Below are 57,671 nucleotides of genomic sequence, written 5' to 3'. Positions count from 1 at the left end.
AGATAAATGTTACAACTACAATCCGGACTTCTTAATTCCATACGATTTGTAGAATGCGTTGCCGGAATACGAATCAATTGATTTCGATTCTGATACGACCACGTAACATATTTTGGTGCTTTGTCTTTTCCCAAACGCTCATAAGAATGTTTTGAACGATTCAAAAACAAAGTCATATCTTCAATGCGATTTAAAATTCCCGCCATAAAAGGCATCATCAATTCTTCATGATCCTGAATACTCATATTAATATGCATTCCATTACCAGGGGCATCTTCAATGGGTTTTGGTGAAAAGTCCGCAACCAAACCTTGAATATTCGCTAATGCTTCTACGACCCACTTAAAAGTAGCCGCATTATCGGCTGCCTGTAAAGCTTGTGAATAACGAAAATCAATTTCATTTTGACCAGGCCCCATCTCATGATGAGAAACCTCAGGATCAATACCCATCTCAGATAATGTCAAACAAATCTCACGACGAATATTTTCTCCCTTATCCAAAGGAGCAATATCCATATACCCACCTTGATCTAATGGAATATATGTATTATTTCCATTTTCATCCTGTTTAAATAAATAGAACTCAAATTCAGACCCAAAATTGATTGTGATTCCCTGTTCCTTAGCTTTTTTTACAGCCTTTTTTAAAATATATCTAGCATCCCTTTCAAAAAAAGTTCCATCCGGATACTTGATATCACAATACATACGAATCACACTACCATCCATGCTACGCCATGGAAGAATTGTCATCGTATTTGGATCTGGATATAAAAACAAATCACTATGTACCTCATCTAAAAACCCATCAACGGCACTCGCATCAAAGCTAATCCCTTCCACAAAAGCCCTTTTCAATTCCGTTGGTAAAACCGAAACATTTTTCTGCATTCCATAAATATCAAAATAAGAAAGACGAATAAATCGTACGTCTTGTTCCTCACAAAAATTCAATACATCTTCATAAGTCATAATTTTCACCTCGATTAATTAATACACTATTTTCATTTTGTTTTCAATGCTTTTTACATTTCTTTACAATTTCCTGTTGACAACTTCAAATATTCGAATATAATAAGTTGCATACATGGCAAGGACGCCAAAGAAACCATAGGTAAAACCTAGTGTTTTTAGTGTCCTTGCCCTTTTTTTATGTAAAGGAGAGCCATTTATGAAATCAATCGTAGAAGAAATTTTTGGAAGTAAAGTTTTTGATGAATCTATCATGCGAGAAAAACTCGCAAAAGATACATATCGCGAATTAGAAAAAACCATTCGTGATGGTAAGCAATTAAATATCAAAATTGCCAATGCCGTAGCCCACGCTATGAAAGAATGGGCCATCGAACAAGGGGCTACACACTATACACACTGGTTCCAACCAATGACTGGTGTGACTGCAGAAAAACACGATGGCTTTATCAACCCAGATAAAGATGGCAAAGTCATCATGGAATTTAGTGGTAAAGAATTAATCAAAGGTGAACCTGACGCTTCAAGTTTTCCTAACGGAGGATTAAGAGCAACATTTGAAGCTAGAGGCTATACAGCATGGGATCCAACAAGCTATGCCTTCATTAAAAACGGTGTACTTTGTATTCCTACCGCATTCTGTTCTTACTCAGGACATGCCCTAGACAAAAAGACACCACTACTTAGAAGTATGCAAGCTATTAATAAACAAGCTTTACGTATTGTAAAACTATTTGGCAATAACGATGTTCAAACCATTAAAACAACAGTAGGACCTGAACAAGAATACTTCTTGATTGATCAAAAATATTATGAACAAAGAAAAGACTTGATCTATACAGGACGTACACTATATGGTGCTCCATGTCCTAAAGGACAAGAATTAGAAGATCATTATTTTGGAACCATTAAGACTCGTGTTCAAGAATTCATGACCGACTTAAATAAAGAATTATGGAAATTGGGTATCTTAGCTAAAACAGAACACAACGAAGTAGCTCCTGCTCAACATGAATTGGCTCCGATCTTTACAACAACAAATATCGCAACTGACCACAACCAATTGACAATGGAATTGATTCAAAGAGTCGCAAAGAAACATGGATTGGTTGCTCTACTGCATGAAAAACCATTTGAAGGAATCAACGGAAGTGGTAAACACAATAACTGGTCATTATCTACAGACACAGGATTAAACTTATTAGAACCAGGCGATACACCACATGAAAATGCACAATTCTTAGTATTCCTTGCCGCTATCATTAAAGCTGTAAATGAACACCAAGACTTATTGCGATTAAGTGTAGCCACTGCTGGAAACGACCATAGACTAGGTGCTAACGAAGCTCCACCAGCAATCATTTCTATTTTCTTAGGTGATGAATTAACAGCAGTATTAAAGGCTATCGAAGAAGATAAACCATATGATGGAAAAGAAAAAGAATTAATGAAGATTGGTGCAACCGTTCTTCCAAAATTCCCTAAAGATTCAACAGACCGTAACCGTACTTCTCCATTCGCATTTACAGGAAACAAATTCGAATTCAGAATGCCAGGATCTAACTCAAGTATTGCCGGATGCAACATCGTATTAAATGCTGTTATTGCCGACGAACTTGAAAAATTTGCGAATATTCTAGAATCAAGTGATGATTTTGAAACAACATTACACGCATTGATCAAAGATACAATCAAAAACCACAAACGTATTATTTTTAATGGTAATGGATATGATGATTCTTGGATTGAAGAAGCTGAGTCTAGAGGCTTATTAAACTTAAAAACCACTCCAGATGCACTTCCTTACTTCAAGACAGAAGAAAACATCGCCTTATTTGAAAGACAAAGAGTTTTATCAAAAGAAGAAGTGGAATCAAGATATGAAATCTTGATGGATGAATATGTAAAACAAATCAACATTGAAGCTTTGACTATGTTAGACATCGCCAAAAAAGACATCTTACCAGCCGCAAGTAAGTTCTCTAAAGAATTGACAGATACCATCGCAAACAAAAAAGCCATTGGCATCGACTTAACATATGAACTTGAAACAGCTAAAAAGGTCAGTGAATATTTAACCGAAGCTTATCAAGCTTTGATCACATTAGAAAAAGATGTTAAAAAACTACATTCAATCGATGATTTTGAAAAATCAGCCTTCTATGTAAGAGACTTCATTATCCAAGATATGGCGGCCTTAAGAAAACCATGTGACGAATTAGAAGTCGTAACATCAAATGAAGCTTGGCCATTCCCAACCTATGGAAAATTATTATTCGGAATTCTATAAACCGGCAATTGCCGGCTTTTCCGTTCTAAGGAGATATTATTTATGTGTACAATTATAGGATATAAATCATTAAAAATAAGCGAAAACACAATTCATAAAGCATTGGAAAACACCTATTCTAGAGGACCTGATGATGAAAGAATCCAACAAGTAGGATGTGGCTATTTAGGTTTTCAAAGACTATCCATTATGGGACTCAGTCCAGAAGGCATGCAACCATTTGAAAGAGATGGAAATTATGTCGTATGTAACGGTGAAATCTATGGTTTTAGAACTATTAAAGAAGAATTAGAAAAATCTGGATATACATTCATTTCGCAAAGCGATTGTGAAATTCTTTTACCACTTTATGAAAAATATGGTTTAGACATGTTTAAAAAACTAGATGCTGAATATGCCTGCATCATTTATGATGCAAAGAAAAACGATTTTATTGCAGCCCGCGATCCAATTGGAATCCGTCCATTATTCTATGGTTATGATAAAAACCACAATATCGTCTTTGCCTCTGAAGCAAAAAATATAGTTGGACTTGTCGAACAAATCATTCCCTTCCCACCTGGATATTATTATGCCGATGGAAAATTCACTTGTTATTTAGATGTCACAAAAGTAGATAAAGTCATTGACTCTGATCTAAATACAATCTGTACAAATATCCACGACAAGCTCGTTGAAGGTGTTAAGAAAAGACTAGATGCCGATGCTCCACTTGGATTCCTTTTAAGTGGAGGACTTGACTCTAGCTTAGTTTGTGCCATAAGCCAAAAGCTATTAAACAAACCCATTGAAACCTATGCGATTGGTATGGAAGAAGATGCGATTGATTTAAAATACGCCAAAGAAGTCGCTGACTTTATTGGTAGCAACCACCATGAAATCATTATTAATAAAGATGATGTCTTAAATGCTATTAAACCCGTCATCAAAACTTTAGCAACTTTTGACATCACAACCATTCGCGCCAGCATTGGTATGTATCTCATCTGTAAAGCCATTCATGAACAAAGTAACATTCGCGTATTACTAACTGGAGAAATCAGTGATGAATTATTTGGCTACAAATATACAGATTTTGCCCCAAGCCCAAAAGAATTCCAACAAGAAAGTATAAAACGCGTACATGAACTTTACATGTACGATGTATTAAGAGCCGATCGTTGTATTTCCACAAACTCCATTGAAGCTCGCGTTCCTTTTGGAGATTTAGATTTTGTCAAATACGTTATGGCAATTGATCCAAAAAAGAAAATGAATACATACAATAAAGGAAAGTATTTACTTCGCCATGCCTTTGAAAAAGACAATATTCTACCATACGATATCTTAATGCGTGAAAAAGCGGCATTCTCTGATGCAGTTGGACACTCATTGAGTGATGATATTAAAGAATATGCTGAAAATTATTATACAGATACTGAATTTGAAGAAAAAATCAAACAATATAAATACTGTACTCCATTCACAAAAGAATCCTTATTATATCGTGAAATCTTTGAATCTTACTATCCAAATCAGGCAAGCATGATCAAAGACTTTTGGATGCCAAATAAAAACTGGCAAGGATGCAACGTCAATGATCCGAGTGCCCGTTATCTTTCAAACTATGGAGATAGCGGCAAATAGAAAGGTTGTATATTATGAATTTTGAAATTGAACACGATGCCTGCGGTATTGGTACCGTAGTCCAAATCGATGGTAAACAAAGCTATGATGTAGTCGATAAAGCATTACATATCGTAGAAAAACTAGAACACCGTGCAGGAAAAGATGCAAGTGGTAAAGTCGGTGATGGAGTTGGTATCTTACTTCAGATTAGTGATGATTTTTTTAGAAAAACATTAAAAAAAGAAAATATTAAACTTCCAGAATACTATGGAGTGGGTATGTTTTTCTTACCTAGAAACAAACTTTTATTAAATCAACACAAAAAAATGTTTGAAAAATTTGTTGAACAAGAAGGATGCGAATTCATCGCATGGAGAAAAGTTCCTTGTAATGAATCTATCCTAGGTCAAAAAGCTAAAGATTGCATGCCTAATATTTATCAGGCTTTCGTAAAAGGAAACAAAAATCTAGATAAAAGATTATATGTGATTCGTCGTGAATTTGAAAAAAGCTGCAAAGAAACTTATGTTGCGTCTTTAAGCAGTCGTACCATTGTCTATAAAGGAATGTTTTTAGTATCACAATTAAGAAAATTCTATTTAGATCTACAAGACAAGAATTATAAATCTGCGATTGCGATCGTACACTCACGTTTCTCGACAAACACTACACCATCTTGGCAAAGAGCCCATCCAAACCGCTATATTGCCCACAATGGTGAAATCAATACCATTCGTGCAAATGTCAATAAGATGTTAGCCCGTGAAGAAAGTATGCATTCAGAATTCTTGGATGAAAATTCAAGTAAGATCTTACCTATCATCAACACTTCAGGTTCCGATTCTGCCATGTTAGATAATGCATTAGAATTTTTAGTCATGAATGGCATGCCACTAGAAAAAGCCATTATGATCTTAATTCCAGAACCATGGAAGCACCAGACAATGGATCAAAAGAAAAAAGATTTCTATCATTACTATGCCACTATGATGGAACCATGGGATGGTCCAGCCGCTATTTTGTTTAGTGATGGACAAAAAGTCGGAGCTGTACTTGATCGTAATGGTTTAAGACCAAGCCGATATTATCTAACAAGCGACAACATGTTGATTTTATCAAGTGAAGTTGGCGTTTTAGACATTGATGAAAAGAAAATCATCAAAAAATCAAGACTTGAACCAGGCAAGATGTTACTTGTAGATACAGTCAAAAAAGAATTGATTGAAGACTACGATTTAAAGAGTGAATACGCAAAGTCAAATCCATATGGAGAATGGCTAGACACTTACCTTTTACACCTTAAAGACTTGCCTGCTCCAGACAAAAAAACACATATCCATACACAACATGAAAGAGATATTCTTTATAAAGTCTTCGGATATACTTATGAAGATGTAAAAGATATCATTTTACCAATGGCACGCGTCAAACTTGAACCAACAAGTGCGATGGGTACAGATATCCCTTTGGCAATTTATTCCCAAAATCATTTAAGTTTATTCCATTACTTTAAACAACTCTTCGCCCAAGTAACCAACCCACCAATTGATTCTTTACGCGAAGAAATTGTTACAGATACAACAATCTATATTGGAAGTGATGGAAACTTATTAAAAGACAAATCCGACAACTGTACAGTCTTAGAGGTTAATAATCCAATCTTAACATCAAGAGATATGGATAAGATTCGCCAATTAAATCAGACAGGATTTAAAAATGAAACCATTTCTTTATTATTCTATCGAGGTACTTCTTTAAAAGAAGCTTTAGACAATTTATTTATTGAATGCGATAAAGCCTATAGAAACGGTGCCAACATCTTGATTTTAAGTGATAAAGGTGTAGATGAAGGTCATATGGCCATTCCTAGTTTATTAGCCGTTTCTGCTCTTGAACAACACTTAGTAAAGACCAAAAAGAAAACCGATGTATCTATCATTGTAGAAAGTGGTGAACCTAGAGATGTTCATCAATTCGCTACACTTTTAGGTTATGGTGCAACCGCCATCTATCCATATTTGGCCCATGAATGTATTGAAGAAATGATTCAATTAAATATGTTAGATAAAGAAGTCAACATTGCGATTGATGATTATAATGAAGCCATTTTAAAAGGTATTGTCAAAATTGCTGCAAAAATGGGTATTTCAACTTTACAATCTTATCAAGGTGCCCAAATCTTTGAAGCCATCGGAATCTCAAAAGATGTCATCGACACATATTTCACAAATACCATTAGTGAAGTGGAAGGCATCACATTAGAAGATATTGAAAAAGATTTAATCTACCACCACGACCGTGCCTATGATCCATTAGGACTATCTACAGATACAAGTCTAGACTCCATTGGATTCCATAAGCTAAGAAAAGGTGATGGAAAAGAAGATCATTTATATTCTCCTGAAACAATTGTGAAACTTCAAAGAGCTACACAAACCAACGATTATGACCTATTTAAAGAATATTCAAATGAATTAAATTCAAACAGTCAAAAGCATCATTTGAGAAGTCAATTGCACTTTAAAAAGACACAAGAAAGCATTCCATTATCGGAAGTGGAAAGTGAATATGAAATTGTAAAACGCTTTAAGACAGGAGCTATGAGCTATGGTTCTATTTCTGAAGAAGCCCATACATGTATGGCTATTGCGATGAACCGTTTGGGCGGTAAATCCAATTCTGGTGAAGGTGGAGAAAAACCAGAACGTTTAGGTACAGATAAAAACTCAGCTATTAAACAAGTCGCAAGTGGACGTTTTGGTGTAACCGAAGAATATTTAGTGAGTGCTAAGGAAATCCAAATCAAAATGGCACAAGGCGCTAAACCAGGCGAAGGTGGACATTTACCAGGCAAAAAAGTCTATCCTTGGATTGCGAAAACAAGATATTCTACACCAGGTGTATCTTTGATTTCCCCACCACCTCACCATGATATTTATTCTATTGAAGATTTAGCACAATTGATCTATGACTTAAAAAATGCCAACCCACAAGCACGAATCAGTGTCAAATTAGTTAGTGAAGCTGGTGTTGGTACAATTGCTTCAGGTGTTGCCAAAGCCGGTGCTACCGTAGTATTGATTTCGGGCTATGATGGAGGTACAGGTGCTGCTTCACAAAGTAGTATTCACCATGCAGGTCTTCCTTGGGAATTAGGTTTAGCACAAGCTCATCAAAACTTAGTTGAAAATGGTTTAAGAAGTCGTGTATTGATTGAAACCGATGGAAAATTAATGACCGGAAGAGATGTTGCGATTGCCTGTTTATTAGGTGCAGAAGAATTTGGTTTTGCGACTGCCCCATTAGTTACTATGGGATGTATGATGATGCGTGTATGTAATCTAGACACTTGTCCTTTTGGTGTGGCAACACAAAATCAGAAATTAAGAAAACGTTTTAAAGGAAAACCCGAATATGTCATGAACTTCATGTTGTTTATTGCACGTGAATTAAGAGAAATTATGGCTGACCTTGGCTATCATACAATCGATGAAATGGTCGGTCATACAGATAATCTTGAGGTTGATGAAGATGCGAATATGGATTATTCAAACATCTTGATGACTCCACACAATATTCATTATGATCCTAAAGATACATATAACTTTGAATTAGAAAAAACAGTGGATATGAAGGATTTGCTTCCTAAATTTATGCCTTATTTCAAGTCAAAGAAAGCTCATTCAGAAACTATTGAAATTTCAAGTACAGATCGTACAGTCGGAACGATTTTATCAAGTATCATCACAAAAGAATTTAATAACACATTAAAAGACGATACATATACGATTCATTGTAACGGTGGTGCTGGACAATCCTTTGGTTCCTTTGCACAAAAAGGAATGACTCTAGATGTTCATGGCGATGCGAATGACTACTTTGGCAAAGGTTTATCGGGTGGTAAATTGATTATTCAACCTAAAAAAGACGCAACTTTTAAAGCGAACGAAAATGTCATTATTGGTAATGTTGCCTTATATGGAGCTACTAGTGGTGAGGCTTATATTCGTGGCTTGGCAGGTGAGCGTTTTGCGGTACGTAACTCAGGTGCAAGTGCCGTAGTAGAAGGTGTTGGAGATCATGGACTTGAATATATGACTGGTGGAACCGTTGTTATCTTAGGTAAAACTGGTAAAAACTTAGCTGCCGGTATGTCTGGTGGTACAGCCTATATTTATGATCCAAATCATGATTTATATACTCGTTTAAATAAACAATTGGTCAATACATATGAAGTTAAATCTAAAGTAGATAAAGAAGTATTAATAGATCTTTTGACTAAACATTATCAATATACAAATTCAGATGTTGCCAAAAACATCCTATCTAATCTTGATGAAGAATTATCCAACTTTAAAAAGATCGTTCCGAAGGATTATGAAAAGATCACAACATTGATTCAAGAACTTCAGGCCAAAGGCTATCATAAAGATGAGGCAAGTCTTATGGCTTTTGAACAGGTACATGCATAAGAAAGGATGAAATAGTATGGGAAAACCAACAGGATTTTTAGAATATGAAAGACAAGAAAACGAGGCTATAAAACCGCTTTCTCGAATCACAAACTTTAATGAATTTCATCCCTTTTTAGATGAAGAAACAAGACGCAAACAAGGTGCACGCTGCATGAATTGTGGCGTTCCCTTTTGTCAGTCTGCCATCAAATTAAAAAACATGGTGACAGGCTGCCCATTACACAACTTGATTCCAGAATGGAATGATGAAATCTATAATGGCAATGATAAACGTGCTTTATCAAGATTATTAAAAACCAATCCATTCCCTGAATTTACAGGTCGTGTATGCCCTGCTCTTTGCGAAAATGCATGTCTAAATGGCGTAGACCAAGAGCCTGTCACAATCAAAGAGAATGAATTGTATACCATTGAAACAGCCTACAAAAACAATTGGATGGTTCCATATGTTCCTACCATTCGTTCTGATAAAAAGATTGCGATTATCGGTTCTGGTCCTGCAGGCCTTGCCTTAGCCCATGATTTAAATCATCGTGGACATTCTGTCACAGTCTTTGAAAAAGAAGATCATATCGGTGGATTATTGATGTATGGTATTCCAAATATGAAATTGGAAAAGAAAATCATTCAAAGACGATTAAATATCTTAAAGACAGAAGGTATTCAATTTAAAACCAATGTCAACGTTGGAAAAGATATTACTAAAAAAGAATTAGAACAAGAATATGATGCGATCATCTTTGCGGCAGGTTCTAAAAAAGCACGTGATTTGAACGTAAAAAATCGTGATTGTTCGGGTATTTATTTTGCGGTAGATTATCTTACAAAAGCCACAAAACATTTATTGTATGATACAGAAGAAATTTCTGCCAAATACAAAAATGTTGTGATTGTCGGCGGTGGTGATACTGGAAACGATTGTGTAGGAACAAGTATTCGTCAGGGTTGTGCAAGTGTTGTTCAAATTGAAATGATGCCAAAAGCCCCGGATGAAAGGCTTTCAAGTAATCCTTGGCCAGAATGGCCTAAAACCTGTAAAACAGATTATGGTCAAGAAGAAGCGATTGCCGTCTTTAAAAAGGATCCTCGTATCTATGAAACAACAGTAAAAGAATGTATTTTGGATGATAAAAAGAATCTAAAACAAATCAAGACTGTAAAAGTACAATTTAAAGATGGAAAGCTTGAGGAAGTAAAAGGTACTGAGCAAATCTTAGATTGCGATTTATTGTTGATTGCGGCAGGATTTATTGGTATTGAAGATGATTTAAAAACCAAATTTGAATTGGAAACAACACCAAGAAATACGATTGTGACACAGCCAAATTCTTATCAAGTCAAAGACAAATATTTTGCGGCTGGAGATTGTCATAGAGGTCAATCTTTAGTTGTATGGGCCATTCATGAAGGTAAAGAATGTGCCAAAGAAGTAGATGCCTATTTGATGGGTTATACGAATATGGAATAATTTAAACTTCATTTAAGCTTGTGGCTATATCCTTGTATTGTAAACAAGGAGGTACATGGACATGAAAAATGAAATGCCAAGAATTCCAAATTCAAATCATAAATTATTAAAGAAAGGATCTAAACTCATTTTGAGTGCTGCTACTTTTGGAGTGGTTGCCGCCGGAAGTTTTCAAGGAGTCAACTATGTGGTTGATAACTATAATAAACAAAATACAACAGTACAAAGTACAAATGTTGTGAAGACTTCAAGTTCAACCACTTCCAATGTAAGTACAGTGGCTCAAAATTGTATGCCTAGCATTGTATCTATTACCAATGTATCGGTATCCGACGTACAAAACTATTTCAGTATGTATGGAAGAAACTCTAGAAGTAATCCATTCACGCAACAAGAAAGTACAAGCGTAGGTAGTGGTGTCATCATTAATAAACAAGATGGTGAAATCGATATTTTGACAAACTATCACGTTATCGAAAATGCCAAGACCTTGACTTGTACATTAGCGGATAATACAAATGTTGAAGCTACTGTAAAAGGTGTAGATGAAGATCGTGATTTAGCTGTAATTTCCATCAAAACAAAAGACTTAAGTAAAGATACATTAAAACAAATTGCGATTGCGACAATCGGCGATAGCAACAAGTTACAAGTTGGTGAACAAGTTGTAGCCATTGGTAATGCGTTAGGTTATGGTCAATCTGTAACAACAGGTATTGTCTCAGCTACAAATCGCAGTGTATCAACAAGTTCAGATACGGATACAACACAATCTTATATTCAAACCGATGCAGCCATCAATCCAGGAAACTCTGGAGGAGCATTGTTGAATATGAGTGGTGAATTAATTGGTATCAATTCAGCGAAGTTAAGTGATACAGATGTTGAAGGTATGGGTTATGCGATTGCGATTAGTGATGTAAAAGATTCAATCAATACTATGCTTCAAGGAAAAGATGTAAGTAAGTCATCAAATCAATCTTCTTATTATAACAATGAAGATGATGAATCCTCTTCTCCATTTGATTTTTGGAACTAAAACAGGGACTTGATTCCTGTTTTTTTTTATAGTAAACTATTTAAGATGTTTTTTTGTGGATATGGATCTCATGACCATAATCTATGTATGAAGACATCAATTTGATTAGTTACATCGTATTCTTAAAAAGAAACGAAAGTAGGAGGAAATATGAACAAATCAAAACTATCAGTACGCCAGATGTGCGTGTTGGCTTTATTTTTAGCCATCGAAATCATCATGTATCTAACACCAATTGGATACTTACGTATTAACGCATTAAGTGTTACATTGATGCACGTGCCTGTAATTATCTTGGCTAGCACAATGGGACCTGGTGCAGGAGCTTTCTTAGGATTCGTATTTGGATGTACATCTATTATTGGTGCTACAATGACACCTGGAATCACAAGCTTTGTCTTCTCTCCATTCGTAACAGTTGGTGGTATTTCTGGTAACTTCTTTAGTTTAGTAATAGCTTTAGTACCACGTATTTTATTAGGTGTGATTGCTGGTTATGTATTTAAATTTGCAAAAAAATACGCAAAGAATACGCCAGTCGCTGCAGGTATTGCAGCCGCTGTTGCGACAGTATGCCACACAATCATGGTATTAGGATTGATCGTTATCTTATTCGGTCCTCAATATTCACAAGCTTTAGGTATTAGCCAAGCAGCACTAAACGGTGTTATGGCTGGTGTCATTGGAACAAATATGATTCCTGAAGTCATCGTAGCCGTTGTTTCAAACATGGCTTTAGCGACTGCATTAAGTTCAAGATACGTTGGAATTGCTCAACAAGCATAGTCATTGAATAGTGTAACTTTGGTTGCACTATTTTTTTTATTTGGTTTATAATTACCTAGGTGATAAAAATGGATTTAAATTGGAAATTAAATAAAACAGAACATATTGTACAAGATGAATGGATCGACTTTCGTAAAGAGTCTTTTATTCTTCCAGATGGAAAGGAATTCTCCCCTTTCTATAACTATTCAAGAAGAAACTTTGTTGTGATTATCGCAAGAACAAAAGATGATAAGTATATAACAGTTCGTCAATTTAGACATGGACTTAAAGCTTTAACCACTGAATTTTGTGCAGGCGGCATTGAAGGTGATGAAAAAGATAGTGCATTACTAGCAGCTAAACGTGAACTTGAAGAAGAAACAGGCTATGTATCTAATGACTGGAAACATATATATACGATTCCTAGCAATCCTACAATAGCGGATAATTATGCGTATTTATATTATGCCGATAATTGTGAAAAAGTATCAAATCAACATCTAGATTCAACTGAATTTTTAGAAGTCAAAGAATACACAGAAGATGAAATCAATGATTTAATTAAAAACAACGAATTTGTTCAACCAATTCATCTAATGGGTTGGCTAATGGTGAAAAAAGGCGTATAGTAAGGGTGAAAAGGAGACATACAAAAAATGGAAAAATTAACTAAAAAAGACATTATTTCTAATATTGCCGAAGATTCTCATTTAACTAAAAAAGACATTACGGAAGTTGTTGACTTAGCATTAACACAAATCTTTGAAGGTTTAAGTGAAGGAAAAACTGTAGATCTTGCAGGATTTGGAAAATTTGAAATTACAGAAAGAAAAGCTAGAGAAGGATTTAATCCATTAACGAAAGAAAAGATTCAAATTGAAGCCAGCAAATCTGTTAAGTTCAAAGTTGCCAAAGCTCTAAAAGAAGCGGTTAATAAATAATATCAAGACAAAAAGCATCCCTAAAGATGCTTTTTAATTACCTTCTTCGATTATTACCACTCGTTGTATAATACTCCTTTTTATTCTGATACATTCTTTCATCGGCTAATTTACTTATTTCTTGAACCGAATCAAAATTTTGTTCTGAAGACTGAACAACACCATACGATACAGATATAGAATTTGAATACTTACCATGCCAATCATGAATAGTCGTATCAAACACTTGTAATATAGAATCTATATTCGATACGGATTCTTGAATCAATACGACAAATTCATCTCCACCAATACGATAGATCTTTCCATAAGAGGCAAACGCAAACTTCATGCAGCTACTAGCCGCACAAATCAGTTCATCCCCTGCACTATGTCCTAGTGAATCATTGGCTTGTTTTAAACCATTTAAGTCTATAGATATATAAACCCATTACGTATTTAAATCTAACTTTTCCATATCCGAATCATACGCACGGCGATTGAAGCATTTCGTCAGTTCATCCGTTTTTGAAGTATACATGTACTTTTCTTTTTCATACTTCTCTTTTAATACTCTAGAAAGCATTAAAACAAGTAAGCATGAAGCTAAAGTCAAATAAATACCGACAATCAATATCGCAACAATATTACTTGAAGAATTTACCGATTCTTCCATAGTTACGGCAACCAAATAATTGCCATGTTTTCGAGATATACATTTACATTTTTTATGATCCAATACGATTCTTTGCATCTTAGATGATGCATTTACATTCGTTAATGTATTTCCAATCTTTGTACGATTCGTAGCACCCTCAATTTTTTTCGTTTTCGTATTTACGACAAAAATTTCCATACCCTTATATACAGGCATATCGGCTACGACATTTGAAATTTGGTTTTGTTTCAACTCCTTTAAAAGACGCTTTGGCGTAATACCCACTTGAACCATATGCGTCTTCGACTCATTCCAAGTGATCGCATACATCATCTTTTTAGCTTCAGCCGTATTTGGTGTGACATCCTGGCATAATGTTAAATCATAATTGTTTAACATTTGTTTAAAGAAAGCCATTTGTTCACCTGAATCAAAGCTATATCCAAAATATTTAGATATCGAACCTGAATATATCGTTCCCGTATCATCAATCAAATGAATTTCATCAACAGACATCAAAGATGCGATCTTTTGAAGTTCATCAATATCATATTCCACTTCCGGCTTAGCATCTACAATATAAGATATGGCCTTAGCACGAACAATATAATCATCTTTTAAAGATTTGACAAATTCACCTTCACTCGAATCATTCTTATCAATAACCGCAATCACACGATCCAATAATACATTGGATGTTGTTTGTGCATTTTTATCGTTCACATATTTAAGAATACACGTTTCAAGTATAAGAGCTACGGCAACAATGGTGATTGAAAGTATTAATATTTTTCTTTTCCTCATACTTATTATTGTAGGTTATATTTTACAAAAATAAAAGTGGCATTTGTTATGCCACAATTTTTTGAATTGATTGTATTAATTCTTCAGCCGCCTTTTTTGTATCCTTTTGATCCATAATGGCCGATACAACACAAACCCCTTGAATAGGACTTTTTTCTAAAACAGAAAGATTATCTTTATTTAATCCTCCAATCGCACAAACTGGAATATTGACAGCTGTACAAATATCATTTAGTGTTTCAACACTTGTAATCTTTGTCTTCACATGCGTCTTTGTCGGATAGATGGCACCACAACCTAAGTAATCAGCACCATCGGCTTCTGCTTTTTTGGCAACCTCTACTGTTTTTGCGGTAGCCCCAATAATACAATTTTCACCCATAATTTTACGAGCAATGGAAATAGGCATATCTTCATTTCCTAAATGAACACCACATCCTACAGCCATTGCGACATCGATACGATCATCAATAATTAATGGAATATGATAAAAATCAGTAATCTCTTTTACTTTTAAAGCGAGTTCATAATACTCTAAAGTCGACTTATTTTTTTCACGAAGCTGAATGATTGTTGCGCCACCAAGACATGCTCCTTTTACTTTATTTAAGAATGTTTCTTCATCATACCCATCTGAATTAGTAATAAAATATAATGTATAATCTACTTTTTTCATCCTAACACCTCAATTTTAAACAAAGATTCATCAAAACTAGTAAGCTTATAGATTTCATCCATAAAATGCATATGGAAAGTTCCTGGACCATTACACTCTGTCTTTTCTGCCGCTACCTCATAATAACAAGTTGCCTTTACACAAGCATTAAGCGGTGGAAAACTAGCCAAAAATGTAGCAATCGCAACATTTAACATGCATCCTGTTCCTGTAATTCTTGAAAGCATGTCACAACCATTTGAGATTAAATTCACTTCTTTACCATCTGTAATGACATCAATTTTACCGCTACACACAACTACACAACCAAGATTTAAAGCCATATCTTTTAGCCACTTACAACTTTCATAAATATTCTCTTCATCTTGAATATCTGCATCTACACCATGCGCATGACTTGTCATTCCATAAAAAGCCTTACACTCACTGATATTGCCTTTAATGACGGTTGGGCAATATAAAGAAACAAGTTCTTTGGCATAATTCAATCGAAGTGTTGAACAAGCCACTCCAACTAAATCTAAAATGAATGGAATTTTATTTTCTTTGGCACACTTAGCACTAATCATCATAGACTTAGCTCTTACATCATCAAAGTTACCTAAATTTAATGCCAAAGCCGCAGAATGGCAAGTGATATCATCAACTTCATCGGGGTGACAAGCCATAATTGGCTTAGCCCCCAAAGCTAATATAAGATTTGCACAATCATTAATTGATATCGGATTTGTGATACAGTGAATCAAATTATTTGTTTGTTTCAACAAATTTTTGCACTCCTAACTTTCTTTGAATATTTTCTAGGATACCACTACGAGACATTGACTTCAATAGAACATACGCAATACTTCCACCGATAATTGTACCCATTAAAAAGCTAGGTACATAGAACATCCAAGTAAGTCCAGTTCTACCCCATAAATAAGTCATTACTGGATATGAAAGAACAGAACCAATTAAACCAGTACCAATGATTTCACCAAGTACGGCAGCCCAGATTTTTCCTTTACTAACACGATATAAAATACCAGATAATGTAGCTCCAAAAATAGCTCCCGTTAAAGCCAATGGTGGAATTCCCATTACAGCCATACGAATTAAACCAATAGCTAAAGCACAAAGAAATGAATACCAAGGCCCCATAAATACAGCCATTGTGATATTAATAAGGTGTGCCATAGGACACATTCCTTCCACACGTAAAATGGGTGAAATGACCACTCCAACAGCTACCATCATTGAAAAAAAGACTAGGCTTAATAAGTAATTGTGTTTATTCATAATACTACCTCCTACAGATACAGATGGCCTAGAAAACACGCAAAAAACCATCTGTGGTTTCGGTATTAGACAAACAGTCCTCTCTCATCCTGTCAATTCAGGCTCCCTCGCTTGTTTTCTATACTCTAGGCGCTCCCCTACAGTAAGGTAGTAAAATAAAAAGACCTGCAACGTAAAAAGACAGGTCAAAAACACATCTATACTTCCTACGCCGGCATTATCCGTCAGGTTTAATGGGTCGAAGTCGAACTTCCTCTCAGCAATAGCTCCCCAGATTTATTTACTACATTTAGAATTTTAGTACAAAACAATACAAAGTGCAAGCCAATATGTAATCAATCATGAAACAATACAAAAATTATTTCTTATCTATCTTCTTATTCTATATGTTGTATTTATTATTCAAAACCATCCTATCTCAAGATAATTAATGCTTATTTTAGCTTTTCAACAACTTTTAAAAACTTCTTCTCATTCATAACATCATTCGTTACATAATCACCATTGTAAAATAGCGCATATGTGGTGATAGGTGTTGGCGCATTTTGCGCCTTTTCTTTTGTATCTAGATGAATCGCTTTAAATTCTATATTTTGTTTTTTTGAAACATTCTCGATAATCGGAGCATACTTCGCATTAAAAGGACATTGGCTTGTATAATACAAGACAAAACCAGACTCTTCGATATGACATTCTTTCGCACAAGATTTAAATTTAGGTGCATCCGAATCATTAAAAGCTAAATACCACAATTGTATTCCATTGCTCGCTTCATCACACACTTTAAAACCTTTATATGTTAAAAACTTAGGATCTGCAAGATACGGCATTTTCTTTTTACTAGATAAGATACAAATTCCATCCATTCCCTTCTTCTTGCTGCCCTCAATACACATATTTAATAATTCATTGGAATATCCATGTCCCTTTAAAGATCCAGAAACCCATAGACAATCAATATACATATAATGATCTGCAGTGAGTGGAATCCACGCATTGTTTGCCGGAATATATTCAATAAAACATTTCCCTCTTACACTTGATTTAATAAAGACAAGACCTTCTTCAAAACGACAAGACAACCAATCTTTCTTTGATCTTACTTGAACATCTGAATTATTACTTATGGCACAACAAATGTGTTCTTGTTCTATATTTTCTTTTGTGACATATACATAATCCATGATTCAACACCTCAAAATCAGTATACTAAAAGAAGTTGAAATCAATCAACTCAAAATTACTGTTTATATCAGTTTCATCTTAATGATTCATTATCAGGTATTCGTGTAATTTAGTGTCAAAAATCGATAAAAATACATCGAAAATTATACGATTATTTTATATATAATCACGCTAAACAACACGTAACATATAAAGGAGTTGAAATCAATCAACTCCTAAGTGTTTTATTTATCGAATTTAATGACAGCCTGTGCAGCAGCAAGTCTAGCGATTGGTACACGATATGGTGAACAAGATACGTAGTTCAATCCAACTCTATGACAGAATTCAATACTTGCTGGATCACCACCATGTTCTCCACAAATACCTAATTTAATATTTGGACGAGTACTTCTTCCAAGCTCTGTAGCCATCTTAACAAGTTTTCCAACACCTCTTTGGTCTAAGTGCGCAAATGGATCGGATTCAAAGATTTTCTTGTCATAGTAATCTTGTAAGAATCCACCTGCATCATCTCTTGAGAATCCAAATGTCATCTGTGTCAAGTCATTTGTACCAAATGAGAAGAATTCAGCTTCTTTTGCGATTTCATCTGCTAATAATGCAGCACGAGGAATTTCAATCATTGTACCAACATGATATTTCATGTCGAATTCTGATTCTTGAATCAACTTGTCAGCTACATCACATACAACTTTTTTAACATAACGAAGTTCTGCAACATCACCAACTAATGGAATCATGATTTCAGGTTCAATCTTCCAATCTGGGTGTCTTTCATTGACAGCCAATGCAGCTTGAATAACTGCAGTTGTCTGCATTTCAGCAATTTCTGGATAAGAAATAGCCAAACGACATCCACGATGACCCATCATAGGGTTGAATTCGTGTAAGCTAGAAATGACAGATTTCAATTCATCTAAACCAATATGCATATCTTTCGCTAATTGAGTAATGTCATAAGAATTTGTAGGTAAGAATTCATGTAAAGGTGGATCCAAGTAACGAATAGTCACAGGAAGACCTTCCATAGCTTCATAGATTCCTTCAAAGTCACTTCTTTGCATAGGCAAGATTTTTTCTAAGGCAACACGTCTTTGTGCAGCCGTTTTAGAAACAATCATTTCACGAACCGCTTTAATACGATCACCTTCAAAGAACATGTGTTCTGTACGAACTAAGCCAATACCTTGCGCACCAAATTCATGAGCTTGTTTTGCATCATGAGGAGTATCTGCATTAGTACGAACTTTTAATGTACGTCTTTCATCCGCCCAGTTCATAAAACGTTCAAAGTCTCCTGAAATACTTGCAGGAACTGTTTTAATAGCACTACCATAGATATTTCCTGTTGACCCATCTAAACTGATCCAATCTCCACGATGATATTTCACACCGTCAATTTCGAAATATCCTTCATCATCATGCATTTTAATATCACCACAACCACTTACGCAGCAAGCACCCATACCACGAGCTACTACAGCAGCATGACTTGTCATACCACCACGTACAGTTAAGATACCTTGAGATACGTGCATACCTTCAATATCTTCTGGACTTGTTTCTAGACGAACTAAGATGACTTTGTGGTTACGACTTGCTTCTTGGATTGCTTCTTCAGCACTAAATACGATTTGACCACAAGCAGCACCTGGACTTGCTGGAAGTGCTGAAGCAATTGGCTCGGCTTTCTTTAATTCATCCGCATCAAACATTGGGTGAAGTAATGAATCCAATTGTTTAGGTTCAACCATCATTAAGGCTTCATCTGTAGAAATCATACCTTCATCCACCATATCACACGCAATCTTTAAAGCAGCCTGTGCTGTACGTTTACCATTACGTGTCTGCAACATGAACAATTTACCTTTTTCAATTGTAAATTCCATGTCTTGCATATTACGATAGTGAGTTTCCAATCTTTTAGTAATCGCAACAAAATCATCATAAGCACTAGGAGCTACTTCTTTTAATTGATCGATTTTTTGAGGTGTACGAATACCCGCAACAACATCTTCTCCTTGTGCATTCATTAAGAATTCACCATATAATTTATTTTCACCAGTACTTGGATTACGAGTAAAGGCAACGCCCGTACCACAATCATTACCCATATTACCAAATACCATCATCTGTACGTTAACTGCAGTTCCCCAGCTTGAAGGAATATCATTCATCTTACGATAGTAGATAGCACGAGGATTATTCCAAGAACGGAATACAGCTTCAATAGCTCCCATCAATTGTTCTTTTGGATCTTCAGGGAATTCTGATTTCAATTCATTTTTGTAGAATGTTTTAAATAGTTCTACCAATTTTTTCATATCATCCGCATTCAAATCTAAATCATCTGTAATACCTCTTTCAGCCTTTACTTCATCGATGATTTCTTCAAAACGCTTTTTACTCAACCCCATAACTACATCTGAATACATTTGAATAAAACGACGATATGAATCATATGCGAAACGCTCATTATTAGTTAGTGTTGCGACTGTTTCAGCAACTGTTCTATTCATACCTAAATTTAAAATAGTATCCATCATACCAGGCATACTTGCACGTGCCCCAGAACGAACAGATACTAATAAAGGATTCGCTTCATCCCCCAATTTTTTTCCAGATTTCTTTTCTAATAAATCTAAATACTCCATAATTTGAGCTTTAATACCATCATTAATAGTTTCATTATCTTCATAATATTGGTTACAAGCTTCTGTAGTGATAGTGAATCCATAAGGTACAGGCATTCCAAGCTTAGACATTCCGGCTAAGTTGGCACCTTTTCCACCTAATAGCTCACGCATCGTTTCGTCGCCTTCATTAAATTCATAGACATATTTTGTATCCATAATACTTTACCTCCTTTTTGTAACCGTTTACATGTGTAAATTATTATAGCACAATATTATCTACAATCCTAGTTAATTTTAAAAAAATAATATTATAAACAATCTAAATTCAACATTTCATGAAACATTTTATGATTTTTATGTTAATTTACACTTGAAAACAATAATAATCAGTCATCATAATACATCATTCAACATTTTTGATAAAAAAAAGAACTAGAATAATCTAGTTCACACTTGCCTGTTCTCTGCACTTACCACAAACAGAGTAATTTGGGCAACTTTCTGAACATGCATTGTCTATGACTGTTCGTAATTGTGCTGGCATCATTGTCGTAATCTCATCATCATCATATCCTACCACAAGACTTTTTTCCGATAGTAGAATTGGTCGTTTTAAAATGGAAGGATTTTCTTGTATCAAAGTCACAAGTTCCTTCATCGAATAATCTTCAATATCCTTATCTAATGCTTGAAAAGCTTTAGAACGCACAGAAATAATATCTTCCGTTCCATTTTCACATCGCGACAATAAATATTTAATTTCACTTTCCTTCAATAATGAAGTAAATATATTTTTTTCAACAAATTCAATTTGGTTGTCTTTTAACCACTGTTTTGCCTTACGACAACTTGCACAACCTGGAGAAGTATATAAAATTACCATATCAATAGCCTCCTTCAACTAATTATATCATATTACTAGGTTTAAAAGAAATACTTGTATCTTGTATTTATATGTGCTATATTCAACTTCAGTGAGGTTGAAAAATGGAAAAAGCTATTCTATCAAGAATTAATTTGCAGCTTCAAGATACTGATATTGCGCAAAAATATTTTGATACAATTTCAGACTTGATTGATACGCAAGCAGTACAAGATTTAAAAAAATGCAGTCAACACTTAGCTACATCGCGATTTCAACATTCTTTGAATGTTTCATATTACTCATTTTTAATTTGTAGAAAATTTAGACTTGATGCCTATAGCGCAGCTCGTGCCGGTTTACTACACGATTTATATTACTATGATTGGAAAACAGATGATGATCGACCTATAGAAGGTAATCATGCTAAGATTCATCCAATCATTGCTTTAAAAAACGCAAAAAATATCACGACGACAAATCCAACTATTGATGATGCCATTCTACATCACATGTGGCCACTTAAAACAACTCGACCAAATACAAGTGTTGGATGGATTATACAGGCAGTTGATAAATTTTGTGCCATCACTGAAATGGGACACCAATCTTTATTTAGAGCAAGTCGCTCAAATAACCTTTTGAGTTATTGTATTCTTTTTACATTCTTATTGACAATGTAGGCAGCTAGATCATTCTAGCTGCCTTTAGTTTTTCTTTAAATTGTTCTAACCAAGAAGAACCATCTTTATCTAAACCATATTCACCCATTTGAATACTTGGCTTTTTCTCCCCATGGAAATCACTTCCACAAGTAATCAACAAATTATGTTCTTTCGCAAGGTTTTCATAATACACATTTTGCTCAGACGTATGATAATTACTGTAGGCTTCAATCCCATCCACACCAGAATCGAATAATACTTTCAACATTTCATCATTCTTATAAAATGTATTATACGGATGCGCTACTATCGCAAGACCACCTGCATCATGAATTTTTTTGACCGATTCTACAAAATCAGGCATTGGTACATACACAAATAAATCCGATCCATATTGACATTTATCCCAAAAGAAATTCACAGGTGCAGGATCTGATCTTTTTCCTCCGGGAATATAGTCTTTAAAATCCGGAATATCTTGATAGCGAGGATCATTAAACATATGCGTACACATCACAAACCATGGATTTTTTCCGTTTGCTTCTTTCAATACAGCTTCCTCATCTATTTCAACACCATACTTTTGGCGTAGCTTATCACAACGCGTTGAAAAAGCATTTCTAGACTTAACTTGTGTTTTATCTAATAAATTTTTAAAATATTCATTATCAATATCGATGCCATATCCAAGTAGATGAACATCGCTATATCCAATACTTGTAGAACATTCAATTGCAGGAATCACTTCTATACCTGCATCAAGGCCTAGCTGAATCATGTCTTTAACACCACTGATACAGTCATGATCACTTAATGCAATCGTTTTTAAACCTCTCTCTTTCGCAATTTTTATCAATTCCTCTGGCGTAAACTGACCATCACCGGAATAACAAGAATGCATATGTAAATCAAAATTGTTCATTACTAACCTCTTAAATCAAATAGAAAAATATAATCACAAAAACACCCAAAATAATTCTATACCATCCAAAAATTGTAAAGCTATGACTCTTCACATAGCCCATAAGAGCACGAATCGCAAATAAACTTACGATAAATGCGACAAACGTACCTAATATCAATAAGAATAATTGCCCAAAGCTAAAAAATCCAAAATGAATGACATATTTAACTACTTTTAATAAACTTGCCCCAAACATCACCGGAATCGCCAAGAAAAATGAGAATTCACTTGCGACCGTTCTAGAACAACCACAATATAAACCTCCCAATATTGTAGTGCCTGATCTTGATGTTCCTGGAATCAAAGCTAAACATTGAAAGAAACCAATTTTTAAAGCGGATAAATACCCTACTTCATCAATTTTATCAATAGTTACTGTTTTAGGATGTTTCTCAACCATAATAAATATAATTCCATACGCAATCAATGCGACCGCAATCACAAATTTAGCTGATAAATACCCTTCAATGATATCATCCAATAAAAAACCAATAATTGCAGCAGGAATCACGCCCACAATTACTTTTGACCATAATTGTAAAGTCTGTCTTCTCTTTCTAGCAGACTTTCTTTTATCGAAAGGATTCAATGTCGAAGCATATAATACAAGTACAGCCAAAATACTTCCAAATTGAATCACAACTTTAAAAACTTCAAAATAAGCAGCTGGTTCTAATGGCCAAATGCTTGAAAATAAAATTAAATGTCCTGTCGAAGAAATCGGCAACCATTCTGTTATCCCCTGTACGATTCCCAATATTATTGTTTGAATAATATTATATAAGAATGTCATTCTTCATTCCTTTTCATTGCATAGTCATGAACCATTTGTTTAAAAATTTCACCCCTAATTTCATAATTTTTAAACTGATCAAAACTAGAACATGCTGGACATAATAACACAATATCACCAGGTTTTGCCAATAAAACCGCCTTTTCAAAAGCATCCTTCATTGTCTCAACACTAATCTGGCTAGAAAAAATATCTTTAAACTTATCCTTTGTCTGACCAAAAGAAATACATTTTTTAACTATCGAATCATATTGTTTTAAATCATCGAAAGAAATATGTTTGTCTTTACCACCACACAACAAGATTACATTTTTTTCAAATGCAGATAAACCAGCACAAGCCGCATGTGTATTTGTAGCCTTTGAATCATTATAGAAACGCACATTATCAATTGTATCTACATATTCAATACGATGCTCTACCCCTCTAAATTCACGAATTACTTCTTGAATATTAAATAATGAGACACCCATTAAATAAGCCATGCAACTTGCCATCATGGCATTTCCACAGTTAAACTCACCAACAATTTTTAAATCTTTCAATGCAAACAACTGTGTGTCATTATAATATGCATATTTATCATTCTTATATAAATCTACATCTTTTCTTTTTAATGAAAAATCAATCACATGACAGGGAATATTCTGTGCATATTTCACAACATTTTCATCATCCACATTACGAATAAAGTAATCATCTACATTTGTATTTTCATAAATACGCATCTTACTTTCGTAATAGGCATCTAAACTATCCATATAATCTAAGTGATCAGGCGCAAGGTTTGTGACTGTTGATACATGTGGTCTAAATGTTTCAATACCCAACAGTTGGAAATTACTTAGTTCTAAAGCAACATTATAATCTGCATCTGTATAATCAAGAGCCAATTCACATAATGGAGTTCCAATATTTCCAGCTACAAGGCTTTTCTTTTGACGATTCAACATCTCATACAACAATGTTGTAACAGTAGTCTTTCCGTCCGTTCCTGTAACAGCTGCATAATCAAAGTTTTTCGCATAACGATACGCAATCTCAATTTCCGTGTAGATTTTTGCGTTTTGTTCTACAAAATAATGAACAAAAGGAATACGATAAGGAATACCTGGATTCTTCACAATGAATGCATAATTTTTTTCTTTTAAAGTATCTGGATGACCTTGATCAAACACTTCAATTCCCAAAGCTTCTAACTCAGCCTTTTCTTTCACTTCATTTGAATCCGTCAAAATAACATGATAACCATTCTTCAATAAGAGTTTACTAACAGCTATACCACTTCTGGCAGCTCCAATGACTAATACAGTTTCCATTCTACATTACCCCCAAAACAAGTCCAAGAACAGCTAAAATAACACCTACAAGTCTAAAGCGATTTACAACCTTTTCTTCAGACCATCCACACATTTCAAAGTGATGATGTAAAGGAGCCATTTTAAAAATTCTCTTATGTGTTTTTTTATAATACGTAACCTGTATAATAACGCTGCAAACTTCTGCAACAAAAACAAAACCAATAATAATCAATAAAACTTCTTGTTTTAAAACCATCGCAACCGCTGCAATAAATCCACCTAATGCCAAAGAGCCAGTATCTCCCATAAAAATTTTTGCGGGATGCTTATTAAACTTCAAATATCCAAGTAAGGCAAAAATCACAAGGCAAATCAAGCATGCGACATTGTTTAATCCTTGAATAAACGCAAATATTGCGAATGGAACAAGTGCAATAACCATTTGACCTGCACAAAGTCCGTCTAAGCCATCTGTTAAGTTTACGGCATTAGTTTCAGCTGTAAACATTAAGAATACTAAGATAAAATAGAACCAAGATAAATCGATTGTGACATCAAAGATTGGAATCCAAATATCTGTTGTTGAATTTGTACGATATAAGAAGAAAAATACAACAGCTAGAATAGATTGTAGTAAAAATTTATGTGCTGGTTTTAAACCCTCATTATTCTTTTGTACAACAATAATATAATCATCAATAAAACCAACTACACCATAACCAACAAAAGCTAATAAAATAACTATTGTGTTTAAATCCAGTTTAAACGGTGTAAAGAAAGAACATACTACATATACAAGTGTTGGGACAATAATGAAGGCTAAACCACCCATGGTAGGAGTACCATTCTTTTTTTTATGACTGGCCAATCCCTCTTCTCTTTCTGTTTGTCCAAACTTAATTTTATGTAAATAATCAATCAATCCTGGCATAATCAACAACATAATGATTAATGTTAAAAGACACATGCCAAAGATCCATATATAATTTGAATTCAACATTCCTACGTCTCCTTTTTTTCAAAACACTATTATTATAACATTCTATTTAATGTTGAACAAATTTTAATTCGGGGGTTGAAACAAAGCCTTGTTCATGGTATTATAGTTAAGCGATTGCGTAAATGAAAGAAAAAGGAGGACATTAAGATGTCAAGAGTATGTGCAGTATCTGGAAAAGGTCCTTTATCTGGAAATAAACGTTCTCACTCAATGCGTGCTTCTCGCCGTAAATGGAACGTTAATCTTCAAAAAGTTCGTGTTGTAGTTGACGGAAAGCCTCAAACTATCCGTGTTTCAGCTAGAACATTAAAAACATTGAAGAAACAAAACGCTATTTAATTTTAGATAATTAGGATCCTTAAAAAAATTATGCATAAGATAAAAAAGAAGAGTTTTCTCTTCTTTTTTTCTTTTATCCATCTTTTACTTCAAATTTGATATAATCTATATACAGGATATTTCAATGATACACATGAATAAATTAAACAAAAAAGACATTAATGAATTACTAAATATGGGAATTAGTAAAAAAGAAATAGAAAACCTTACAAAAAAAGGTTTCACCAAAGAAGAAATGACACAAGCCCACAAATATAATAATGAAATCAAAAAAGGATCCTCTTTCATTGCATGAATCGCAGACATTATCACTTGGATCTTATCTTAAAAGAGCAACTTGCTGCTCTTTTTCATAATTCAATCGTATCCTTGGTATATATGCATCTATACACAATTGGACTATTCTTCTTTAAATATTCTTTTTGAAGCCAGTCTAAATATGTTCCAGGACTAATGATTCCTCGCATACTTAATACATCCGCGCCAAGTGTTCCTAAAACTAAGTCAGTAAATGACGCACAATTATCACCTAAAGCCCAATAAATGTGGAATTTTCCACTCTTTACTTTATAAAGCTTAGCCCCCGTACGATAATGAAGACGACTCGGATAATCCATCTCAAATTCTTTGAAACGATCATATCCATCTTCTTTTTCAATCTTCGTATACCAACGATATCCATTTTGACGAATAATATTAATTTCCCTTTCAATCCCCTCATTCTGTTTAGGTGTAGTATAAATACCATATTCAAAAATCGAATTGTTTTCGGCAGAAATCATATTTGGAATATATTTCTCTAAAGGTACCGTAAAAAAGATACCATCCCCAATCGTTTGATTTAAACGAAATGAATCACTATCATAATTTCCGTAGCTATATACTATATCGTCATACGCAAAACAAATATGTCCTACTTTTTGAAAGCCTTTTGGACCGACGTGAACAATCACTTTTAAGCGCACAACTCCATCATTTTTATGCGTGTTCAAATCTTCAGGTTTACCCTCTTCTAAATAATGGTTAATACTAGCTAAAGCTGCATCTGGAACCATTGCACAAAGAAAAGCTGGAAGTGTAATACGAACTTTACGTTTCCATTTATATTTCGTTAAAGGATTAATACCTTCACATCCATCACTCAAATAACGAGAGCCTAAAATCATAAAGTAAATGCCAAAAGCTTGCATCAATAGATTTGTATGAAAGTCTGGATTTAAAAGTAAATAAAATCCAAATAGTATATAGATAATTGTAAAAACAAAGTTAAAAAACTTCCCCTTTAAATGATTAATTTTATCAATCACAAGCTGAATGAAGCAGGCCGTACCACAAAGTATACAATATCCTCCAAAATTCACTCTCAAGATCCATTGTGGAATATACCGAAAGTTCATCAAGAAAAACATAAACGCAATAGATAATATGGAAAAGAAGAAGTCCTTATTCTTTTTGTTCTTTATAAACCGTATAAATAGAGTAGCTCCATTCACAAATAAAAACAGAATTGAAGCTCTTAAAATCATTGTAAAAACACGATTTGGAATCCATACCATAACGGCTCCAGCAATCATTAATATTGTACCAATCACAAAATTCATAGCTACATCATAAAACATAGACTACCTCCAATTGGTTTGAACACACAAAAAGCTACCTTCATCTACACGAATAATCCCTTTATCTTCAACTAAAGAATTACTTGTTGTATATATTTCTTCCATATGGATACGTCGTGAATCAAGTGGATATAAAAATCCAGATAAGGATAACACACCTTCTTTTATTGGATAAAAAGAAATATGGCGATATGAATTATCAATTTCATGAACACCTACATTCATGACAGATATTTTTTGATGATCATCAATCAACACAAGATTATTAAATCGATACATAGCTAATCGAATATTCGCAATCGTATGATCGATTCTTCCATGCATTCCTCCATATAGATAGATCGTATCATAATCTTTACATAAACGAATCGCAAGTTCTGAATCCGTTTCATCTTTCATAATGGGATGCCTTTCAATCGGACAAGTAATACGTTTTAAATCTTCTTCATTCAATGAATCAAAGTCTCCAACTGCCATTTTGATAGGAAGCTTTTGATCTATAATTTTTAGTGCACCCGCATCTACACCAATATAATCACAATCTTTAATCTTTGGTACAACATCAACAAGTGGTGTAATTAAAACAGCACAAGTCATAATTATCCAAGCATACCTTCAATTGTCTTGGCAATATCATTTTTAAATACATAACTACCCGCAACCAATGTATCACATCCAGCTTCTAAAGCCAATTTATAAGTATCTTGATTGATACCACCATCAATTTCAATACGATATGAAAGATTTAAATCTTCTCGTTTTTGTTTTAACCAAACAACCTTTTCAAGCATATCTTCCATAAATTTTTGACCACCAAAACCAGGCTCAACACTCATTACTAAAACAAGATCACAAGATTTTAATATACTTTCAAATGGCTCAATAGCTGTATTTGGTTTTACAACAATGCCACCCTTGGCACCTAAACGATGAATTTCATCCAATAGATTTTGAATTCGATTCACATCATTATCCAATGCTTCGGTATGAAAACTTACAAGATCTGCTCCATTCTTAATAAAGATTGGTGCATATTTTTCTGGATCCGTTACCATTAAATGTACATCCATAAATAGTGGACATGCCTTTTTAAAACCTTTTAAAATATCAGGTCCAAATGTTAAATTTGGCACAAAATGACCATCCATCACATCAAAGTGTAGCCACTTTGCCTTAGATGCCATTAATTCTTCTAATTGTGCACTCACATTGGAATAATCCAAAGATAAAATAGATGGTGCAATTACAATTTCATTCATAAATTCTTACCTCTTTGTTCCATAATATTTTTATAATCTTCATAAATTGTCTCATTGATTTCACCCTTTAAAACTGCTTCTTTTATACTACAATCTGGCTCATTCAAATGCTTGCAGTCTTTAAAACGACAAGTATGAATATAGGGCTTAAAATCAAGAATACATTCATCTAAATGACTCGTATCTAAGCGTGTAAAATCTAAGCTTGAAAATCCAGGTGTATCCGCTACTAAACCATCACACACATGGTGTAATTGGCAATAGCGTGTTGTATGTTTTCCACGCCCTAAAGCTTTAGAAATAGCTTGTGTCTGCAATTCAAAATCTGGATTTAGACGATTCAATAAACTACTCTTACCAGCTCCTGACTGACCACACAAAACAGACACCTTACCATTTAGGATTTCCTGCAACTCTTTATCATCACTACCTGGATTTGAAAAGACCACATCATATCCAGCTTTTTTATACTTATCTAAATCCGCTAAGATTTCATCTGGACTTTCTAACAGATCCAACTTAGTAACACAAATCACTGGCTTAACACCTGCAAGACCTACTAAAAAAATCAAGCGATTCAATAAATGACAAGAATAGTCTGGGTCTTTTAAACTTGTAACAATCAAAGCCTGGTCTACATTGGCAATGGCCGGTCTTAATAAGCGGTTTGTACGTGGAAGGATCTTATGGATTCGATATGAATCCTCAATTTTTTCATATTCTACAAAATCGCCCACAACAGGAGCCTGTTGTTGTCGCATTTTTCCTCTTGGCTTCGCAATAATCTCTTCTTTTTCATTTTGAATCGTATATTGATTCGAAATAATTTTTATAATTCTTCCTTGCTGCATATCAATCATAATACAATGTAACTACACTGTCTGTTCCTTCCTGTACATATTCTGTGCCAACATCTGGAGACACATTTACAACTTTATTGCTACCACTACCATCTGTAATCTTACTCAATACAACCGCAATACCTAAATTATTCAATTCATCTTTGGCATCCAATACATCTTTACCAAGCAAATCACTAGGAATCACAATGGAAGGATAGCTACTTACTACTAATGTTATTGTTTCTTTACCATCAGGATCAATTCTTGTTCCCGGAGTTAATCCTTTTTGTTTTAAAACAATACCTGGATCTAAATCCTTTTTACCCTTATACTCCACAACAATCTTCACATTTGGACAATTCTTTTTCAACTCATATTCTGCATCAACAAATGTTCCATCCGTAAAATCAGGTACTAGATAGGTAGATCCTTTTGAAACAGTTAATACAATTTTAGAATCATTTAAAATGACATCACCGTCTTTATACGAAGATTTAATTATTGTACCTTCTTCATACTTATCATTTGCCTTATACACATAGCTAACTTTTGAAGTATTAAAATGTGCATCCTGTAAAGTATCAATTGCCTCTTCTTGTGTTTGTCCAATCACATTTGGCATTGTCTGATAACCCAAAAAGCCGCTGATTTTAATAATTCCTGTAATACTTGCGATAAGCACTAAAACAACAATACCAATCACAATAGCTGCAGTAGTCATCAACACAGGAATCCAGTTTCTTTTTTTCTTATCATTTCTTTCTAGTTTGTCCTCTTCAAAATCGAGATGACCATTATCATATTTTACCAATTCTTTAGATGGATTTTGATCCACTTTGATACGTTTCATATCTCTATATTCAGGATCTAAACAATGAATCAAATCATAAAGCATCTCTTTACAAGATACATAACGTTGGGATAAATTTTTAGCAGTTGCCTTTAAAATAATATTTTCTACAGACTGCGGAATATTTGGATTGAAATCACGCACAAATGGCATTGGTTTTCTTAAATGTTTAATTGCGATTTCCGTTGGTGTTTTTCCTGTAAAGGGAACTTTACCAGTCAATAATTCATAAAATACAATACCTAATGAATAAATATCAACTTGTTCATTGGGTTCCTTTCCTTGTGTTGTTTCTGGAGCTAAGTAATGTGCAGAACCCATAACCGTATTATTGAAGGTCAATTGCACAGAACCATTTGCCACCGCAATCCCAAAATCTGTAATTTTTATCGTTCCATCATCTTTAACCAACACATTTTGCGGTTTAATGTCACGATGAATAATATTGTTTTCGTGCGCATGATTTATGGCACTCACCAATTGCTTCATGATGCCTATGGCCTCATCTACATCCAATGCACCTCTTTGTGCAATCAATTCTTTCAAGGTTCGACCACGAATAAATTCCATTACGATATAATGCATGCCTTCATATTCACCAACATCGTAAATATCAACTACATTCGGGTGTGATAAACGACTAGCTGCACTTGCCTCTCGTTGAAAGCGAACAAGTGCCATTGCATCTTGACTTAATTTATCACGTAGAACTTTGATTGCGACAATACGATTTAAAATCGTATCCTTTGCCTTATAGACATCCGCCATTCCACCTTGACCAATTAAAGACAAGATTTCATAGCGATTCGCTATCTGTTCCATCATCATATTATTGTTCTCCGTTATTCTCCATTAAGATAATTGTACAATTATCATATCCACCCGATTGATTGGCTCTGGCAATCAGTGTTTCTACTTTTTCCTGTAAAGAAAGTGCATCGTCATGAACAATATCCGAAATCACTTTCTTTTCCACATATCCATGTAATCCATCACTAGAAATCAATAGATATTTATATGTATTTTCAATCTTGTTGATGTCAATTCGAAATACATGCCATACTCCTAAGGCATTGGTCAAAGTATTCTTTTGCGGATGTATTTTTGCTTCATCTAAAGTGATTTTTCCTTCCTTCAACAATTGGGCAATCACACTATGATCTTCACTCATTTGAATCAATTCGCCATTATAATCCGCATAAATTCTTGAATCACCAACATTAAAAATAAAAGTTCCAATATGAGTCACTATAACACCAACAGCCGTAGTCCCCATACCTCTTTCATTTGGATTTTTTAAACTTTTTGAATAAATGAAATCATTCGCCTGATTTAAATTTTCACGAATCCAATTATCTACCTGTCGATCTTTTTTAAATACTGGAGACTTCATAAAAGCTTCATACATCGTCATAACGGCTGTATGACTTGCCACTTCTCCAGCCTTTGCCCCACCAATGCCATCACAAACAATAGCCATCCATTCATCATTAGCATTATGAGCAATACAATAATCATCTTCATTTAATTTTCTTACAAGACCTACATTCGTATTCGCAAAAACATTCATCTGACTAGATTCCTTCCTTTTTAATTTCCTTAATTCTTAACTGACCACAAGCTGCATCAATATCGTTTCCATGTTCTTTTCGAATTGTGCAACGCACATGATTCTTCATCAATAAATCATAGAAGACCATTGCTTCATCATGTGTTACTGATTTAAATCTTTTTTCATCCACCGCATTGTATGGAATTAAATTGACATATGCATTCATGCCATGTAAAAGCTTAGAAAGCTGTTTAGCATGTTCAGGACGATCATTTACGCCTTTTAATAAAATGTATTCAAACGTCAAACGACGATTGTTTTCCTTACCATAATATTGAATTGCCTCCATTAACTCTTTTAATGGATATGCATGGTTTACTGGCATCAATTGATTACGCAATTCATCATTTGGCGCATGCAAACTGATTGCCAAATTATATTGGGTGTGTTCATTGGCAAAATCATAGATTCTTGGAACAATTCCACAAGTTGAAATTGTGATATGTCTAGAACCAATACCTAAGCCACGATCATGATTAACAGTTGCTAAGAAGTTCATAACATTATCATAGTTATCAAATGGCTCTCCTGTGCCCATGACAACAATATGTGATAATCGCAAATCATCTTTATCCAGTTCTTTTTGAACATACATAATTTGCGCAACCATTTCACCACTTGTTAAATCTCTTTTTTTCTTAGTTAAACCACTGGCACAAAAAGCACATCCCATGTTACATCCAACCTGGCTTGAAACACACACACTTCTTCCATAATCAAAGACCATCATGACACTCTCTAATAGCGCTCCATCGCTGGTTTTAAATAAGAATTTTGTAGTTCCATCATGTGAAACTTGTTTTTTTATTAATTCTAAAGGATTCACAATAAAATCTTTCTTTAAGATTTCTCTTGTTTCCTTTGATACATTCGTCATTTCATCAATATCAAACACACGGTTACGATATAACCATTGAAAAATTTGATGTCCACGATAGGATTTCCATCCATGATCCAATGCATATTCGCACATTTGATCGTAATTTAAATTGTATAAACTTTCCAAAATAGCACCTCAATTTCTGTCCTTTATTATATCATTTACGCACTAGTTTTGCCATATAGAAGCCATCTTGTGTAGTATCACTAAATATTGTTTTTTCATCAACCAAACTAAATTCTTCATGGCTACGCAAAAACTTCTCAATCTGTTTCTCATTCTCTTTTTTATTCATTGTACAAGTTGAATATACGATTGCTCCACCAACCTTCACATATTGACATACATTATCAAGAATAGAATATTGCAACGGAATCAATGTATCCATATCTTCTGGAACCATATGTAACTTAATGTCTGGTTTTCTAGACAATACGCCATAACCAGAACATGGAACATCACATAAGATACGATCGTACATAATTGAACTTTTAAATGCAGTCGCATCTTGAACACCTGCATGAATAATATCAATTCCTAATCTTTTAGCATCGCTTTCAATCAAATCTTTACGATGTGCATGCAAATCATAAGCATCAATATGCCCTTTATTATGCATCATTTCAGCCATGGTCATACTCTTTGTTCCTGGAGCAGCACAACAGTCTAGAATCGTTTCATTTTCTTGAGGATCAACAAACTTGGCGATTTCAAAACTCCCCTCATCTTGAGCACTCATATAGCCTTTTTGATAGTATGGATGGTGGAAATAATCATTACCCGCATAAATATACAACGGGTCTTGAACATGTACGAACGCATCCAACTTAAAGTCATCTTTACTTGTTTTTAATGAGTTTCTTCGAACATACATCGGCAAAATATTCACACTTGCACTTGCCATCATTAAAGCTTGTTTGTCTCCATATTGACTGACCCACATTTTATAAAGCCAATCTGGTAAAGAATACTTTAATGCTACATTATCCGTTTCAATAGGTTTTACTTTATGCAAAACAGCATTTGTTAACCCTGCATATTTTGCATTGATCTTTTTAGCAATATTAACCGCATCATTAACAATCGCATAGCTTGGCACTTTATCTAAAAACAACAATTGATATGTACTCATTGTCAACAACACATCCATTTTAGGATTCACTTTATTCTTTACATACTTTGACCAGCATTCTTTACAATAACGATAATTTTGAATAGTTCCATAAAAGATTCTTGTTGCCAGAGCACGATCCTTTTCATCTACTTCGTGCAAATGATTTCTTAAATATAAATTGGAATAAACTTTTTTATTCACAACTTCATCTAAGGCCTTCCATATCCATTTTCTCATTCTATTCCTCCATCATAATTGGATGCATATTCACATCCACAACATATTTTGTTTCATCTAAATAATTTTGTACAAGTTTATGAAGCAATTCATCATCTTTAGATTTCAAAATCAATCGCACGCGATGCTTCTTTTGTTGCATGCGAATTTCAATTGGACCTAAAACACGAATTGAAGAAAAATGTTCTTTCGCAACACTTGCCATTTTATAAGCTTCACGCAAATCAAAATGCGTAAAAACCAAAGTACATAAGTATACATAAGGTGGATACATACCTAAATGGCGATAGCGCATTTCTTGATTAAAAAACATCTTATAATCATGCATTTTAACACATTGCATCACATAGTGATTGGGATCAAAAGTTTGAATCATGACTTGACCTTTTAAAAGGCCACGACCACTTCTTCCACTTGCTTGTTCTAGCATTTCATAAGCCGTTTCACTTGCACGATAATCATTTCGACAAAGCGCAGAATCTGCATTTAGAATTCCAACCAGAGTCACTCTTTCAAAATCTAAACCTTTCGCAACCATCTGCGTACCAATCAATAAATCTCCAGACTCCTCAAATTCTTTTAATAATTTTTCATGCGCATTCTTTTTTCGTGTGCTATCCGCATCCATACGAACGACATGATGATCTTTAAAGATTTCGACAATTTGTTCTTCCAATCTCTCTGTTCCCATACCGGCCTTAAAGTAATTTTTAGAATGACAATTTGGACATTCTTCGATAAATGGAAACTGCCTTCCGCAACAATGACACACTAAGGCATTTTGATTTTTGTGATACGTTAATGCTACGCCGCAATCTGGACATATACGAACATGTCCGCAATCGCTACAACGAACAACAGGAAGATACCCTCTACGATTCAAAAGTAAGATGACTTGTTCTTTTCTAGAAAGACGTTCATGAATGGCTTGAAGTAAAGTTTCAGATAAGCCATTTGTGATTCTTTCTTTTTTCATATCGACCAAACAAATATCCGGCATTTCATGAATGCGATTTTTAAGTTCAATCAATTCATACACATTCTTATAAGCCCTGGCATACGATTCTAAAGATGGTGTAGCACTAGCTAATACAACTTTACATTTATGATAAGCAGCACGAAATAATACAATATCACGCGTATGATATCTTGGTGTATTGTCTTGTTTATAGCTTGAATCATGTTCTTCATCCATTAAAATCAAACCTAATGAAGTAAATGGCATGAAACAAGCACTACGTGTTCCAACCACAATATCTACCTTATGGTCTTTTACTAAATTATATTGTTCTAATTTTTCCTGTGCATTCAATCCTGAATGATAGATCGCAATCTTTTGTTTAAATCGAGCCTGCACTCTTTGTATCATCATAGGTGTTAAACCAATCTCAGGAACAAGAAACAATACTTGTTTTCCAGAAGCTAGTACATCTTCAGCTAGCCGTAAAAAGACTTCCGTTTTACCAGAACCCGTCACTCCATGGAGTAAAGAAACCATTTTATTTGTATTTTGAATTGTTTGAATCGCACATTCTTGTTCAGTAGTTAACGAATGAGTCACATCCGCAATTTCACTTACACAAGTATTTGAATCTTTGATTCTTTTTTCAACCACAATATAGCCTTTATCCAATAATATTTTCGTAATAGATGGACTGACTTTTCTAAGTTCACTCATCTTACATGGATAGGTAAAACTAGATAAAACTTCTTTTTGTCGGGAAGTTAAAGGTAAGTTTGATTCATTCAATACCGCATAGTCTTCATAAATGATTTTTGAATGCTTGATAGTAGGGCGTAATGCGGGTGGCAGCATTGTTTTATAACATGTCACTTTCGAGCTTGCATAAAAACGAGCCATATAGTCAGCCAATAATTTTAATTCACTATTCAATAATGGCTTCTCATCTATGACTTCAATAACAGGTTTAATATTTTTAAAATCGCTTTCTACATCGACTTCTTCTACAAATCCTACAAGTGTACGATTGTTGAATTCAACACGAACTCGACATCCAACTTCAACATCCGTATCACAAGAATAAGTAAAAGTATTACGTAGGCGATTGTATTCTACATATACATTAATCAGCATGCATCTATTATAGCATTAATCTGGATTTGACATTGATATTTATTTTGGTATATTTGAACATAAGGAGATAGGTATGTATATTTTTCTTGGAATTTTAAACATTCTTTGTGGCATTATCATTGGATTGATCGTAAAACCTTTCAATAATCAAGTTGTGGATATTTGTATATCCTTGTTATTCTTTGTGAATGGAATCTTAGACATTCGAAAGGCCATTAAAAACTAGTAAAAGTCCAATCATAAACCATACTTCTTTCTCATTTCTTGAACGCCTAGTTTTGCATCTTTTGTCTCTCCAATATCAATTTGTTATTCAGAAATCGCAATATCTTGGTACATTTCAAGTTTTTTCAAAGTTGATTCATACTTTTCAATACTCATGATTACCATATCTCCATATCCGATTTTTTTGACATAAATCGGATATTTCAGAAATATTTTTTAATTCTTTAATTGGTATTATTTGTGGCATATTATTATCTCCCTTTTATGGTATCCTGATTGTTAATTTTGTAGATCAAGAATTAGCACAGAAAATTTATTCGACAAATTAAAAGAGTCAAAGCAATTTAATTCGCTTTGACTTTCTTTTGTCTTAATATCTCAAAACTAAATACAGCAGCTGCACTCGCTGAATCTAAAGCATTTCTAAAATCTCTTCCATATTCTACGACTATATTTTGTTTAGAGGCTGAAGTAATGGTTGAACTAAGTCCTCTTAAGGCTCCGCCTAAGCATAAACAAAAATTTGATTCAAATGCATAATCATATAATCCTACGGCATCTTTTCTATGGGCACACAAAATAGGAAGTTGATTCTTTTTACAATAGTCAACCAATTCTTCATCTGAATCCACAAAATAAATAGGTAGCTTTTCATAAGCACCGGCACTTGCCTTTAGAATGGTTTGTTCAGCAAAACTCCAGTCTCTTTTTGGAAGAATCATCGCATCACAACCAGAAGCATAAAGCGTTCTAGAAATACTTCCCAAATTATATGGATCTTCTACTCCGTCGATGTAACAAAGAAATCCATGGACATGTGTTTCAATAAGTTGAGGAATCTGTTTTTCTTCAGCTAGAAGTAACACTCCTCCATGTGTTTTACCTGTTGCCAATTCATTGATTTCATCACGCGAACAAAAAACAACTTCACACCCAAGACTTTTGGCAATTTTAGCCAAATATCTTGTATCTTTCGTATTCTTTTTCTTATCAATATAGAGTTTTTTACAATCACGAGACCCTGCTTCTAATAGGGCTTTGCAGGAAATGGCCCCTTCAAATATTTTTTCCATAGAACTATTATAATGGCTTTTATATTTTTTTTCTAGATGGTATTATATAAGGTATGGAAGGAGTCTTCTTAATGCATTTTAAATTAACCCAGGAAATGAAACAAAGAATCATCGTTTATTCTGCATCATTGATTATTGCGATCCTTTTCTTCACAATTTTAAATCGATTTAAAGATATAACACGAGCCATTCAATTCATGATAACAATTCTATTCCCTTTCCTTTTAGGAATTGGTTTAGCGTTTATATTGAATAATCCGCAAAAATGGGTTGAAAACAAATTATTAGCCAATGCCCCTATGCAGAACAAACACAAAAGAATCTTATCAACAGGTATTGTGTTTATTTTAGCCGTTGGATTTCTAATCTTGTTTTTCTCCGTTATCATACCGAATATGATTGATTCTGTGCGACAATTCTCTACAAATGTTGCGATCTATTCTGAAACTTTAATTAAATATACAAAAGATTTTGCGTACAAATTAAATATTTCAGAAAAACAAGTCGAACAAATATTGATCAATTTTGACATCACAAAGAAAATCACAAGTGTTTTAACGGAATCCATCCCTAAAATTGCTTCTTATTCATATAGCTTTGTGAAAGGATTTATCAATATTATTTTAGCTTTAGTTTCCGCATTCTATATTTTATTGGACCGTGAAACATTAGTAAAAGGAATCAAAAAATTAAATTACTCATTATTTGACAAAAACCTTGCGAACTATTTAACGCTATGGACAAACGATGCAAAGACTGTATTTGAACAATATATTGTTGGAAACATCATTGATTCATTTATTGTCGGTATCATCTGTTACTTTGGAGCCCTAGTATTAAAGCTTCCATATACAAGTATGATTGCCCTTATTATTGGTGTCACAAATGTAATTCCTGTATTTGGCCCATTCTTAGGAGCCATTCCCGTCATCATTATCTTATGTTTGATTGATCCATTCTCAGCCTTGATTTTTGCGATTTTTATCTTCATTCTTCAACAATGCGATGGAAACATCATAAAACCCATTGTTCTTGGAGATAAACTTGGAATGTCCGGCTTCTGGATCTTGTTCTCAGTTACAGTTGGTGGTGCATTATTTGGCGTTGTTGGAATGTTTCTAGGTGTTCCAGTTTTTGCACTTATTTATGCAGGCGTACATGATTATATTCAAGTTCGATTAAGAAACAAAAAAATCACAATCAACGATAAAGCAGGAACAATTGATTAGTTTCCTGCTTTTTACGTGCAATTTTAAAAAAAATGTGTATACTTATGTAAGTTAGGAGGAACTACCTTTGAATTTTATAGATATTATTTTAAATACAATACACGATACATGGGCTATGCTTCCACTATTGTATATTACTTATTGTATATTAGAAGTTTTTGAAAGAAAGAATACGCAAGACGACAAACTCTTCTTTGGACTACAAAGACTTGGACCTATTCTAGGTGCAATAGTAGGATTGATTCCACAATGTGGATTTAGTATTCTAGCTGCCATGTTGTTTGTTCAAAATAACATTACACTTGGAACTTTAGTCAGTGTTATGATTGCGACAAGTGATGAAGCCATTCCAATCCTTATTAGTAATCCTAAGATGTATTCATCTCTACTTGGTATTTTAGGATTAAAACTTGTCATTGCGATCATCGTTGGATTATTTACCGATCACGTACTATTTCGCCATCAAAAAATCCTCCGCTTCGAAGATATGGAAGAAGAGGATTATGATGAAGACGAATATGAGGAGGAAGAAAGTTCTGGATCAAGCTGTCCATGTTGTTATCCTGAATATCCATTATGGATCAGTGCCCTTTTGAGATCTTTAAAAATCTATGTATTCATCTTTATTACTAGTTTTATATTAACCTTATTAATGGAATGGATTGGAGAAAAAACATTATCCATGATTTTACTTCAAGATAATTTATTCCAACCAATCATTGCCGCACTATTTGGATTTATCCCTAACTGTGCAGCTACAGTTGTTCTAACTCAGCTTTATACAACTGGTGAACTTTCTTTTGGATCACTACTTGCAGGTCTTGTCACAAATGCAGGACTCGGTTTAATTGTCATGATTCGTTATGAAGCAAGAAAGAAAGACATTTTAAGAACCATTTCCATCTTATTTATAACAGGTATTATTGTAGGTATTGGATTTATGTTATTATAGCCACAATTGTGGCTATTTTTTTTATCTTCGTGGGAAGATCCAAATTTCAAAATGTTCTGTGTCATACCAAAACAAAAGAATAAGTATGGCAACAATCAACAAAACTACCGTAAAATATAGAGTACTCATCTTTTCCGAAAATTTGTCTGGATTCAATTCTGGATGTGCATCAAGTTTCACATCGTTTCTTTGCTATTTTATCAAGCCAACTCATAGTTACCTCTACTTAGACTAATATTGGAAAATGAAATGGAAATATATCAATTTCCGGATGATTCCATTGATACCAAAGCGCTAAAATTAATGCAGCTAGTAAGATGACAATTACATAGAATTTAATATCTTTCATTAATTTATTTCCCTTTTGTTCAAAATCATTCGAATTCAATTCAGGATGTTGATCTAATTCATCAATTCGTTTTTTCGTTGTTCTTTCAATCCAGCTCATAAAATGTACCCCTCTTTATTATATTTTAATCATTAAATTTAAATACAAATATGGTAAACTTGGTTATTGTGCTGGCCAAATAAGCACGAAAAAAGCTAGAAACTATTGCTTCTAGCTACCTTTTCCAAAAAATGGTGGGGACGGTGGGACTTGAACCCACACGGGATTTCTCCCAACGGATTTTAAGTCCGTTGCGTCTGCCTATTCCGCCACGACCCCATGTAATTGGAGGTTCCGATCAGATTTGAACTGATGATCACAGAGTTGCAGTCTATTGCCTTACCACTTGGCTACGGAACCGTAACTTGTTGATTTTTAATAAACGATGGTGGGGACGGTGGGACTTGAACCCACACGGGATTTCTCCCAACGGATTTTAAGTCCGTTGCGTCTGCCTATTCCGCCACGACCCCATGTAATTGGAGGTTCCGATCAGATTTGAACTGATGATCACAGAGTTGCAGTCTATTGCCTTACCACTTGGCTACGGAACCGTTTCGTTGACTGCCCATATATAATACCTCAACGAAAAATAAAAAGCAAGAAAAAAATTAATTTTTTTTACATTTTTTTAAAAACCATACATTTTTCATTTTTGGTTGAACTTATTTGACAAATGACCTATTATAATGTGGTCAACAAACAAGAGGTATTTTATATTATGCAACACATTATTCACCAGCTTCAAAAAGAAAAGAAGCTAAGACTATTAACGTCGACCATAATGATTGTATTTAGTGCTTTTATGCAATGTTATATCATGAATGTATTTATGGCACCGTGCAATTTGATCTCAGGAGGATTTACAGGACTTGCTCTATTAATCAATAAAGTCTGTGCTCTAGTAAACATTAACTTCCCTACTCAAGTTGGAATCATCGCATTAAATGTTCCTGCAGCAATTCTATGCTACAAACACATTTCACCAAGATTTACATTTTTGAGTTGTGTGCATTTCTTTCTAGTATCCTTCTTTATTTCTATCTTCCATTTTGAACCTTTCTTTAAAGATCAAATCTTAAATGTTCTTTTTGGAGGATTCTTATGGGGCTTCTCCATTTCCCTAGCCCTAAGAGCTGGAGGATCTACAGGAGGAACAGATTTCATTGCCCAATACGTTTCTAGTAAGATTCACAGGGGAATCTGGGACTATGTATTCTTCTATAACTGCGCAATGATCATTGTCTTTGGATACTTATGTGGATGGATCTATGCAGGATATTCCATCCTATTCCAATTCTTGTCTACAAAAACAATTTCTTCTTTATATCAACGCTACGCACAGATTACCGTTGAATTTACGACAAACGATCCTGACCCACTAATCGATGCCTTTATGGCCACTTGTCGCCATGGAATGAGCGTATTTGAATGTTATGGAGCATATAGCCATCGTAAGTATTATGTATGTAAAGCCGTTATTTCTACTTATGAATTAAGAGATGTTGTCGATAATGTAAGAAAGGTCGATCCTAAAGTGTTGATCAATACATACAATACAGTAAACTTCTACGGAAACTTCTATCAAAAACCTTTGGAGTAGTATTACACTACTCCATTTTTTATGTCGATTATTCCATCAACCACATAGGTATCATATAATATGCAAAAGGAGTATAAATAAAATGTGGACAGAAAGAGAGCGAATTATTGATAATTTTGAGGATGCGATTACATATATAAAAAACAACACTACTTTCACGATTATCTAATGGGTAATATAGAAATAGACGACAATTCAGCTTTTATAACTATAAAAGAATATACTTGTAATATCGCAAACAAAAATGCACATGTATGGAATTTCAAATTCAACAATATATCAAATTTTAAATGTGAAATTGACAGTATAGTCCCTTTTTTCATATTGGAAGTATTTATCGAAGACCATGAAATCACCTTCAGCTTAAATAATGGTTATATATCTTTTGAAGCTAAAGACATATTATTAGGTATTCCAAAATGTTAGTTTTTATAAAGACCTGCAAGGTCTTTTTTTATATTAAAATTTTGATTTAAAACAACAAAAAAAGCCATATTTACCATGATATAGTAAACATGACTTATTTCATGTCATTATCTATTTTTAACCAGATATAGAAACCTAAATAATTTACTTATTATTACGATTACCCATGCCAATCAATTGTAAGATTCTTAAGAAGATATTCAAGAAATCTAAATACAATTGTAATGCCATGAAGATGGCAATCTTATCTTGTGCTACGACTGAACCATCCGATTGGATCAACAATCGATTCATTCTTTGAACATCCCAAACTGTGATGCCTGTAAAAATCAATAGAGTAATAATAGAAAGCAAGCGAACATCCATACTGACTCTAAATAACATCATAAAGCATTGTGTAATAATCAATACAAAAAGTCCAATCATACATAATGAGCCAAAGCTTGTAAAATCCTTTTTAGATGTTGTACCAATAACAGCTAAACTTATAAAGTAAACTGCACTGACTAGAAAAGCAGTACCAATTGTAGCTACATCATATACATAGCTAATAGAAGTAAGTGATACACCCATACAGATGGCATAAAGCACTAACATAACCTTCATACCTGTGCTTGATGTAGATCTTGCCATTGATACACCAAAGGCAATGGACAAGATAAATGGTGCAATCACAAATAACATAAATAGAAATGGCATAGTACTTAATAAAATCAATAAAGCATTTGTAGCATATAAACCATAAGATACAATTGCCGTGATAGATAAGGCAATAGCCATCCATGCATAAGACTTCAACAAAGCACTTTTTAAAGTGCTTGTTGAATAATAATTCATAGAATCGTTGTTAAACATTATTAATCCTTCTTCTGGATAAATTCTAATAATTGCTGAGCCGCAATATTTAAACCTTTACGGTTTGATTTATCGAATCCTAAGTGAGTGTAGATTTCACCAACAAATACTCCATTGTCTTCTAGAGCCTGGAACATTGTGTCGATGATTGGTTCGCAAAGTTCTTGCTTTTGCATAGGACCAAATGGGTTTGCGAAATATGTAGTTGAAATACCAACTTCTTGTGTTGTACCCAAAGCCATACGCTTACCTAACTTACAAGTATCTTTTACTTCTTGTACAGTTAATTTCTTTAGACCAAATTCATTTGTGTAGTTGTTTGCGTATGCAAATAAGTCAATTTTATGGTTGTGAACAACAACACGATATGGAGCTGCTGGCTGAATCATACGTGCGTTTGGATTTTCTGGAGCCATGAAAATTGAACGGTCCATATCACGATATGGAGTACCTGGATCCAAGTCATCTAGACGAATGAAAGCACCAATTTCAGTACCCTGACCATATGGAACACCATCTTCTAAGTGAATCGTTCCCATATCATCAAACACAACTTCAACTTCACGAATCATATCGCCAGCAGCAGCCTTTAATGCTTCAATCGACTCAGATTTACCAGCACCACTATCACCCATCAACATGATACCTTTCTTTGTTCCATCCTTTAAATAGATGTTTACGAAAGCACCATGTATTGGTAACCATCCTTTTTTCATCTGAGCTAAGTTGTGTAATGTTAAACACATTTTCTTTAAATATCCAAAGTATTCGATACGAGGATTATCACTGATACATCCTACCCAAATATCATTTGCATCATCATAATAGAAGTTTGTAGCATCATTTCCATCATCGTTACCAAAAATAACAACAAGATCTGGTTTTTGCGCACTCTCTTCTTTAGTAGCTAATTCAAATAAATTAGCCATACTCAATGCACTTGACATATATTTTGAGTTGAAGTATACGAAACATAATAAAGCTCCAACTTTACAAGGATAACAGAACCAGTTTGATTCTCCCTTTTTGAAATATGTCATAGGCTGTGTATCAATTTCAGTAAACATACCTGTACGTTTACTTGATTTTGGATGCAAAATCATTGGAGTTCTTAACATAACTGTATCAATCATTGGAATATCTTGTAAAGCTGCATATTCATCAGCCCATACTTTATCCAAAGTGTGAGCAGAAAAACATGCATTCGTTCCAGCTTGAACCTGACGATACACTAAGTTTGGTCTTCCCATTAATTTTTCTTCAAACAAACGATATGTACGAAGTAATAAATCATTTGAAGCTGAGTCAAATGCCACTAATGTATTAATACCAAAATCCGTTGAATTATCACTCTTCATATATCCAAAACGTTGTAAAGAACGCCAAGTACGATACATCTCTTCAATAACATCTAAAGTTGCATCTTTATCTGAAAGATAATATTCATCTTTTAATTCTTCACAAGTAAAGATTGACAATAAACGTAAGAAATGACAGAAATCATAAGCTGCTTCTTTTGAATTCAATTCACCATTTTTTGTCAAATAAGCATACATATTCACATTATCTGTTTCCTGATATTCAATGAAATATTGAACGAATTTTGCGAATGTATGAGACTTTAATAAAACCTCACGACTCTTTGGATACGCCAAATTATAGTTGATAATAACCTGATTGTTAAAAATTTCAATTTTATTTTGCATAATTACACTCCTTTAACTATGACTAATATACATGAAAAACCTTTGAAAGTAAATGTGATTCTAAATTTTTTGTTTATATTCCAAGTACAAGCGTTTACATGGCAAAAACTTTTTCAATTTCAGAATATACATCCTCAATCGCAATTTCACTCTTTTCACCTGTATAACGATCTGTCCACTCTAATTTTCCTTCTTTGACACCACGACCTACCGTAATACGATAAGGAACACCAATCAATTCCATGTCTTTGAATTTAACACCTGGACGCTCATTACGATCATCTAAAATTACATCGAATTTATGTTCTTTACAATATTCATATAAATCATTGGCAATCTTAACTTGTTCTTCATCTTTTAATGATACTGGAACAATCGCAAGTCTAAATGGTGCGATTTCCACTGGCCATTTAATACCAAAATCATCATGATGCTGATCAGCAACGGCAGCCATACATCTTTCTAGACCAATACCATAACTTCCCATCCATACTGGCTGTAATTGATTATTGGCATCTGTATAGTAAAGATTCATACTCTTAGAATATTTAGTTCCCAATTTAAATAAGTTACCAACTTCAATACCATGTTGGAAAGTTAACTTTTTACCACACTTAGGACAAATATCCCCTTCTTTTACCTGACAAAGATCTGCGACTTCAACAGCCGTAAAATCTTTACAGTTCACATTCTTAATGTGACGATCCGATTGGTTTGCGCCTACAATGAAGTTTTTCATATGCTTGATTTGACGATCCATATAGACTGGACAATCAATACCGACTGGACCAGCAAAACCAACACGAGCATGTGTAACTTGTTCTACTTGTTCAAAGCTAGCCAATTCCATTTCATTTGCACCCAATAACTTCAATGCCTTTGTTTCATTCAATTCACGATCACCAGGAATACAGAATGCGATGACTTTTCCATCTACGTTATATAATAATGTTTTAACGAAATCACTTTCCTTCTTTCCAAAGAAAGCAGCCACTTCTTCAATTGTCTTCGCATTAGGTGTATCAACAACTTCCATAGAAAGTTCTTCTTCACTAGAATCTTGCATAGTATCTACAACTTCTGTGATTTCTAAATTACTAGAATAGTCACAACCCTCACATCCAACAACAACATCTTCACCAATACTTGATAGAGCTTGATATTCTTCCGATAATAAACCACCCATTGCTCCTGTATCGGCCTTAACAATCTTATATTCCAATCCTAAACGATCCATAATACGGCAATATGCATCATACATTTTATTGTATGCTACATCCAATCCAGCTTCATCCACATCAAATGTATACGCATCCTTCATGATAAACTCACGAACACGAATCAATCCATAACGAGGACGAGTTTCATCACGATATTTAGTTTGAATCTGATATAAGTTATAAGGGAAATCCTTATAAGATTTACCATCCATACTACTTGCGACCGCAAACAATTCTTCATGAGTTGGACCCAAAACATAACGTTTATTGTAACGATCACTCAAAGAGAACATATTAGATCCGAAAGCTTCACGACGACCAGATTGTACATATACATCTTCAGGAATCAACGCTGGCATCAATAATTCTTGTGCATCTTTCGCATCCATTTCTTCACGAATAATATTTTCTACTTTAGAAAGAACCTTCTTTCCCATAGGCATGATCATATAAATTCCGTTTGAACATTTTTTGATCATTCCTGCACGCACCAATAAATTACTTGATACGCTATCTTCATCTTTCGCATTTTCTCTTAATGTATAAAAGAAACTCTGACTTAATTTCATCTTTACTTACCTCTTCCACTTATCTTATCTTACGAATCATCGCATCTTTTTCAATAGGCCCAGACCACTTCGTATGTACGATCTGCATTGGCTTATTACATACTTCTAATACATTCTTGTCACTATCATACACATCATCTACATGTACAATTGTACTTGGAATGTGAGGACCAAATATTTCTAAATCCTGATTGGGCATAAAATGATTTTTCACCTGCAAAGTCGCCATCTGGCTTGCCTTGTCATAATCCTGCACAATGGCTACATATTCCTGTGTTACCGTTTCATCATGATCTTGATACAACTGCACCTTATATCCAGGAAGACCATTATAGAAGCCCGGCCCAGTCGGTCGATTTTCTGCCTTTGCGATTTCTTTTTTTACACGCTCAATGATTTCAACATCCGCATGACCATGCTCATAAATATAATCAATCAACATACGATAGCTAGAAACAACCGTAGCTAAATAATAAGCACTTTTCATTCGTCCTTCAATTTTCAAAGATGCTACACCCATATGGATGAAATCCTCAATATAATCTACTGCTTGTAAATCTTTTGAAGACATGGAGAATAAATTTGTCGGATTGCTTAATTCTGTTTCACCATCCATCAAATGATATTTCCAACGACAACTTTGTGCACATCCACCACGATTTGCATCACGAAGAGTCATATGATTACTCAATACACAACGTCCTGAAAATGAAATACACATACCTCCATGAATAAAGACTTCAATTGGCAATATATTCTCTTCACAAATTGAACGAATATCCTCCATTTGACATTCTCTAGCCAGTACGACACGGTCCATGCCCTTTTCTTTCCAGAATCTTGCAGCACTTGAATTTGTAGAAGAATGCTGTGTAGATACATGCACTTCAAACTTGCATCCAAGCTTTTTAGCCAACATCATAATCGATGGACTTGCCACAATAATCGCATGTACACCAATCGAATCCAACGTTTTTAAATAATCTTCGATTCCATCAAGATCCGATTCATGTGGAAGCATATTCACAGTTACATGCACATGACTATTATGTGCATTCGCAAACTGCACTAATTCCGCAATTTCATCAATGGAAAAATTACTAGCACGCGAACGCAAGCTAAACTGTTTTCCACCAATATATACGGCATCCGCACCATATAAAATCGCAATCTTCGCTTTTTCTAAATTTCCAGCAGGAGCCAATAATTCAATTTTATTCATTTACTTGCTCCTCCTTTTTCTTAATTGTCTCTTCCAAATACCAACGATTACTTGATTCATCATCCGTAATTTTAATGCCTTGTAAAGCCAAATCATATAAACCTAAGATTTCAACTGTCCAATCATCATCAAAGAACAAAGAATCAATACGGAAACGATGCATTCCTACATCTGTAAAATCCCACATTTCCTGCAATGAATTGATTGGCATTTCACTAAAGATATGCGTACCCGTTTCATCTTGTACAATTGGCATACGCTCTTGTCTAGTTTGTTCAATCAAATCATAATGACATGGTAATGAACATACCGGTTGATTCACAGCCTCTAAATAGTTTGTTACCAAAGGCCTTCTCGAATATAGAATTGAGAAATACCCATGCACTAAGATTTCAATACCCGGATTGTGCTTTCCAATACTTACCACTTCTTCAAGACTCAATTCATGTGCTAAAGATACAGACTGAATACCTAAAGACATATAAAAATCAACGTCTGCACTTGAAGCTACTAGTGTTTCCGGTTGATAAATCAATTTGGATTCAATACCCAATTGTTTCGCCTCGAAATATAGTCCTTCATCCGCATAATAAATACCATCTACATCTAGTTCTTTAAAAATCGAAAAGTATTCACGAACACCATAAAGATCACTATCCATACATAATCTTAAAAAGTTGATATATAATTTTAGGCCAAGCTTTTTACACTTCTTCTTCCAAAGCTGTAAATCCTCTTTTTTTACCGTAATACTTGACCGAATTGAATAATGTTCAACACCAATGATTACGGCATCTGCCTTAGCCCTTTTTAATTTTTCTAATGAATCAATAGAATGAATTGTTGTTATAAACATAATTACTCCTTATCAAAACATACATAGTTATTTTACCACAAATGTGATTCTATGCCTACTTAACCTCCTATTTAAATCAGACATAGTTTCATGTATACTTTAAATGTGAACAAACAAACATTAACTGAAAGATTTGAAGATTATACTGAAGACACCAAACAAGAAGAAATATGGTCAGATGAAATCATTGGAGAAGAAGAATTGTAGAAAAAAGAATGCCATTATGACATTCTTAACTAGGCTAGTTCAATCTAGTCTTTTTTAATGAATTCAACCAATTCTTTAGCCGAATATACGACATGATCTGCCAAAGGACCACTTGCCTGATGATGACGATTAAAATGAATCGTCTTCATGCCTGCATTTTTTGCAACTTGCATATCATTGATATAGTTATCCCCCACATAATACCATTCATGAATATCTTCCTGCATCGCTTCCATACACTTTTTAAATGCATTCACATCCGGTTTTGCGACCCCAAGCCGTCCACTTGTAAATACATTTTCTGGTTTAAAATAATCAAAGACATGAAGTACTTCTAATTTCATTCTTTGATGCGTATCCTCTCCATTTGTCAAAATCGCAAGTTCATCTTCACAATGCGAGAAATAATCAATCAATGGTGCATCCATTTCAATATGATGCTGATAATATTTATAGCGAGACTGAAACTCTACAGATTTTGAGTGAGAAAATTCAATATCATACTTTTCACAAGCTTTTTCAATACGATAAACACCAGATTCATCAATTGTGATCTTTCCTTTTTGAAGATCATCAAAAATCATGTCACCAAACTTACGATAATCTGCATAAAATTGATTCATATCCACATCTACACTAGGAAGAAATTCTTCCATGCATTTGCGAAATGGCCAAGATAAATCATAAAGTGTATCATCACAATCAAACATTAATTTCTTCATATAATCACCAGATGAAATATAACATAAAAGTGAAGATTCGACTACTGAATCTTCACTTGATTTAAACACTTACGAACATGACCCGACTGTCCAGTCACCTCTTCATTTTCAATTAAAGATAAGTGCACAGCTTCTTTACAAGATTCAATCGCTGCATCAAATACAACATTGATCTTATTATCATTGATTTGTGTTAAAGAATGAATTTCTTCAGATCCATAACGATTTGCGGTACTAAACGCAATCGCAATATCTCCTGAACCATTACCCATATGTGATCCTGTAAGTGCTAAACCTACTGGCATACGATTACAAACTCTATGAAGTTGACGATCACTTAATGGAGCATCCGTCGCAATAATCATCATAATCGAACCTTTTTCTTGTTCTAAAGGCAATTGATTCCCCTCTACTTTATCTAACAAATATTGTTCTCTTAAACCAAAATTAGAGAGTACAAGTACACCTAGAGTATATGTATTTCCATCAATCTCAAAGACTCTTGAGCTTGATCCAATACCACCTGACATTTCAAAACAAGACATGCCTCGACCTGCTCCAACACTGCCAAGTTCAAACTCTTTTTTACAATCAGCATACGCATCTAAGACATCTTCTTTAGTAACAACACAATCACGAATCGCATTTAAATAACCATCGTTACATTCTCCAACGACAACATTAACACTGGTTAAGTCCTCATTTTCTTTGACCATGATATCCACTAAGGCTTGTTGAACAACCCCCACATTTAATGTGTTTGTCAAACAAATATAGCTTTCCAAAGTCCCCAACTCCATAATTTGTGGAAGTCCAGTTGTCTTTCCAAAACCATTTAGGATACTACAACCACAAGCTAACTTTTGATGAAATACATCTTCAGCCGTACGAATAAATGTTACACCTGTTTGATGAGAACCAGAAGAAATTGTTTTATGTCCTACAAGTACACCTTCTACATCTGTTATTCGATTTAATTTTCCTTTTTCCATAATTAAACACCTCTGAAAACTATTATAGTAAAATTTTAAAAATTTTCACAAAAAAAGAAGCCGAAATCAATCAGCTTCTTTATTCATTTCTTACTTGTAAAGCTCAACTAAACGTTGTAAGTGTTCGTAACGTTCTTTAGCTACTTCTTCTGACTTAGCAAATAATTTTTCTGCTCTTTCAGGGAATGGTTTAACTAAACGAGTGTAACGAGATTCGTTGTGTAAGAAGTCTTGGTAAGTTCCATCTCCTTCTTTAGAAGTTAATGTGAATGGGTTCTTTCCTGCTTCTTTCTTAGCTGGATCAAATGAGAATAAGTTCCAGTATCCAGATTTAACAGCTTTCTTCATTTCATCTTGACAGTGGTTCATTCCACCCTTAGCAATACCGTGTAATTCACATGGTGCATAACCGATGATTAAAGATGGTCCTGGATAAGCTTCTGCTTCAGCAATACATTTAACTGCTTGTGCAGGGTTAGCTCCAAGAGCGATTTGTGCTACATAAACGTATCCGTAGCTCATTGCGATTTCTGCTAAAGATTTTTTCTTCATTTCTTTACCAGCTGCAGCGAACTGACAAACTTCACCGATGTTAGATGCTTTAGAAGCCTGTCCACCAGTGTTTGAATACATTTCTGTATCGAATACCATAACGTTTACGTTTTCACCTGATGCAAGAACGTGGTCTAATCCACCGAATCCGATATCATAAGCCCATCCGTCTCCACCGAAGATCCAAACAGATTTCTTAGCTAAGTATTCTTTCTTGTCTAATACAGCTTTAGCATCTGGGCATCCAGCTTCAGCAGCTTTTTCTACTTCTACCAATAATGCCTTAGTTGCTTCTGTGTTAGTACGAGTATTTTCTTTAGTTTCCATGAATTTTTCGAATGCAGCCTTGAATTCAGGAGTTGCTTTTTCGCTTTCATTCATAGCACCTAATTTTTCGATAGCTTGTTCACGTAATACTTTTTGTCCTAATTGCATACCGAATCCGTGTTCAGCATTGTCTTCGAACAATGAGTTAGCCCATGCTGGTCCTTGTAAGCTATCTTTGTTTACTGTATATGGAGATACAGATGCTGGACCACCCCAGATTGAAGAACATCCAGTCGCATTAGATACATACATGTGTTCACCGAATAATTGAGTAATTAAACGAGCATATGATGTTTCAGCACATCCAGCACATGAACCTGAGAACTCTAACAATGGTTGGTTGTATTGAGAACCCTTAACTGTGTCATCAGCGAATCCAGAATCTTTCTTAGAAACGTTAGCTACTAAGTAATCAAATACTGGTTGTTGTTCAGCTTGAGATTCTTGAGGTACCATCTTAATAGCTTGAGTTGGACATACAGTGATACATTCACCACATCCCATACAATCTAATGGAGATACACTCATTGTATATTTAAATTCTGTAGCTTTTGGTTTAACATCAGCTAATTTGATATGTGCAGGAGCAGCTTTAACTTCTTCTTCGCTCAATAAGAATGGACGAATAGTAGCGTGAGAACATACGAATGCACATTGGTTACATTGAATACATTTTTCAGCATCCCATTCAGGAACTGTAACAGCTGTACCACGTTTTTCGTAAGCACTAGCACCAGTTTCCCATTGACCATCGATGTTTCCAGTAAATGCAGATACAGGTAATGAATCTCCATCCATTTTGTTAACTGGTTCCATGATGTCTTTAACCATCTTAACTGTTGCAGGACGTCCTGATAATTCAGGTTTTGGTGCATCAGCTTCTGGGTTAGCCCAAGATGCAGGGATTTCAACTTTGTGAGTTGCACCTACACCAGCATCGATAGCTTTGTAGTTCATTTCTACAACTGCATCACCCTTCTTAGAGTAAGATTTCTTAGCAGCTGCTTTCATGTAATCTACGGCTTCATCAATTGGCATAATGTTAGCTAATTTGAAGAATGCTGATTGTAAGATTGTGTTTGTACGTTTACCCATACCGATTTCGATAGCTTTATCGATGGCATTGATTGTGTACAATTGAATATTGTTGTCTGCAATATATTTTTTAGATTCAGCAGGCATGTGTTTGTCTAATTCTTCGTCTGACCATTGGCAGTTGATCATGAATACACCACCAGGTTTAACGTCTTGAACCATCTTGTATCCATTTACTACATATGAAGGGTTGTGACAAGCTACAAAGTCAGCTTGGTTAATGTAGTATGGGCTACGGATTGGCTTGTCTCCAAAACGCAAGTGAGAAATTGTGATACCACCTGTTTTCTTAGAGTCATATTGGAAGTAAGCCTGAATGTATTTGTCAGTGTGGTCACCGATGATCTTAGTAGAGTTCTTGTTAGCACCTACAGTACCATCTCCTCCAAGACCCCAGAATTTACATTCAACAGTTCCTGGAGTTGAAGTGTTAGGAGCTGGTTTAACTTCTGGCAATGATAAGTTTGTAACGTCATCCACGATACCAATTGTAAAACGAGGTTTTGGTTCGTCTTTTAACAATTCTGTGTAAACAGCGAATACACTTGAAGGTGGAGTATCCTTAGATCCTAAACCATAACGTCCACCGCAAAGAGTGATGTCATTTAATCCTGCTTCACGAAGTGTTGTAGCTACATCTAAGTATAATGGGTCTGCTAGAGCACCTGGTTCTTTAGTACGGTCAAGTACTGCAACTTTCTTAGCTGTCTTAGGAAGAACTTTTAATAAGTGTTTGCTTGACCAAGGACGATATAAACGAACCTTAACTAAACCAACTTTTTCTCCTTTTGCAGTTAAGTAGTCGATAACTTCTTCAGCAACATCATTGATAGAACCCATAGCGATGATTACACGATCAGCTTCAGGATCTCCATAGTAGTTGAACAAGTCATAGTTTGTTCCTAATTTTTCGTTGATTTTACCCATGTATTTTTCAACTACAGCAGGTAATTCATCATATGCAGTGTTACATGCTTCACGGTGTTGGAAGAAAATATCTCCATTTTCGTGAGAACCACGCATAGTTGGACGTTCTGGATTTAAAGCGTGTTTACGGAATTCCTCAACTGCTTCCATTGGACACATTTCTTTTAAATCTTCGTAGTCCCATTTTTCAATTTTTTGAATTTCGTGAGAAGTACGGAATCCATCAAAGAAGTTAATGAATGGTACTTTACCTTCTAAAGCAGCTAAGTGAGCTACTGGAGATAAGTCCATAACTTCCTGAGGGTTAGTTTCACATAACATTGCGAAACCTGTTTGACGACAAGCATAAACGTCTGAGTGATCACCAAAGATATTCAATGCATGAGTTGCAACTGTACGTGCAGAAACATCGAATACACAAGGTAATTGTTCAGCAGCAATCTTGTACATGTTTGGAATCATCAATAATAAACCTTGAGATGCAGTGAAAGTATTAGTCAATGCACCAGCAGCTAATGATCCATGAACTGCACCAGCAGCACCTGCTTCTGATTGTAATTCACTTACAACTACTTGATTTCCAAAAATATTTTTTTGTCCAGCTGCAGACCATTGGTCAATAGAGTCTGCCATTGGACTAGATGGTGTAATAGGGTAAATTGCAGCAACGTCTGTAAAAGCATACGCAACGTGAGCCGCAGCCGTATTTCCATCCATAGACTGTTTTGCTCTAGGCATTTAAAATTTCCTCCTTTATAGATATTCAATACCATAGTTTATTATACGAGCTTCATGTCAAATTTTAAAGATTAAATTCACTATAGAGGTTAGTCACATCTAATTTGTAAGCGTATAAAAAAGAGACGTAAACACTTGCTTACATCTCTATTTTCATCATTATTCTTTACCTAATAATTTGAACATGTTCTTTTTATAAACTTCAACACCAGGCTGGTTGAATGGATTTGAATCATTCATCAATGTAGTCATTGCAACAGCCTTGAAGAAGAACATACACATATTACCAAAGTCATAAGAAGTCATGCCTGGCATAGTTAATAAGATATTAGGTACTCCACCAGTTTCTTCATGAGCCTGTAAAGTTCCTTTAGCAGCCATCTTATTAGCCCAGTCAACACTCTTACCAGCTAAATAGTTCATTCCATCTTCGTTTGCTTCATCATTAGGGAATGTTAAGTCAATCATTGGTGTTTCAACATATAAGTTTGTTTCAAACAATACTTTCTTACCTTCCTGAACAAATTGTCCTAAAGAGTGTAAGTCTGTTGAGAAGCATACTGAATCCGGTAAAATACCCTTTCCATCTTTTCCTTCACTTTCTCCAAACAATTGTTTCCACCATTCTGCAACCATCTGCATTTGAGGTTCATAGTTTACTAATAATTCAACATCATATCCTTGATTTTGAAGAATACGACGAGCTACTGCATATTGGTAAGCAGGGTTCTTTTCAAGATCTGCATCTCCATATTCACCCATACCATCATGTAAACCTTTCATCAAAGCATCGATATCAATTCCAGCTACTGCAATTGGCAATAATCCAACTGGTGTAATTACCGAGAAACGACCACCAATATCATCAGGAATTACGAATGTTTCATATCCTTCTTTATCAGCTAAAGCTTTCAATGTTCCTCTAGCCTTGTCTGTAGTGGCAATAATACGATTCTTCGCATCTTCACCATATTTTTCTTCCATAAATTGTTTCAAGATACGGAAAGCCAATGCTGTTTCAGTTGTAGTTCCAGATTTAGAAATAACATTTACAGTAACTTCCTTATCTTTTATATAGTTCATAACTTGTGAAATATAAGTAGATGAGAAAGTGTTTCCCATATAGATGATTTCAGGTTTGTTGTCACCGTATAAACCATTCATCATTTCAATGGCAGCACGAGCACCTAAATAAGATCCTCCAATACCACATACAACGAATACTTCTGTGTTTTCACGTACTTTAGCTGCGACTTCTTTAATACGTTTGAATTCTTCTTTGTCGTAGTTATTAGCCCAGTTAAGCCAACCAATAAAGTCATTTCCTTTGCATGTGCCATTTTGTAAAGCTTCATCAATTGCGCGAACTTGATCTTGATAAGCCTTTACATCTTCTTTTAAGAAAGCATGATTTAAATCTAACGTAATCATATTTATTTTCCCTCCATAGCTATCCTAAGGATGATTATACCACGAATTAACAATGTGTGATATAATGTTTTTTGTTAGGAGTGAGAGTTTATGATACCATCGTCCTTATATCCACTTGTTACTGCACTTTTAAGCAATGTGCTTGCACAAGTAGGAAAAACGGTCGTATATTATTATAGAACTGGCAAATGGGACTTACACTGGGTCATCGCAAGTGGCGGCTTTCCAAGCAGTCACTCATCAACCGTAACGGCCCTTTCCCTTTCCATAGGAATTCAGGAAGGCTTTGATTCAGCCATATTTGCCGTAACCACAATTTTTTCCTTTATTGTCATGTACGATGCATGTCACGTTCGTTATTATTCTGGTAAAAATATTGAATTAACGCAACAGTTAGTCAAAGATTTACGTGAAATGACAGGACTTCGTTTTGATGATCCAATCTATCAAGAAAAATTAAAGAACGTTCTTGGTCATAAATTTGTTGAAGTCATTGGAGGATTTGTGGTAGGACTTCTTGTCCCATTGATTTTATGTCCACTATTTTTATAAGTTAGGAGTGTTATTTTATGGATACTGTAGTAGATAGTAAAGCCGTTAATGATTGTTTAGATAAGATTCGTCCATATATCCAACATGACGGAGGCGACATTGAACTATTAGGAGTTGATGAATTCAATGTCGTATATGTATCTTTCAAAGGTGCATGCCAAGGATGCATGATGGCCTCTGAAGATTTCTCAGGTGGAATCAAAGAATTATTGCTTGAAGAAGTACCAAACATCCGTGATGTAGTACTTGTAGGTTAAGATATCGAAAGATATCTTTTTATTTTTTAGGAGTTTTGATTATGTACACCAAAGAACAATTAAAAAGATTATTAATTCCATTGATGTTCGAACAAGTTTTAACCGCATTAATGGGATCTGTCGACACCATTATGGTTACCAATATAGGTTCGGCCGCCATTTCCGCTGTTTCCCCAATGTCATTAAGTTAAGACAATTCTTAAATTTATGAGTCTTACCTATAAATAGGTAGGGCTCTTTTTTTGTGCAAGAAGTGTAAAAAACACTTGACAAGTCAAAAAGCGGAATTTTAAACATAATCCGAAGGAATTATAGAGGAGGATTTTTACC

51 protein-coding genes, 4 tRNA genes and 1 riboswitch (1 of these 56 running past the window's edge) are annotated in these 57,671 nt (G+C 34.4%); of the genes, 18 read left to right on the top strand and 37 right to left on the bottom strand.

Annotated features, from left to right (window positions below):
• Nucleotides 1-974, bottom strand: partial view of a glutamine synthetase family protein gene (locus tag Q3907_RS00275; protein WP_301896655.1) — the 5' portion only. The gene continues 196 nt to the left of window position 1, outside the view; the window shows 974 of its 1,170 coding nt (coding positions 1-974); its start codon is at nucleotides 972-974; the stop codon falls past the left edge of the window.
• Between the two features lie 199 nt (nucleotides 975-1,173).
• On the opposite strand from Q3907_RS00275, the gene Q3907_RS00270 reads away from it, so the two are divergent.
• The 8 genes from Q3907_RS00270 (at nucleotide 1,174) to Q3907_RS00235 (ending at nucleotide 13,563) form a co-directional block, all read left to right on the top strand.
• Complete coding sequence (locus Q3907_RS00270; RefSeq protein WP_301896653.1) at nucleotides 1,174-3,264, top strand: glutamine synthetase III; 2,091 nt, start codon at nucleotides 1,174-1,176, stop codon at nucleotides 3,262-3,264.
• Nucleotides 3,265-3,306: 42 nt separating this feature from the next.
• On the top strand, nucleotides 3,307-4,890 hold the full coding sequence (gene asnB, locus Q3907_RS00265) for an asparagine synthase B (protein WP_301896652.1): 1,584 nt from the start codon (nucleotides 3,307-3,309) through the stop codon (nucleotides 4,888-4,890).
• Between the two features lie 14 nt (nucleotides 4,891-4,904).
• On the top strand, nucleotides 4,905-9,344 hold the full coding sequence (gltB, locus tag Q3907_RS00260) for a glutamate synthase large subunit (protein ID WP_301896650.1): 4,440 nt from the start codon (nucleotides 4,905-4,907) through the stop codon (nucleotides 9,342-9,344).
• Nucleotides 9,345-9,360: 16 nt separating this feature from the next.
• On the top strand, nucleotides 9,361-10,815 hold the full coding sequence (locus Q3907_RS00255; protein ID WP_301896648.1) for a glutamate synthase subunit beta: 1,455 nt from the start codon (nucleotides 9,361-9,363) through the stop codon (nucleotides 10,813-10,815).
• A gap of 61 nt (nucleotides 10,816-10,876) precedes the next feature.
• On the top strand, nucleotides 10,877-11,854 hold the full coding sequence (locus tag Q3907_RS00250) for a S1C family serine protease (RefSeq protein WP_295560799.1): 978 nt from the start codon (nucleotides 10,877-10,879) through the stop codon (nucleotides 11,852-11,854).
• Nucleotides 11,855-12,004: 150 nt separating this feature from the next.
• On the top strand, nucleotides 12,005-12,640 hold the full coding sequence (locus Q3907_RS00245) for an ECF transporter S component (RefSeq protein ID WP_295560801.1): 636 nt from the start codon (nucleotides 12,005-12,007) through the stop codon (nucleotides 12,638-12,640).
• Nucleotides 12,641-12,708: 68 nt separating this feature from the next.
• On the top strand, nucleotides 12,709-13,251 hold the full coding sequence (locus tag Q3907_RS00240; protein ID WP_301896646.1) for an NUDIX hydrolase: 543 nt from the start codon (nucleotides 12,709-12,711) through the stop codon (nucleotides 13,249-13,251).
• 27 nt (nucleotides 13,252-13,278) lie between these two features.
• The gene (locus tag Q3907_RS00235; RefSeq protein WP_295642744.1) at nucleotides 13,279-13,563 is read left to right on the top strand and encodes an HU family DNA-binding protein; all 285 of its coding nucleotides are present in this window, start codon (nucleotides 13,279-13,281) and stop codon (nucleotides 13,561-13,563) included.
• A gap of 37 nt (nucleotides 13,564-13,600) precedes the next feature.
• Here the strand turns inward: Q3907_RS00235 and Q3907_RS00230 are convergent, their stop codons facing one another.
• From Q3907_RS00230 to Q3907_RS00195, 8 genes are all read right to left on the bottom strand, one after another.
• Nucleotides 13,601-13,978, bottom strand: coding sequence for a GGDEF domain-containing protein (locus Q3907_RS00230; RefSeq protein ID WP_301896687.1), 378 nt, complete (start codon nucleotides 13,976-13,978; stop codon nucleotides 13,601-13,603).
• Nucleotides 13,979-13,993: 15 nt separating this feature from the next.
• Entirely contained in the window at nucleotides 13,994-15,004 is a 1,011-nt protein-coding gene (locus Q3907_RS00225; protein ID WP_301896645.1) for a GGDEF domain-containing protein, read from the bottom strand.
• A 46-nt stretch (nucleotides 15,005-15,050) separates the two neighbouring features.
• Nucleotides 15,051-15,680, bottom strand: coding sequence for a thiamine phosphate synthase (thiE, locus tag Q3907_RS00220; RefSeq protein ID WP_301896644.1), 630 nt, complete (start codon nucleotides 15,678-15,680; stop codon nucleotides 15,051-15,053).
• Entirely contained in the window at nucleotides 15,677-16,447 is a 771-nt protein-coding gene (gene thiM, locus Q3907_RS00215; protein WP_301896643.1) for a hydroxyethylthiazole kinase, read from the bottom strand. The genes thiE and thiM overlap by 4 nt, the downstream gene beginning before the upstream one ends.
• Nucleotides 16,428-16,961 carry an energy coupling factor transporter S component ThiW gene (gene thiW / locus Q3907_RS00210; RefSeq protein ID WP_295757723.1) on the bottom strand — a complete coding sequence of 178 codons (534 nt, stop codon included), beginning with the start codon at nucleotides 16,959-16,961 and terminating at the stop codon, nucleotides 16,428-16,430. Before thiW ends, thiM begins: the two co-directional genes overlap by 20 nt.
• Nucleotides 16,962-17,147: 186 nt before the next feature.
• Nucleotides 17,148-17,244, bottom strand: a riboswitch (TPP riboswitch).
• 151 nt (nucleotides 17,245-17,395) lie between these two features.
• Nucleotides 17,396-18,145 (bottom strand): YoaP domain-containing protein, encoded by a 750-nt coding sequence (locus Q3907_RS00205; protein ID WP_301896641.1) that lies wholly within the window; start codon nucleotides 18,143-18,145, stop codon nucleotides 17,396-17,398.
• Nucleotides 18,146-18,370: 225 nt separating this feature from the next.
• Nucleotides 18,371-21,001: a pyruvate, phosphate dikinase gene (gene ppdK / locus Q3907_RS00200; RefSeq protein ID WP_301896640.1), complete on the bottom strand. Its 2,631-nt coding sequence runs from the start codon at nucleotides 20,999-21,001 to the stop codon at nucleotides 18,371-18,373.
• 226 nt (nucleotides 21,002-21,227) lie between these two features.
• Nucleotides 21,228-21,668, bottom strand: coding sequence for a Spx/MgsR family RNA polymerase-binding regulatory protein (locus Q3907_RS00195; protein ID WP_295642765.1), 441 nt, complete (start codon nucleotides 21,666-21,668; stop codon nucleotides 21,228-21,230).
• Between the two features lie 104 nt (nucleotides 21,669-21,772).
• Between Q3907_RS00195 and Q3907_RS00190 the strand changes: the two genes are divergently transcribed.
• Nucleotides 21,773-22,330, top strand: coding sequence for an HD domain-containing protein (locus tag Q3907_RS00190; RefSeq protein WP_301896639.1), 558 nt, complete (start codon nucleotides 21,773-21,775; stop codon nucleotides 22,328-22,330).
• A 4-nt stretch (nucleotides 22,331-22,334) separates the two neighbouring features.
• On the opposite strand, the gene Q3907_RS00185 is transcribed toward Q3907_RS00190, so the two are convergent.
• From Q3907_RS00185 to mraY, 4 genes are read right to left on the bottom strand one after another with little or no spacing between them, the layout of a single operon-like run.
• On the bottom strand, nucleotides 22,335-23,234 hold the full coding sequence (locus Q3907_RS00185; protein ID WP_301896638.1) for a PHP domain-containing protein: 900 nt from the start codon (nucleotides 23,232-23,234) through the stop codon (nucleotides 22,335-22,337).
• Nucleotides 23,235-23,244: 10 nt separating this feature from the next.
• A complete protein-coding gene (locus Q3907_RS00180; RefSeq protein ID WP_301896636.1) occupies nucleotides 23,245-24,069 on the bottom strand; it encodes an undecaprenyl-diphosphate phosphatase in 825 nt (274 codons plus the stop codon).
• Nucleotides 24,066-25,388, bottom strand: a complete 1,323-nt coding sequence (gene murD, locus Q3907_RS00175; RefSeq protein WP_301896635.1) for a UDP-N-acetylmuramoyl-L-alanine--D-glutamate ligase — start codon at nucleotides 25,386-25,388, stop codon at nucleotides 24,066-24,068. Before murD ends, Q3907_RS00180 begins: the two co-directional genes overlap by 4 nt.
• A 1-nt stretch (nucleotide 25,389) precedes the next feature.
• Entirely contained in the window at nucleotides 25,390-26,370 is a 981-nt protein-coding gene (mraY, locus tag Q3907_RS00170) for a phospho-N-acetylmuramoyl-pentapeptide-transferase (RefSeq protein ID WP_295642777.1), read from the bottom strand.
• Nucleotides 26,371-26,517: 147 nt separating this feature from the next.
• Between mraY and rpmB the strand changes: the two genes are divergently transcribed.
• Both rpmB and Q3907_RS00160 read left to right on the top strand, forming a co-directional pair.
• Nucleotides 26,518-26,709 carry a 50S ribosomal protein L28 gene (rpmB, locus tag Q3907_RS00165; RefSeq protein ID WP_003865181.1) on the top strand — a complete coding sequence of 64 codons (192 nt, stop codon included), beginning with the start codon at nucleotides 26,518-26,520 and terminating at the stop codon, nucleotides 26,707-26,709.
• 133 nt (nucleotides 26,710-26,842) lie between these two features.
• Nucleotides 26,843-27,004, top strand: coding sequence for a hypothetical protein (locus Q3907_RS00160; protein WP_301896630.1), 162 nt, complete (start codon nucleotides 26,843-26,845; stop codon nucleotides 27,002-27,004).
• A gap of 55 nt (nucleotides 27,005-27,059) precedes the next feature.
• On the opposite strand, the gene Q3907_RS00155 is transcribed toward Q3907_RS00160, so the two are convergent.
• Genes Q3907_RS00155 through priA form a run of 9 tightly spaced genes read right to left on the bottom strand, consistent with a single transcriptional unit; the run spans nucleotide 27,060 to nucleotide 37,217 of the window.
• Nucleotides 27,060-28,328, bottom strand: coding sequence for a DUF308 domain-containing protein (locus Q3907_RS00155; RefSeq protein WP_301896629.1), 1,269 nt, complete (start codon nucleotides 28,326-28,328; stop codon nucleotides 27,060-27,062).
• Nucleotides 28,329-28,331: 3 nt separating this feature from the next.
• Nucleotides 28,332-28,925 carry a thiamine diphosphokinase gene (locus Q3907_RS00150; protein WP_295757771.1) on the bottom strand — a complete coding sequence of 198 codons (594 nt, stop codon included), beginning with the start codon at nucleotides 28,923-28,925 and terminating at the stop codon, nucleotides 28,332-28,334.
• Between the two features lie 2 nt (nucleotides 28,926-28,927).
• On the bottom strand, nucleotides 28,928-29,587 hold the full coding sequence (gene rpe, locus Q3907_RS00145) for a ribulose-phosphate 3-epimerase (RefSeq protein WP_301896626.1): 660 nt from the start codon (nucleotides 29,585-29,587) through the stop codon (nucleotides 28,928-28,930).
• On the bottom strand, nucleotides 29,584-30,447 hold the full coding sequence (rsgA, locus tag Q3907_RS00140) for a ribosome small subunit-dependent GTPase A (RefSeq protein ID WP_295561348.1): 864 nt from the start codon (nucleotides 30,445-30,447) through the stop codon (nucleotides 29,584-29,586). The genes rpe and rsgA overlap by 4 nt, the downstream gene beginning before the upstream one ends.
• Nucleotides 30,440-32,107, bottom strand: a complete 1,668-nt coding sequence (pknB, locus tag Q3907_RS00135; RefSeq protein ID WP_295642789.1) for a Stk1 family PASTA domain-containing Ser/Thr kinase — start codon at nucleotides 32,105-32,107, stop codon at nucleotides 30,440-30,442. Before pknB ends, rsgA begins: the two co-directional genes overlap by 8 nt.
• Before the next feature lies 1 nt (nucleotide 32,108).
• Entirely contained in the window at nucleotides 32,109-32,849 is a 741-nt protein-coding gene (locus Q3907_RS00130; protein ID WP_295561345.1) for a Stp1/IreP family PP2C-type Ser/Thr phosphatase, read from the bottom strand.
• A 4-nt stretch (nucleotides 32,850-32,853) separates the two neighbouring features.
• Nucleotides 32,854-33,897 carry a 23S rRNA (adenine(2503)-C(2))-methyltransferase RlmN gene (rlmN, locus tag Q3907_RS00125; RefSeq protein ID WP_301896624.1) on the bottom strand — a complete coding sequence of 348 codons (1,044 nt, stop codon included), beginning with the start codon at nucleotides 33,895-33,897 and terminating at the stop codon, nucleotides 32,854-32,856.
• 31 nt (nucleotides 33,898-33,928) lie between these two features.
• On the bottom strand, nucleotides 33,929-35,122 hold the full coding sequence (gene rsmB, locus Q3907_RS00120; RefSeq protein WP_295642795.1) for a 16S rRNA (cytosine(967)-C(5))-methyltransferase RsmB: 1,194 nt from the start codon (nucleotides 35,120-35,122) through the stop codon (nucleotides 33,929-33,931).
• 1 nt (nucleotide 35,123) lies between these two features.
• Entirely contained in the window at nucleotides 35,124-37,217 is a 2,094-nt protein-coding gene (priA, locus tag Q3907_RS00115) for a primosomal protein N' (RefSeq protein ID WP_301896622.1), read from the bottom strand.
• 73 nt (nucleotides 37,218-37,290) lie between these two features.
• On the opposite strand from priA, the gene Q3907_RS00110 reads away from it, so the two are divergent.
• Nucleotides 37,291-37,443 (top strand): hypothetical protein, encoded by a 153-nt coding sequence (locus tag Q3907_RS00110; protein ID WP_295642801.1) that lies wholly within the window; start codon nucleotides 37,291-37,293, stop codon nucleotides 37,441-37,443.
• Nucleotides 37,444-37,786: 343 nt separating this feature from the next.
• Here Q3907_RS00110 and Q3907_RS00105 read toward each other — a convergent pair whose 3' ends face one another.
• Entirely contained in the window at nucleotides 37,787-38,515 is a 729-nt protein-coding gene (locus Q3907_RS00105) for a TrmH family RNA methyltransferase (RefSeq protein ID WP_301896621.1), read from the bottom strand.
• A 71-nt stretch (nucleotides 38,516-38,586) separates the two neighbouring features.
• Between Q3907_RS00105 and Q3907_RS00100 the strand changes: the two genes are divergently transcribed.
• The gene (locus Q3907_RS00100) at nucleotides 38,587-39,744 is read left to right on the top strand and encodes an AI-2E family transporter (RefSeq protein WP_301896620.1); all 1,158 of its coding nucleotides are present in this window, start codon (nucleotides 38,587-38,589) and stop codon (nucleotides 39,742-39,744) included.
• A 67-nt stretch (nucleotides 39,745-39,811) separates the two neighbouring features.
• Nucleotides 39,812-40,696, top strand: coding sequence for a putative manganese transporter (locus Q3907_RS00095; protein ID WP_301896619.1), 885 nt, complete (start codon nucleotides 39,812-39,814; stop codon nucleotides 40,694-40,696).
• 226 nt (nucleotides 40,697-40,922) lie between these two features.
• Here the strand turns inward: Q3907_RS00095 and Q3907_RS00090 are convergent, their stop codons facing one another.
• The 5 genes from Q3907_RS00090 to Q3907_RS00070 form a co-directional block, all read right to left on the bottom strand.
• Nucleotides 40,923-41,144 carry a hypothetical protein gene (locus tag Q3907_RS00090; protein ID WP_301896618.1) on the bottom strand — a complete coding sequence of 74 codons (222 nt, stop codon included), beginning with the start codon at nucleotides 41,142-41,144 and terminating at the stop codon, nucleotides 40,923-40,925.
• 132 nt (nucleotides 41,145-41,276) lie between these two features.
• Nucleotides 41,277-41,363, bottom strand: a tRNA-Leu gene (locus Q3907_RS00085).
• A 7-nt stretch (nucleotides 41,364-41,370) separates the two neighbouring features.
• Nucleotides 41,371-41,444 (bottom strand) — tRNA-Cys (locus Q3907_RS00080).
• A gap of 26 nt (nucleotides 41,445-41,470) precedes the next feature.
• A tRNA-Leu gene (locus Q3907_RS00075) sits at nucleotides 41,471-41,557 on the bottom strand.
• Between the two features lie 7 nt (nucleotides 41,558-41,564).
• Nucleotides 41,565-41,638 (bottom strand) — tRNA-Cys (locus tag Q3907_RS00070).
• Between the two features lie 167 nt (nucleotides 41,639-41,805).
• Here Q3907_RS00070 and Q3907_RS00065 point away from each other — a divergent pair.
• Nucleotides 41,806-42,687: a YitT family protein gene (locus Q3907_RS00065; protein ID WP_301896617.1), complete on the top strand. Its 882-nt coding sequence runs from the start codon at nucleotides 41,806-41,808 to the stop codon at nucleotides 42,685-42,687.
• Between the two features lie 570 nt (nucleotides 42,688-43,257).
• Here the strand turns inward: Q3907_RS00065 and Q3907_RS00060 are convergent.
• The 9 genes from Q3907_RS00060 to Q3907_RS00020 all read right to left on the bottom strand — a co-directional run bounded on the left by Q3907_RS00060 (nucleotide 43,258) and on the right by Q3907_RS00020 (nucleotide 56,532).
• Nucleotides 43,258-43,968, bottom strand: coding sequence for a Bax inhibitor-1/YccA family protein (locus Q3907_RS00060; protein WP_301896616.1), 711 nt, complete (start codon nucleotides 43,966-43,968; stop codon nucleotides 43,258-43,260).
• A 2-nt stretch (nucleotides 43,969-43,970) separates the two neighbouring features.
• Complete coding sequence (locus tag Q3907_RS00055; RefSeq protein ID WP_301896614.1) at nucleotides 43,971-45,674, bottom strand: hypothetical protein; 1,704 nt, start codon at nucleotides 45,672-45,674, stop codon at nucleotides 43,971-43,973.
• A gap of 94 nt (nucleotides 45,675-45,768) precedes the next feature.
• Nucleotides 45,769-47,463, bottom strand: a complete 1,695-nt coding sequence (locus Q3907_RS00050; protein WP_301896613.1) for a proline--tRNA ligase — start codon at nucleotides 47,461-47,463, stop codon at nucleotides 45,769-45,771.
• 19 nt (nucleotides 47,464-47,482) lie between these two features.
• Nucleotides 47,483-48,685, bottom strand: a complete 1,203-nt coding sequence (locus Q3907_RS00045) for a U32 family peptidase (protein WP_301896611.1) — start codon at nucleotides 48,683-48,685, stop codon at nucleotides 47,483-47,485.
• The gene (locus Q3907_RS00040; protein ID WP_301896610.1) at nucleotides 48,678-49,541 is read right to left on the bottom strand and encodes a peptidase U32 family protein; all 864 of its coding nucleotides are present in this window, start codon (nucleotides 49,539-49,541) and stop codon (nucleotides 48,678-48,680) included. Before Q3907_RS00040 ends, Q3907_RS00045 begins: the two co-directional genes overlap by 8 nt.
• 251 nt (nucleotides 49,542-49,792) lie before the next feature.
• Nucleotides 49,793-50,470 (bottom strand): HAD family hydrolase, encoded by a 678-nt coding sequence (locus Q3907_RS00035; protein WP_301896609.1) that lies wholly within the window; start codon nucleotides 50,468-50,470, stop codon nucleotides 49,793-49,795.
• 41 nt (nucleotides 50,471-50,511) lie between these two features.
• The gene (locus Q3907_RS00030; RefSeq protein WP_301896607.1) at nucleotides 50,512-51,462 is read right to left on the bottom strand and encodes a P1 family peptidase; all 951 of its coding nucleotides are present in this window, start codon (nucleotides 51,460-51,462) and stop codon (nucleotides 50,512-50,514) included.
• Nucleotides 51,463-51,552: 90 nt separating this feature from the next.
• Nucleotides 51,553-55,101: a pyruvate:ferredoxin (flavodoxin) oxidoreductase gene (gene nifJ, locus Q3907_RS00025; protein WP_301896605.1), complete on the bottom strand. Its 3,549-nt coding sequence runs from the start codon at nucleotides 55,099-55,101 to the stop codon at nucleotides 51,553-51,555.
• Nucleotides 55,102-55,260: 159 nt separating this feature from the next.
• Nucleotides 55,261-56,532, bottom strand: a complete 1,272-nt coding sequence (locus Q3907_RS00020) for a glucose-6-phosphate isomerase (RefSeq protein ID WP_295562690.1) — start codon at nucleotides 56,530-56,532, stop codon at nucleotides 55,261-55,263.
• 90 nt (nucleotides 56,533-56,622) lie between these two features.
• Here Q3907_RS00020 and Q3907_RS00015 point away from each other — a divergent pair, with 90 nt between their 5' ends.
• Genes Q3907_RS00015 through Q3907_RS00005 form a run of 3 tightly spaced genes read left to right on the top strand, consistent with a single transcriptional unit; the run spans nucleotide 56,623 to nucleotide 57,532 of the window.
• The gene (locus tag Q3907_RS00015; protein ID WP_295644574.1) at nucleotides 56,623-57,084 is read left to right on the top strand and encodes a divergent PAP2 family protein; all 462 of its coding nucleotides are present in this window, start codon (nucleotides 56,623-56,625) and stop codon (nucleotides 57,082-57,084) included.
• Between the two features lie 17 nt (nucleotides 57,085-57,101).
• On the top strand, nucleotides 57,102-57,341 hold the full coding sequence (locus Q3907_RS00010; protein WP_117925153.1) for a NifU family protein: 240 nt from the start codon (nucleotides 57,102-57,104) through the stop codon (nucleotides 57,339-57,341).
• A 41-nt stretch (nucleotides 57,342-57,382) separates the two neighbouring features.
• Nucleotides 57,383-57,532, top strand: coding sequence for a hypothetical protein (locus tag Q3907_RS00005; protein ID WP_301896598.1), 150 nt, complete (start codon nucleotides 57,383-57,385; stop codon nucleotides 57,530-57,532).
• Nucleotides 57,533-57,671 lie beyond the last annotated feature (139 nt).

The sequence above is a fragment of the uncultured Holdemanella sp. genome, from assembly GCF_958348295.1.
In the GTDB taxonomy this organism is placed as follows: domain Bacteria; phylum Bacillota_I; class Bacilli_A; order Erysipelotrichales; family Erysipelotrichaceae; genus Holdemanella.
This window is presented reverse-complemented; position numbering and strand designations above follow the sequence as displayed.

Excerpts from the sequence above, each read along its gene's own strand:
- Q3907_RS00270 (WP_301896653.1), top strand. The coding sequence starts at position 1,174 with ATGAAATCAATCGTAGAAGAAATTTTTGGAAGTAAAGTTTTTGATGAA.
- asnB (WP_301896652.1), top strand. The coding sequence starts at position 3,307 with ATGTGTACAATTATAGGATATAAATCATTAAAAATAAGCGAAAACACA.
- gltB (WP_301896650.1), top strand. The coding sequence starts at position 4,905 with ATGAATTTTGAAATTGAACACGATGCCTGCGGTATTGGTACCGTAGTC.
- Q3907_RS00255 (WP_301896648.1), top strand. The coding sequence starts at position 9,361 with ATGGGAAAACCAACAGGATTTTTAGAATATGAAAGACAAGAAAACGAG.
- Q3907_RS00250 (WP_295560799.1), top strand. The coding sequence starts at position 10,877 with ATGAAAAATGAAATGCCAAGAATTCCAAATTCAAATCATAAATTATTA.
- Q3907_RS00245 (WP_295560801.1), top strand. The coding sequence starts at position 12,005 with ATGAACAAATCAAAACTATCAGTACGCCAGATGTGCGTGTTGGCTTTA.
- Q3907_RS00240 (WP_301896646.1), top strand. The coding sequence starts at position 12,709 with ATGGATTTAAATTGGAAATTAAATAAAACAGAACATATTGTACAAGAT.
- Q3907_RS00235 (WP_295642744.1), top strand. The coding sequence starts at position 13,279 with ATGGAAAAATTAACTAAAAAAGACATTATTTCTAATATTGCCGAAGAT.
- Q3907_RS00225 (WP_301896645.1), bottom strand. The coding sequence starts at position 15,004 with ATGAGGAAAAGAAAAATATTAATACTTTCAATCACCATTGTTGCCGTA.
- thiE (WP_301896644.1), bottom strand. The coding sequence starts at position 15,680 with ATGAAAAAAGTAGATTATACATTATATTTTATTACTAATTCAGATGGG.
- thiW (WP_295757723.1), bottom strand. The coding sequence starts at position 16,961 with ATGAATAAACACAATTACTTATTAAGCCTAGTCTTTTTTTCAATGATG.
- Q3907_RS00205 (WP_301896641.1), bottom strand. The coding sequence starts at position 18,145 with ATGGATTATGTATATGTCACAAAAGAAAATATAGAACAAGAACACATT.
- ppdK (WP_301896640.1), bottom strand. The coding sequence starts at position 21,001 with ATGGATACAAAATATGTCTATGAATTTAATGAAGGCGACGAAACGATG.
- Q3907_RS00195 (WP_295642765.1), bottom strand. The coding sequence starts at position 21,668 with ATGGTAATTTTATATACTTCTCCAGGTTGTGCAAGTTGTCGTAAGGCA.
- Q3907_RS00190 (WP_301896639.1), top strand. The coding sequence starts at position 21,773 with ATGGAAAAAGCTATTCTATCAAGAATTAATTTGCAGCTTCAAGATACT.
- Q3907_RS00185 (WP_301896638.1), bottom strand. The coding sequence starts at position 23,234 with ATGAACAATTTTGATTTACATATGCATTCTTGTTATTCCGGTGATGGT.
- Q3907_RS00180 (WP_301896636.1), bottom strand. The coding sequence starts at position 24,069 with ATGACATTCTTATATAATATTATTCAAACAATAATATTGGGAATCGTA.
- murD (WP_301896635.1), bottom strand. The coding sequence starts at position 25,388 with ATGGAAACTGTATTAGTCATTGGAGCTGCCAGAAGTGGTATAGCTGTT.
- mraY (WP_295642777.1), bottom strand. The coding sequence starts at position 26,370 with ATGTTGAATTCAAATTATATATGGATCTTTGGCATGTGTCTTTTAACA.
- rpmB (WP_003865181.1), top strand. The coding sequence starts at position 26,518 with ATGTCAAGAGTATGTGCAGTATCTGGAAAAGGTCCTTTATCTGGAAAT.
- Q3907_RS00160 (WP_301896630.1), top strand. The coding sequence starts at position 26,843 with ATGAATAAATTAAACAAAAAAGACATTAATGAATTACTAAATATGGGA.
- Q3907_RS00155 (WP_301896629.1), bottom strand. The coding sequence starts at position 28,328 with ATGTTTTATGATGTAGCTATGAATTTTGTGATTGGTACAATATTAATG.
- Q3907_RS00150 (WP_295757771.1), bottom strand. The coding sequence starts at position 28,925 with ATGACTTGTGCTGTTTTAATTACACCACTTGTTGATGTTGTACCAAAG.
- rpe (WP_301896626.1), bottom strand. The coding sequence starts at position 29,587 with ATGAATGAAATTGTAATTGCACCATCTATTTTATCTTTGGATTATTCC.
- rsgA (WP_295561348.1), bottom strand. The coding sequence starts at position 30,447 with ATGATTGATATGCAGCAAGGAAGAATTATAAAAATTATTTCGAATCAA.
- pknB (WP_295642789.1), bottom strand. The coding sequence starts at position 32,107 with ATGATGATGGAACAGATAGCGAATCGCTATGAAATCTTGTCTTTAATT.
- Q3907_RS00130 (WP_295561345.1), bottom strand. The coding sequence starts at position 32,849 with ATGAATGTTTTTGCGAATACGAATGTAGGTCTTGTAAGAAAATTAAAT.
- rsmB (WP_295642795.1), bottom strand. The coding sequence starts at position 35,122 with ATGAGAAAATGGATATGGAAGGCCTTAGATGAAGTTGTGAATAAAAAA.
- priA (WP_301896622.1), bottom strand. The coding sequence starts at position 37,217 with ATGCTGATTAATGTATATGTAGAATACAATCGCCTACGTAATACTTTT.
- Q3907_RS00110 (WP_295642801.1), top strand. The coding sequence starts at position 37,291 with ATGTATATTTTTCTTGGAATTTTAAACATTCTTTGTGGCATTATCATT.
- Q3907_RS00105 (WP_301896621.1), bottom strand. The coding sequence starts at position 38,515 with ATGGAAAAAATATTTGAAGGGGCCATTTCCTGCAAAGCCCTATTAGAA.
- Q3907_RS00100 (WP_301896620.1), top strand. The coding sequence starts at position 38,587 with ATGCATTTTAAATTAACCCAGGAAATGAAACAAAGAATCATCGTTTAT.
- Q3907_RS00090 (WP_301896618.1), bottom strand. The coding sequence starts at position 41,144 with ATGAGCTGGATTGAAAGAACAACGAAAAAACGAATTGATGAATTAGAT.
- Q3907_RS00065 (WP_301896617.1), top strand. The coding sequence starts at position 41,806 with ATGCAACACATTATTCACCAGCTTCAAAAAGAAAAGAAGCTAAGACTA.
- Q3907_RS00060 (WP_301896616.1), bottom strand. The coding sequence starts at position 43,968 with ATGTTTAACAACGATTCTATGAATTATTATTCAACAAGCACTTTAAAA.
- Q3907_RS00055 (WP_301896614.1), bottom strand. The coding sequence starts at position 45,674 with ATGCAAAATAAAATTGAAATTTTTAACAATCAGGTTATTATCAACTAT.
- Q3907_RS00050 (WP_301896613.1), bottom strand. The coding sequence starts at position 47,463 with ATGAAATTAAGTCAGAGTTTCTTTTATACATTAAGAGAAAATGCGAAA.
- Q3907_RS00045 (WP_301896611.1), bottom strand. The coding sequence starts at position 48,685 with ATGAATAAAATTGAATTATTGGCTCCTGCTGGAAATTTAGAAAAAGCG.
- Q3907_RS00040 (WP_301896610.1), bottom strand. The coding sequence starts at position 49,541 with ATGTTTATAACAACAATTCATTCTATTGATTCATTAGAAAAATTAAAA.
- Q3907_RS00035 (WP_301896609.1), bottom strand. The coding sequence starts at position 50,470 with ATGAAGAAATTAATGTTTGATTGTGATGATACACTTTATGATTTATCT.
- Q3907_RS00030 (WP_301896607.1), bottom strand. The coding sequence starts at position 51,462 with ATGGAAAAAGGAAAATTAAATCGAATAACAGATGTAGAAGGTGTACTT.
- nifJ (WP_301896605.1), bottom strand. The coding sequence starts at position 55,101 with ATGCCTAGAGCAAAACAGTCTATGGATGGAAATACGGCTGCGGCTCAC.
- Q3907_RS00020 (WP_295562690.1), bottom strand. The coding sequence starts at position 56,532 with ATGATTACGTTAGATTTAAATCATGCTTTCTTAAAAGAAGATGTAAAG.
- Q3907_RS00015 (WP_295644574.1), top strand. The coding sequence starts at position 56,623 with ATGATACCATCGTCCTTATATCCACTTGTTACTGCACTTTTAAGCAAT.
- Q3907_RS00010 (WP_117925153.1), top strand. The coding sequence starts at position 57,102 with ATGGATACTGTAGTAGATAGTAAAGCCGTTAATGATTGTTTAGATAAG.
- Q3907_RS00005 (WP_301896598.1), top strand. The coding sequence starts at position 57,383 with ATGTACACCAAAGAACAATTAAAAAGATTATTAATTCCATTGATGTTC.